A 57,671-nucleotide genomic window follows, 5' to 3' on the forward strand; every position below is an offset into this window, starting at 1 on the left:
TCTTCGTTTTCGAGACAATCGCGTCGACGTCGCCTTGCAGCCCCAGCGTCACCACGTCGGCGTCGAGGCCGTCGATCACGGCGCGGGCCTGAGCGCCCGATCCGCCATGCGACTGCTGGACGGTGACGGTCTCGCCGGTCTCGGACTTCCAGTGGGCGGTGAAAGCCTCATCGAATTGCTTGTAGAGCTCACGCGTCGGGTCATAGGACACGTTGAGAATTGTGGTGTCGGCAAACGCGAAACCGAGCGTGCCAAACTGGACAGATGTGGCGACCAGTGCGCCGAGCAGTTTCCTGAAATGAGGTTTGGTCATTTCCGCCTCCGTTGAACTCGCGCCAAATCTACCGAATTGATAGAATTTAGATGCATTCAATGTTGCCTTTTTTGGCCTATTGAAGCAATTTTTCGCCCACTTTCGGCGATATGAGGAACTATTTTCCCGACAAGGGGCCAGGATCGCGCTCCCGACGCGATTATCTAGAAACAGCTAGCTCTTCGGCAATGGCCTGCATCGCGCCCGAACGAGGTTTCGGCGGATTATTCGGCAGTAACGGGAAAGTTGAAGCGCTCTCTTGGAAACGGCTCGTTTTCCAGCGTGAAGTGCCACCATTCGCGTGCATAATTCCTGAAGCCGCCGGCGCGCATCGCCTCGACAAGTTTTTTGCGGTTAACCGCCGCTTCACTGGCTATCGGTCGGTGAGCCGTTTCGCTCGCTGGATCGAAACAGTCGAAACCCGTGCCGAAATCGAGCGTATCGGCATCGGTCGCGCCGCAGGCCGGTTTCGGAGCGCTCTTGCGGTCGGCTCGCGCGATCGCGACATCGACCGTCGATCCGCGCGAATGGGTGGACAGTTCGCCGATATAGCCCTTGGCGATGAGATCCTTGCGCTTGACCTTTGGGTACCATTGCGGGTCCGGTGGTCCACTCGTTTTTGTCCAGTCACCCATGTCGGAGACAGCCCGCGCAGGGCGATAGCAGTCGAACACGACCAGCGTCAGTCCTTCGGCGGCAATCGCTTTCTGCACTGCTGAAAGCGCTTGTGCCGCTTGCCTGGTGAGGACGCATATCGGCGCATCGTAGCCGCTTACCTTGCGATGCAGGAAATTTTCGAGGCCGGCATAGCGGATATCCTGCCGGATACTAGGGTCGATATCGGCCAGTCGAACAAAGCTGGCGGGCAGCGCGTCAGCAGACGCCGAGGAAATACCGGCGGCCGAAAGCAAGACGTAAAACCCAATCCCCTGAATCACCTGCCGGAAATTATTCAAGGGAAACTTTCACTCGACGAAAACCTTCACACTGGCCGCGCGTCCCGCCGCGTCGATCACGGTTAGGGTCGAATAGCCGGCGCCGTCCGGCTGCCAGGTCGCGGTGCGCCGCCGGTCGATGCCGACCAACGGCTTGCCGTTGGCCAGCCAGCGGAACGGTGCGCGGCCGCCTTGCAGCTTGAGCACCAGCGGCGAGACGTCGGCCGAGGAAGTGCCGAGATCGACGCGAGCGCCGTCGGGCGGAAAGATGATGGTTGGCGCAGGTTCGGTCGGCGTCGCCTGTACCAGCCCATCGGCGCCGGCGCCGAAGCGCGTCAGCGTCACCGGCAGCGCCTCGCGCTTCGGCCGCCGGACGCCGGACGGCTGGCTCGGCAGCGGTACGGCGGCCAGGCTGGAACGGACAAAACCTTCGAACAGGATGGGCGCAGCCGAGACATAGCCGGACAGGCCGGGAACCGCGCCGGCGTCGGGGCGGCCGACCCAGACGCCGAGCACGTAGCGGCCGTCGAAGCCGACCGACCAGGCGTCGCGATAGCCGTAGGAGGTGCCGGTCTTGTAGGCGATGCCGCGTTGGGCGGCACCCTGGGGAGGCTTGACGCCTGACAGGATGTCGGTGATCTGCCAGGTCGCCTGCCCGTCGAGGATGGTGGTGGTCGAGCGTTCGGCATTCGCCGGCTCGGTGCCGTCATGCAGCGTGTGTGCCTTGCCGCCATTGGCAAGGCCGGCATAGAGTTGGACCAGGTCGCGCAGGGTCACCCCGACGCCGCCGAGGCCGATCGCCAGGCCGGGCGCTTCGTTGACGGGCAGGATAGGGGTCACATCGGCCTGGCGAAAGCGTGCCATCAGCCGGGCCGGGCCGACCGCGTCGAGCACGCGGATCGCCGGCACGTTGAGCGACAATTGCAGCGCCTGCCTGATGCTGACATCGCCCTGATAGCCCATGTCGAAGTTCTTCGGCCGATACCCGGAGAAATCGGCTGGGCTGTCCTCGATCAGCATCTCCTGCGCCACCAGGCCTTGTTCGAAGGCGAGGCCGTAGATGAACGGCTTCAGCGTCGAGCCAGGCGAACGAACGACTTTGGTCATGTCGATCCAGCCCGAACGGCTGGCATCGAAGAAATCGGCAGAGCCGACCTCACCAAGAATATCGCCGGTACGGGCATCGGCCAGTACCATGGCCACCGAGAGGCGAGGGCCGAGCCTGGCGGCCGCATCCTTGGCCACCTGCTCCAGCCCTTCCTGGACACTCTTGCGGATCGTCAGTTGCAGCTTCTGGCCGGGAACAGCCTTGGACAGCATTGTATAGGCCGCATGGGCAGCGAGCGCCGGCAAGGTGCGCCGCAGCCCCGACACATCGTCGAGCGCGGCACGCGCGGCCTCACGTTCGCCGAGCAGGCCTGCCGAGACCATGCGGGTCAGCACGCGGTCGCGGGCGGCCTGGGCGACGTCGAGGTTGCGGTCAGGGCGCCGCTTTTCCGGCAATTGCGGCAAAGCGACGAGCAGGGCCGCCTCCGAGACCGTCAGCCGTTTCGGCTCCTTGCCGAAATAGGCAAGCGAAGCGGCGCGCACACCTTCGAGATTGCCGCCATAGGGCGCCAGCGTCAGATAGCGTTCGAGGATCTCGCGCTTGGAAAGCCGCCGTTCGATCTGGAGGGCGCGCAGCATCTGCTTGATCTTCGAGCCGAGGCTGCGGCTGTCGCGCGGTTCGATCAGCCGGGCGAGTTGCATCGGCAGCGTCGAACCACCGGAGACGATATGGCCGCTGGTCGCGAACTGGCCGGCGGCACGCGCCAGTGCCAGCACGTCGACGCCTTGATGATCCCAGAAACGCTTGTCCTCATAGGTGACCAGCATGTCGACGAACTGCTTGTCGACCTGGTCCAGGCTGGTGGCGAGCCGCCAGTAGCCATCCGGCGTAGCGAAGGCGCGCAGCAGCTGGCCGTCTCGGTCCTGCACCTCGGTCGAGACCGTCAAAGCAGCCGGCAGCGGCGGCGGAAAAGCGCGGTCGAGCTGCCAGAGGGCGGCGGCGGTGATTGCAGCGAGACCGGCCAAGGAGATGCCCGTGATGGCCGCTCGGCGCAGGAATTTTCTGGAGAGCATGGCGCCGCCCCTCATCCGCCTGCCGGCACCTTCTCCCCGTTTAGTGACGGGGAGAAGGGGGCTGTCGCGAACCTTGGCGCCTTTTCTGCGACGTTAAAGTTCGGCGAAAACTTCGGCGCATGGCTCTTTCTCCCCGTCTCTATACGGGGAGAAATGCCCGGCAGGGCAATGAGGGGCAGCGCCATCGCCATATTCCTATCCGCCATTTTTTGCCTTACGGCGCCTTGACCTCCATCATGCCGGTGGCGGTGCGGGCCGAATATTGCGGCCGGTACATGTCCTCGATCGTTGCCGCCGGGTGGGCGTAGGTGCCCGGCGTCACCGCGCGCACGACGTAGGCGAGTGTGATGTTGCGGTCGCCGTCGCCGTCGTTGGGATTGAATGCCGCGACGAAACGGTCGTCGCGGAATTCGAGATGGGCGGCATCGGTCTGCGCCAGCCAGGAGAAGTTCGTCAATTGGGCGCTGGAGACCAGGCCCGGATTGTCGATCTCGAAGCCGGCCGGCAACAGGTCGGTGATCAGCAGTCGCGAAGGCCAGGTGTTCTGCTCGTAAACCTTGAGCACGACGACATAGCGTTCGTTCTGCTTGACCTCCGTCACGTTGGCCTCTGTGCCGTCTAGCTTGTAGTAGGTACGGCTGATGGTAAAGCCGTTGCCGCCGGCCGGCAGAGGCTGGATCGGCGAAGCCACGGTGGTGACGACCGCCTGCAGCGGATTTCTGCCGGTGTTGACGATGGTCAGCGGACTGTCGGCCAGGTCGCCACCGGCGATCTGGTCCGAATAGCCGCCGGCATGCGGTGCGCCGTTGACGGTCAGCGCGATCGAATCATTGCCGGCCTTCAGCGCGCGGGCCGCCAGCAGCATCCAGGACTCGTCCTGTGTGCTGGTCCACCTGGCGTCGGCGCGTTCCCTGGTCACTAGTTGGATCAGCGCCGGCACGATGGTCGGCACCGGCTTGCTTTCCGCGGCAAGCGCCAGGATCGCCGCGCCGTCGCGCAGTGGCGAGCCATAGTCGGACCGGTAATAGTCATATTCGGGCGTCGACTTGGCCAGTTGCAGCGCGGCCTGGAAGGTTGCCTCCGAGCGCTGGGTGTCACCGTAGAGCGCGAGAGACGCCGCCAATTGGGCGACGGCCATCGGGCTGGTAAAGGCTTCGAGCTGGGTGTCGGCATAATAACGCAGATCGCCGACCGAGGCCTTTTTGTTGCGGGCAAGCACATAGAGCGCATAGGCGATCTCGCTGCCGCGATCCTGGACGTCCTGATCGTAGCCGATCGCGTTCTGCAGATTGCTCAGCGCCTGGTTCATCGCCAGGGCCGGTACGTCGTACTTCTGCTCGCGCGCCCGGGTGAGGAAATCGGTGACATAGGCGTCGAGCCACAGATCGCCGGAACCCGGACCCCACAGGCCGAAGCTGCCGGCCGAGGCCTGATAGCTCAGCACCTTGTAGATAGCGTCCTGGACGCGGCCATGCAGATCGGGGTCGCTGGCCATGCCGATGACGGAAGCCATCTCGTTGACGTAGAGAAGCGGCATGGCGCGGCTGGTGGTCTGTTCGGCGCAACCATAGGGATAGCGGTCGAGCGTCATCAGCAGCGACGGTACATCGAAGGCAGCCGCCTGCGAAACGCCGACGCTGACCGAAGCGCCATCGAGCAGGCTTGCCGCCAGCAGTTCCTTGTCGACACGCAGCGCGCCGCCATTGCCCTTGAGGTCGACGACCATGCGGATGGTCACCGGCAGTTGCGCTGGGCGCACCGGCACATAGAGCGTCTGCTCGACGGCGGTGCCGTCGGCATGCGCAAGCTTGATGGTGATCGAGGCGTTGCCCGCGGTCTGCGCAATCAACGGCACGGTCAGCGTCTGCCGCTTGCCTTTGGCCAGCGTCAGCTTTTCAGGCAAGGCGGCACTGCCGGTAGACAGGTCGCCCGTCGTGTCGATGGTCAGCTTGTAGTCGCCAGCAGGGCCGTCGGTGTCGGCGACGTCGAGCCGCATGACGGCGGAATCGCCGGGCGCCAGGAATCGCGGCAGGCCGGCGGTGATCACCACCGGATCGCGAACGATGACGTCGGACTGGGCATGGCCGACTGCTTCCTTTGTCCAGGCGACGGCCATGACGCGCACGGTGCCGTTGAACTGCGGTATGTCGAAGTCGATCCGCGCCTTGCCGTCGGAGTCGAGCTGGACCGGGCCGGAGAAGAAGGCGACCAGCTTTTCGGTCGGCGGACTGCCTTGCGATTGCATGTTGGCGCCGTCGCCGCCGGTGCGCAGCTTACCGGTTGTGCCCAGCGAGCCGTCGATCAGCCGGCCATAGATGTCGCGAACCTCGAGACCGAGCATGCGCTGGCCAAAGAACCAGTTCTCCGGATCCGGTACCTTGTAGCTGGTCAGGTTGAGGATGCCGACGTCGACGGCCGCGACCATGACATAGGCGTTGGTGCCGGGCTGCACGCCGGCTACGGCCACGGGGATCGACAGCTGCTGGCGCGGCATGGTCTTGTCCGGCGGCGCCAAGCTGACGGCAAGCTTCTGCGAGCCGGGATCGAGCTTCAGCCATTTGACGCCGATGGCGCGCGCCGGCATACGTGTCTCTTGCGCATCGCCCGGCCTGAACAGCGTTGCCGTGACGTAGGCGCCGGCACCCCAGTCGTCGCCGACCGGGATGTCGACGGTGCTGCCGCCGGCCGGCACGCTGGCGGTGACGGTCTTCAGGAGCTTGTCGGCGCCGATGGTGACGAGCAGCTCGCCGGCAAAGTGCGGCGACACTTTGAGCTTGGCCACTTCACCCGCCGCATAGGTATCCTTGTCGAGGGCGATCTCGAGGCCGTCGGGCGTTTCGGTGGTGGTGGAACTGACATACCAGCCGGCGTCGAACTCGTAGCTGGTGGCCGGGCCTTCCGGATCCGCTGTCTCGATCTCGAGCCGGTAGCGGCCCCAGTCGACCGGCAGCGACACCGTCGCCTCGCCATCGGCGCTCAGGTCCACCTGGCCGTTGGCCACCGCCTTGGTGAAGGTGACCGGCTCATAGTTCCAGGAGTTGCTCGAGCGGTACCACTGGTAGCTACGCTCGACCTTGACCAGAGACCACTGCGCGCCCTTCAGCGCCTCACGCTTGCCGTCTGGGTCGACAGCGATCAGGCTGAACTTGGCCGTGCCGCCTTGCGGCACCTCGTCGTCGTCGAAATCCGGGCGGATGCCGATCATGTGGCCCTGCGGGCGGATGCCGATATTCAGCGAGCGCTCGACCGCACGGCCGCCGGTTTCACGCATCCTGACAGTGACCTTTGCATCGACCAGCTTGGTGGTGGATGGCAATTGATCGACGGAGACCGGGAAGGTCGCCTTGCCGTCCTCGCTGACCACCGGCAGGCCGGTGAAGGGCGTCACCGTCGGTTCCGCCGACTGTTCGTCGGCCAGACCGAAGGAATAGCCTTTGAAGCGGTCCCAGTCGCGGGCGGTCGACAGCGTCAATTCGCTTTCGAGCGCGAGGCCCGCGGCCGGCGCGCCGTAGAGAAAGCGGCCGTCGACGGTAATGTTGGCGGTCTCGCCCTGGGCGATCTCCTGCTTGTCGGAGGACAGGTCGAACTCGATGCGGTCCGGTACGAAGTCCTCGACCAGGAACATCTGGCTGGCGACCGCCGCCTGCTTGGGATCGGTATGGATCGCCACCGTCCAGGTGCCGCGCATGGCGTTGGGTTCCAGCGGCAGGTCGACCGCGTGACCGCCGGCCGACCTGCCGTCGCTGACGATGCGGCGGTCCTCGACGCCGTCGGGCCGCGAGAAGATGAAGGTCAGCGGCAAGTTCTCGACCGCCTTGGCGGCACTGTCGCGGGCAAGAGCCGCGACATGGACATCTTCGCCGGCGCGGTAGATGCCGCGCTCGGTCCAGGCATAGACGTCGAGCGCGCCAGGTGCCGGCCGCCCGGCGACGCCACGGTCGGACAGGTCGAAGCCGGCGCGGCCCATATCGAGGAAGACGAAATCGTCGTCGCCCTGTTTGGCCATCAGCACGGCCGGGGCCATGCCGCTGTCGCCGCGCGTCAGGCCGGGATTGAACACCGCCCGCCCTTCCGCGTCGGTGGTCGCGGTGCCGAGGATTTCATTGTTCCTGGCCAGCAGCGTCAGCTCGGCGCCGGCGATCGGCTTGGCGGTTGCGAGCGAACGGGCAAAGACGTTCAGCCCATCCTGTCCGGTATAGGTCGACAGGCCGATATCGGAGACGACGAACCATTGCGTGGCGTGCGAATCATAGTCGTCGCTGCGATCGTTGACGGCTTGTGCGGTCAGCACATAGACGCCGGGCTTGCGCTTCGGCAAAGCCTCGTCGATTGGGAAGGAGGTGGTGACTTCCTTGTTGAGGTCGTTGGCGATGTCGAGCTGGCCTTGCCAGACCGGCTCGCCCATCTGTTCGGAGATGTTCGAAATGTCGTAGCCGTCAAGCTGGCGCAGGAACTGATATCCCGACAGAAGCTGGGCCAGCGAGCGGTCGCCGATGCGGAAGAGCTTCATTTCGGCGGCATTCATGTTGACGGTGACGACCGGTATGCCGCGGCGTGCGCCTGCGGGCAGCACGAAGCTGTCGCCGGTGAAGCGGGCCGAAGGCGCGCGGTCCTGCACGTAGATCGACAGAACCACCGGTGCCGCGGTGACTTCGCCAATGGCGGCCGGCAAGCCGGCGCGGAAGGTCACGTCATAATGTTGGCCGTGCTCGAGTCCTTCGACGCAGATCTGCTTGTCCTTGGCTTCGACGCCCTTGGGAGCGGCGTTGTCGACAGTAACGAACTGCGAGTAGTCGACGCCGGTCTTGACCAGTTCCTCGGAGAACTGCGCGCAGATGCGTGGCGCGCTGGTGTCGGCATCGACGGTATGATCGATGACGCGGAAGCCCTTGCGGGCCTTGAGATCCTGATAGGCGGCCCTGACTGCCGGCGAATTGACGAGAGCGAGGCTCGCCTCGTAGGCCTGCAGGGCCGGCCTGTAGAGATCGCGGCGATCAAGGCCGTCCCCGAGCAGCGCCAGCACGTCGGCGCGCGTCTTGGTGGTGCGCAGCAATTTGTAGGCGTTGAAGGCGGCGGAAGTGGCGTTCGCCGGTAGGGTCGACGGCTCCGAGCTGTTGGCGGTCGGATGGACGGCAAGCGTTTCGCGCGCCAACTCGAGCCAGAGCTGGCCATCATAAGGCAACACCGAAACCGCCGCTTCGTATTTGTGCATGGCCGAGCGATGATCGCCCGTCAGCGCCGACTGTTCGGCGGCGGCCCTCAGCGCCGTCAGCCCTTCTGTCGGCTTGGTGTAGGTCGGGCCAGTGAGCTTGTTGCGGTATTGCTGGGCCTGGTCGGCCATCCAGTTGGGGAAGAAGGCGAGTTCGGGTGGCGCGCCGATGTCGGGATCGCCATCGATGTTGACGATCTTGCCGGCGACGGCGCCGCCGAAGGGTTTCAGCGAATTGTAATCGGATTTAAGGAAGCACCATTTGGCCTTGAGGTTGTAGGTGAAGGCGCGGCAGGCCGGGTCGCCGAGGCAGGTGGTCTTGCACTGGTCGAGGCTGACATTCTGGTCGGATCTGAGATCGAAACCGAAATAGTCGGAATTGTCCGATGTCACCACCCGCCGGGCTTCGGCCGCTTGCGCGACACCGCTCCAGGCAAAAAAGAGAAGGAAAAGAATCGATAGACCACGAGCCGCGCGCATTGCCATAAACCCCTCCAGACAAGTGCTTACGTCCAGAAATCTTCAAGCTTCAGTCGCGCTTGTCAACATCGGGACGCGGCAGGATCCGCCTGCCAACGGTTTGCTTTCCGGCCGGTGACCGGTAATAGCTCCATAGGACAGGGGATCACGCTTTCTTGCGGCGACGCAGAAGGTGTGAGTTCCAAGCCCTGTCTATTTCAGCAATTGGATTGTGGCCCCTTTACGAGTGCTTCAGAACTTCATTCCAATTTTAGGTTTGCGAGCTAGGCTAGGAGCGTAATGCCGGCGTATGAAAGGCAGATGTCGGGAGGAACCGCGCCAGGGCGCGCGCTTTCGCGCGCCCTGCTTTTCGCATTGTTGTGCTCTACGGCACTTGTTGCCGAAACCGGAAGTGCGGCAGCCTTCGAGATTTTCGGCATCAAGCTGTGGGGATCCAAAGACGAAGATGCCGATATCGTCGACCCGCTGCGCTATACGGTGACGATCGAGGCGCCGGACGCCGACAAGGACCTCGCCGAGAAGCTCGAAAACGCCTCGGCGCTGAAGGCCGACGAGGAACACCCGGTATCCGGTTCTCTCGGCCTGCTGGCCAAGGCGCGCAGTGACCGTGAGCAACTTGTTGCCGCACTCTACACTGACGCCCGCTACGAGGGTGTCGTCACCATCACTATTCAGGGCAAGCCGCTCGACGATCTGCCGCCCGATGCCGAGTTTTCGGGTCCGCAGCCGATACCGGTGGTGATACGCATAGCAGCCGGGCCGAAATTCACGCTTGGCAACATCAGACTGGAAGGCGATGCGGCGGGGCTGGCAAGTGCCGATTTCGGCCTGATCGCCGGCGGTGACGCCAGTTCGGGCGCCGTGCTCAAGGCCGAGGCGGCGATCGTGCGGGCACTCAAGCAAGAAGGCAGGCCGCTGGCCAAGGTGACGGGCCGCGAGATCGTCGCCGAGCACGCCGGTTCGACGCTCGACGTGACGCTTGCCGTCGCGGCCGGCCCGGTCGCCGGCTATGGCGACACCACTGTCGAGGGCACGGAAAAGGTCGACCGCGACTTCACCGAATATATGACCGGCCTTAAGCGCGGCCGCCAATATTCGCCCGATGAGATCGACGGTGCGCGCGACCGGCTGCTCGGGCTCGAGGTCTTCAACAGCGTGACGGTGAAGGAAGCCGACGCCCTCGACGCCGAGGGCAACATCCCGATCGGTGTCCAGGTAAGCGAACGCAAGCCGCGCTATTTCGGCATTGGCGGCAGCTTCTCAAACACCGAAGGGCTGGGCCTCGAAGGCTATTGGGGGCATCGCAATCTGTTTGGCCGCGCCGAAAAGCTGCGCATCGACGGCAAGATCAGCGGCATCGGCAGCAACGACTTGACCCAGCTCAATTACAATGCCGGCGTCATGTTCGAAAAGCCGGGCGTGATCGGGCCGGCGTCGAAATTCATTGCCAGCGTCAATACCGTGCTGGAGCACCCCGACGCCTACGACCATTTCTCGGTCAAGGGCAGCACCGGCCTGTCCTACGAACTCGACAAGAAGCAGACGGTTTCCGCGCAAGTCGCGCTGGATTATTCGAGGATCCACGACGCTTTCGGCAAGCACACCTATCTGATCGCCAGCATTCCACTGCAATATGTCTACGACAATCGCGACAGCAAGCTCAATCCGACCCGGGGCTTCAGGGTGCTGGCCTATGGCGAGCCGAGCTACGACATTTTTAGCGGGGCTGCGTTTGTCAAGCTGAAGGGCGAGGGGTCGGCCTACCAGTCGCTCGATTCGGCCTCGAAATTCGTTTTCGCCGAACGTGTCGCCATCGGCTCTATCATCGGCGCCAGTCTTCAAGATGTTCCGGCAGATCGACGCTTCTACTCAGGCGGCGGCGGTTCGGTGCGCGGCTATGCCTATCAAGGCATCGGCCCGAAGGACAGCAATGGAGAGCCGATCGGCGGGCTTTCCTTCTTCGAGACCTCGGTCGAGATGCGCATCGCCGTCACCGACAAGATCGGCGTCGTGCCGTTCGTCGATGCCGGCACGGTGTCGACCAGGCAGGTCCCCGATTTTTCGGACATGAAGGTCGGCGCGGGTGTAGGCTTGCGCTATCTGACGGCGTTCGGGCCGCTGCGCGTCGACGCGGCGGTGCCTCTCAACCGCGGTCCTGACGATCCTCATTTCGGCATTTATGCCGGCATCGGCCAGGCATTCTGATGGCAATATTCAGGCGCATCCTCCGTATTCTTTTCTACACGCTGCTCATCGTCGTGGCAGCGGCGGTGGGGGCGGTCGTCGTGCTGACCAAAACCGAGCGCGGCCGCGAAAACCTTGCCGGCATCATCTCGACCATGGCCTCGACCGGCGACCGCAAGGTCACTGTCGTCGGCATCGACGGCATCTGGTCGGGCGCGCTGAGGGTCGATCATGTCGTTCTGGAGGATCGCGAAGGCGCCTGGATGGTGGCGCGCAACGTGGCCGTCGATTGGTCGCCGCTGGCACTCCTGTCGAAGAGCTTCAGCGCCGATCGCATTGGGGCCGAGCGTATCGAGTTGGCAAGGCTGCCGGTGGCCAATACACAGTCGAGCCAAAGCGGAGCGACGACGCTGCCGGTTTCCATCGACGTCAGGCAACTCGACCTTCCCGAAATCGCGCTCGGGCAGGCTCTGGCCGGCAGCGGTGTCGCCGAACTTGCAGCCAAGGGAGCGCTCAAGGCGGACGCCTCACCGTTGGCGATCGAGACCAACCTCAACATCGTTCGCCACGACGGCAAGCAAGGCACGGTCGACGCCAAAGCCCATTTCGCGCCGGCCGACAACAAGCTCGACCTCGACCTTAAGGCATCCGAGCCGGCCGGCGGCATCATCGCCAACCTGCTCAACCTGCCGGGCGCGCCGCCGGTCAACATTGTCGTTTCCGGCACCGGACCGCTCGCCAACTGGAATGGCATCGGGACCTTCGTTGTCGACGGCCGGATCGTCACCCAGCTTACCGGTCGCCATCAGCTCACCGACAAGGGTCATTATGTCGAGGCCAACGGCGATGGCGAATTCGAGCGCTTCCTGCCCGAAACCCTGAAACCGCTGTTTGCCGGCAAGACCACCTTCGACCTCGCCGGCACGGCGACCGCGGCCGGCGGCGTCGATGTCGAGCGCGCCAATATCGACAGCGGCGCCTTGCACGCGACCGCCGCCGGCATTGTCGATCCGAACGGCGCCAGCGACCTTTCGGTGAAGCTCGCCGCAAAGGGGCCGCCGATCGTGCTCAGCCTCGGCAGCGAGGCGCAACCGATAACCGTGGCAATCAAGGATGCCACGGCCCGCGCTTTCGGCGATGGCAAGGCGCCGATGGTGGATATCGGCGCGTCGCTGGTCTCGGTGGTGGCGGGCGGCACGCGGGTGGACGACCTGATCGGGCAAGTGCATTCCGATGGTTTCGACATCCAGAACCGTAGCGGGCCGGTCACCATCAAGCTGACGGCGGCCGGCCTGAACACCGACGTCGCGACTTTGGCGCCGCTGATAACGGGCAGGGTCAGCGCCGGTCTCGCCGGCTCCGTCAGCAAGGAACAGATTGTCGTCGACGAAGGCACGCTACGCAGCGACGCGCTCAATGCGTCCGTAACAGCCACAGTGGCGCTTGCCGATCTGTCGATGACGCTCAAGATGAATGCCGACGCGGCTTCGACGGCGCTGCCGCCGCAAATCAGCTCGGTTCTCGGCGAGCGCGTGCAGTTTTCCGCGACCGCGACACGCGACCCAGACGGTGCGTTCGCTGCCAACGCATTGCAACTCACCTCCGGCACGCTTAGCGCCAGCGGTACCGCCAGTGCGCAAGGCACCGATATCCGGGCCGATATCAAGGGTACGCTGGGCGACGTGTCGGTGCTGTCGCCGCTGGTCGGCGCCAAGGTCGGCGGCGCCGTCGGTTTCGGGCTTACCGCAAGCGGCGCGCGCAGCGCACCGGATTTCTCGGTTTCGGCCAACAGCGACAGCCTGACGGCGTCCGGCCATGCGGTGAAGCAGATCAAGCTGAGCGCGAGCGGCAAGGCCGATATCGCCAGTCCCGCCGCCGATGTCTCGCTGACCGGCTCGGTCGACGACCAGCCGCTCGACCTCAAGGCATCGCTGGTCACAACCGACGGCAAGCGCTCCATCAATGGACTTGCCGTCTCGTTAGCCGACAACAAGGTCTCCGGCGACCTCGGGCTCGACGACAACCTGCTGCCGCTCGGCACATTGACCCTCGATGCCGCCGATATTGCTCCGCTGGCCGCACTCGCAGGCCAGTCGGTAGCCGGCGACGTGCGCGGCACTATCCGCTTTGCGAACGACAACGGAGCGCCGACGGTCGCGATCGATGCGACGAGCGCCGTGATTTCGCGCGGCGAACTGGCGGCGAAGACAATCGCCGTCAACGCGCTGGTCGCCAATTATCTCAAAGCACCGGCAATCGCCGGCAAGATCAAGGCCGACACGATCACCTCCGGAACCACGGTGATCAGCGGCATCGATGTCGACCTGAAGCGCGATGGCGACTGGACCGGCTTTAGCGGCGGCGCCACGGTCGCCGGCATTCCGGCCAGCGCTTCCGGGCGGGTCAGGGTTGCGAACGGCACCACCAGCATCGAGCTTGCCTCGGGCGAGGCGACCATCCGCGGCATCAAGGCAGCTGTCGCGCAGCCATCAGCGCTGACAATCGCCAATGGCAGGGTGAGCATAGAGAAATTGGCGCTCGGTGTCGGCGGTGGTTCGGTTGCCGTGTCGGGTACGGCCGGCCAGACGCTTGATCTCGCTGCCACCTTGTCGGCGGTGCCGGCAGCGCTTGCCAATGATTTTTCACCGGGTCTCGATGCCGTCGGCGCGCTCAGCGGCACCGCGCAGGTCACCGGATCGTCGGCTGCCCCAGATATTCGCTTCACCGCCCGGCTCAGCGGCGCCGAAACCAGCCAGACCCGGCAGGCTGGGCTCGGGCCGCTGGATCTCGACGCGGCAGGCCGTTTCTCGTCGGCCAGCGGCCTGGCCATCGAGCAGGCGACGCTTGCCGGCGAGAAAATCTCCGGCAAGGCAGCCGGCACCATCAATCCGAACGGTGCCAGCGATTTTTCGCTCGACCTGGCCTCTACCGGTCCGAGCCTGCCGTTGTCGCTTGGCAGCAAGGAGAGCCCGATCAAGCTCGAGCTACAGGCGATATCGCTAAGGGCGGCCGGGCAGGGCGCCCAGCCGAAGCTCGACATTTCCGCGACGCTGCCATCGGCCGCCACCAATCTAGCTAAGATCGAGGGCATCACGCTTGTGCTGCACTCCGATCGCTTCGACGTGAAAGCCCGGACCGGGCCGATCTCTGGCTCGGTGACCGCCGAAAAACTCGGCATCGACAATCCGACCGTCGCGCCGCTGATCGCCGGCAAGGTCACCGCCAAACTCGCCGGCAGCCTTGCCGCCGATGCCATCGTCATCGATAGCGGCACGGTGACCAGCGACGCGTTGAACAGCGGCTTCAACGGGCGGGTCTCGCTGGCCGACGGCGCCATCGACCTCAATGTCAAGGCGGACGCCGCCTCGGCGGCACTGCCGGCGGCGGTACGTGGCGTGCTCGCCGAGCGAACGCAATTCAGTGCCGCGCTGAAGCGGGACGCCAATGGCAATGTCACCGCCAATACCGTCAGGCTGTCGTCCGGTTCGCTGACGGCAGACGGCCAGGCGAGCCTTGCCGACAACAAGCTCAGCGCCGACGTCAAAGGCGCGCTAGGCGACGTCTCGCTGCTATCCAAGGACGCCAAAGGCGCCATCTCTTTCGCGCTGAATGCGCAAGGCGCCAGCACCGCGTCGGATCTGTCGCTGAGTGTCAATAGCGACAGGCTTTCGGTCGCGGCGCGCGAGATCACCGGTCTGAAGCTCACTGCCACCGGCAAGGCTGATGCCGCCAACCCGGCTGCGAATGTGCAACTCACCGGAAATGTCGGCGGCCAACCGCTGCAGGGCAGCGCCGTGCTGGCGACATCGGACGGCAAACGCGCCATCAATGGACTTTTGCTGTCGCTCGGCAAGAACCGTATCTCCGGCGACCTGGCGCTCGACGATGCCTTCCTGCCGGCCGGCAGCGTGGCGCTCGACCTGCCCGATATCGGTCCGCTTGCGGCCCTGGCACTGGAAAAGGCCGATGGCGATGTGCGCGGCACGATCGCCTTCTCCAAGGCGGGTACCGTGCCGCAAGTCGCCGTCAAGGCGACGACGGCCTCGATCTCGCGCGGCGATGTCTCGGCCAAGGCCGTGAGCATCGATGCGCTGATCGCCAACTATCTGGCGGCACCGGTGATCTCGGGCAAAATCCGTGCCGACAGCGTAACTTCCGGCGGCACGGCTATTCGGGGCGTCAACGTCGATCTCAAGCGCGACGGCGAATGGACCGGCTTTTCCGGTGGCGCCACCGTCAAGGATATTCCGCTGAGGGCGGCCGGCCGGGTCAAGGCGGTCAAGGGCACGACGACGGTCGAACTTGCCTCCGGCGAGGCGACCATCCGCGGCATCAAGGCGGCCATCGCCCAGGCCTCGACCATCAACATCGCCAATGGAGTGACCAGCCTCGACAGGCTGGTGCTCAACCTCGGCGGCGGCACGGCGACGGTCACGGGCAAGGCTGGGCAGGCGTTCGACCTCAACGCGACGCTGGCCCGCGTCCCGATCTCGATAGCCAACAGTTTTTCGCCGGGCCTCGATGCCGCCGGTTCCATCTCAGGCACTGTGAAGGTGACGGGCGCGCCGGCCAATCCGGCCGTTGCCTTCAAGATCGACGCCGCAGGCGTTCAGACGTCGCAGACCCGTGGTGCAGGTTTCGGCGGCATGGGCGTTTCATCCTCAGGTACGTATTCGGGCAACAGACTGACGTTCGACGCCAACATGAGCGATGCCGCCGGCCTCGGCCTCAAGGGCGGCGGCACGATGACGACATCAGGCGCGCCCACCCTTGATCTCAACTTTTCCGGCAAGGTGCCGTTCGCCTTCCTCACCAGGACACTCGCCGCGCAAGGCCTGTCCCTGAGCGGCACGGCCGACGTCGATGTGCAGGTGCGCGGCCCGGCGACGTCGCCGGTGATCTCAGGCACGGTCCGCACGTCGGGCGCCCGTCTGGTCGATGCGCGATCGGGGCTTGCGATCAACGACATCACTGCCGATGTCGCTATCGGCAATGGCGTGGCCAGGATCAACCGCCTGACCGGCACGCTGTCGACACGCGGCAGCCTTTCGGCCAGCGGCACCGTCGGCATCGATCCGGCAAAAGGTTTTCCGGCCGATCTGTCGATCAAGCTCGTCGACGGCCGCTATACCGACGGCAAGGTGGTCACCGCCAATCTCGGCGGCGACCTGACCGTCAAGGGACCGCTCACCTCCGCGCCGGTGATTTCCGGTACCGTCAACCTGGCCAAGACCGTCATCACCGTACCCGAAAGGCTGCCCGGCTCGCTGGCCGAGCTCAACGTCAAGCACAAGAATGCGCCGGCAGCCGTGCGTGCACAGGACAAGGCGTTGCGCCCGGCCGCAGCAAGCAGCGGCGGTGGAGGCAGCGGCCTCAACCTCGACGTCACGGTCAATGCGCCGAGCCAGATCTTCATCCAGGGCAGGGGCGTCGACGCCGAGCTCGGCGGTTCGCTGCGGCTGACCGGTCCGGCATCGTCACCCCAGGCGGTCGGCACCTTCACCTTGCGGCGCGGGCGGCTGACGATCCTTGCAAAGCGGCTGACCTTCACCGAAGGCACCGTCGGCTTTTCCGGCTCTCTGGTGCCCTACCTCAATCTCACGGCGCAATCGAAGACGACTAGCGCCACCGTGACCATCGTGGTGTCGGGCGAGGCGAACAACCCGAAATTCACCTTCTCCTCGGTACCGGTGCTGCCGGAGGACGAGGTGCTGGCGCAGCTGATCTTCGGCCGTTCGATGTCGAACCTGTCGCCGCTGCAGATCGCGCAGCTTGCCGAGGCTGCCGGACAACTAGCCGGCGTCGGCGGCTCGACCTCCCTGCTGCAGAACCTGCGCAGTGCGATCGGCGTCGACGATCTCGACGTGATCACCGACGAAGAGGGCGGCACCGCCGTCTCGGCGGGCAAGTATCTCAACGACCGTACCTATGTGACGATCCAGAAGGGCGACAGGCCGGGCTCGGGCAAGGCAACCGTCGATCTCGACGTTGGACGCGGCGTCAAGCTGCGTGGCGAGGCAACCGACGCCGGCGAAGCCAAAGGCGGTGTTTTCTACGAACGGGAATATTGAAACCGGCGGTTCGCGCAGAACAGGTGGTTGCCTGAAGAACGAGCGGCGCAGCGGCGAATGTCCCAGTTTAATTGCCCGTTGAGATTTCAGACGAAATCCCTGGCGCAGTAGCAAATTTGCGCCAAGACTGTCGTTATCGCGCGAACCGCCCTGCTTTCAAAGTTGCACATTCCTTGGCATGTTCCCAATCCGTGCCGTCTTTGACATCATGGCGCGGATGCGGAATGTTAAAAGGCAGAAAGCCAACAATGGGAGTTAGTCATGACGATCTACAAGAGTAACGGCGACCGCGTTCCCGATCACATCCTGGCCATGGCCGAAGATGCCAAGGCAGGCAAGATGGATCGTCGCGAATTTCTGGCTCTCGCCAGCGTTTTCGGCGCGTCGACGGCGATGGCTTATGGCATGCTTGGCCTCGCAGACCCGACGCCGGCCAAGGCGGAAGAGGTGAAGGGCAAGAAAGGCGGCATACTGAAGGTCGCGCAATGGATCAAGGATCCGAAGGATCCGCGCAAGTCCGACTGGTCGGAAATCGCCAATGCCGAGCGCCAGGCGCTCGAGCCGCTGGTCAAATACACCACCGAATACACGTTCCGCCCCTATCTGCTGGAGAGCTGGGACGTGAATGACGACGCTACCGAATACACGCTGCATGTGCGCAAAGGCGTCACCTGGAACAACGGCGATCCGTTCACCGCAGACGACGTCATCTTCAACCTCAAGCGTTGGGCCGACAAGAAGGCCGAAGGCAATTCCATGCCGGGTCGCCTCGGTTCGCTGGTCAAGGACGACAAGCTGGATGAGAGCGCGGTGACCAAGGTCGATGACCACACGATCAAGCTGACGCTCAGCAAGCCGGATATCGCCCTCATTCCCAACGTGTGCGACTATCCCGGCCTCATCGTCCACAAGACGTTCGACGAAAAAGGCGGCGACTTCAAGTCCTGCCCGATCGGCACTGGGCCGTTCGAGCTGGTCTCCTACGATGTCGGCCAGAAAGTGGTCTACAAGCGCCGCGAAGATAACAAGTGGTGGGACGGCGAGGTCTTCCTCGACGGCATCGAGTTCATCGACTACGGCACCGATCCGGCGGCCATGGTCAGCGCCTTCGAGGCAGGCGAAGTGCACACCAACTTCGAAACCTCGGCCGACTATGTGTCCATTCTCGACGGCATGGACTTGGCGAAGTCGGAGGTCGTCACCGCGTCGACGATCGTCTGCCGCACCAACGTCACCAACAAGCCTTACGGCGACCAGAAGGTTCGCAACGCCCTGCAGCTCGCGGTCGACAACAATGTCGTCCTCCAGCTCGGCTACGGCAATGCCGGCACGGTTGCCGAAAACCACCATGTCGCCCCGATCCATCCGGAATACTATGAATTGCCGAAGATTGCTCGCGACCCGGCCAAGGCAAAGGCGCTGATGGCCGAAGCCGGCCAGGCCGATTTCGAGCACGAACTGATCACGGTCGACGAAGACTGGCACAAGAACACAGGCGATGCGATCGCCGCGCAGATGCGCGACGCCGGCATCAAGGTCAAGCGTACGGTGCTGCCGGGTTCGACCTTCTGGAACGACTGGACGAAGTATCCGCTGTCGATGACCAACTGGAACATGCGGCCGCTCGGCGTCCAGGTTCTGGCGATCGGCTATCGCACAGGTGAGGCCTGGAACGAGACGGCCTGGTCGAATCCGGAGTGGGATGCCAAGCTCAACGCTGCGCTGGCAGTTGCCGACGCCGCCAAGCGCAAGGAAATGATGAAGGATATCGAGCAGATCCTGCAGGATTCCGGCATTATCATCCAGCCTTATTGGCGCAAGCTCTACAGCCATTCGGTCAAGGCGGTGCAGAACTACAAGATGCACCCGACCTTCGAGCGCGACTACGGCAAGGTCTGGCTCGACCAGGCCTGACCGGACGATCCGGAAAGGGGCGTCTCGCCCCTTTCCCTCGCTCTTTGCATGGTCCTTGGACCGGAAGTCGGCGCAGCAAAAAGTTGCGGACTCTTCGGCCTGGGTCTGCAATAAAAAGGGTATTGCATCTGGGACTGGTCTGAAGGCTTGTTCTGCCGCTGGCGGCAGCGCACGGCTTGCAAACCGGTTCCACCCCCCAACCCGACCGGCAGGGGACCGCCATGCTTTCTTTCGTTATCAGGCGTCTCGGCACCATGGCAGTGACGATGCTGTGCCTGACGATGATCGTCTTCTTCCTGGTCAATCTCGGGCCTAATCTGAAGAAGCTCGCGATCAGCCAGACCGAAATGCACACATCCGCCGAGCAGCTTGAGGCTTGGCTGGTCAACCATGGCTATCGGCAGAATTTCTTTATCCGCTACGGCCAATGGCTGGGCATCATGCCCAAGCAGCCGGTGACCGACCCGGCGACCGGCAAGCCCGCACAGCGTTTCTCCTTCTGCAACGATCCGGTCGTGCCGACATTCTCCGGCATCCTGCAAGGCGATTTCGGTTGCTCGACCAAGTTCAAGACGACGGTCGCTTCGAAACTCTTTCCGGCGCTCAGCGCCACCGGCCTCCTGATGCTCTGCGTGCTGGCCGTAATGGTGCCGATCTCGCTTTTGATCGGTATTCTCGCCGGCATGCGCGAGGGTTCACGCACCGACCGCACATTGTCGGTGGCTTCGATCGCCTCGACGGCGACGCCCGAATATGTTTCGGGCGTCATCTTCACCGTGATCTTTGCCTCCTGGCTCGGCGTGCTGAACGGTTCGGCGGCCTCGGCCAGCCAGGGCATCACCTTCTATAATTTCACCTTACCGGTGATGACGCTGGCGATATACGGCATCGGCTACATCGCTCGCATGACCCGCGCCTCGATGGTGGAGGTGATGACACAGCAATATATCCGAACCGCCCGGCTGAAGGGCCTCTCCTTCGGCAGCGTGGTGATAAAGCACGCTCTGCGCAACGCGCTGATCGCGCCATTCACGGTCATCATGCTGCAGTTCCCCTGGCTGCTCACCGGCGTCGTCATCGTCGAGGTGATGTTCCGCTACCAGGGGTTCGGCTACACGCTGGTCGAGGCCGCCGGCAACAACGACATCGATCTTCTGCTCGGCTGCTCGCTGGTCTCGGTGTTTATCGTCCTGATCACACAGCTCATCTCCGATGTCGGCTACGCGTTCCTCAATCCGCGCATCAGAGTTCAATAGGAGACCGGCGGATGCAGGTCGAATATCTCAGCGCCTTCAACGTCGTACTCGGCGTGCTTACCCGCTTCTGGCCGGTCTGGATCGCTCTCGCCCTGGTGATGGGGGCGAGCTTCGGCTACAAGAAGAAGCTAGGCCTTTACGGCCAGCTTTTCGACAGCGGCGTCGGCATCGTCGGCGTCGGCATCTGCCTGTTCTGGCTGTTTACGGCGATCTTCGCGTCGACCATCTCGCCCTTCGATCCGCTCGCCCAAGTGCCGATCATGAAGGACGCGCTGCCGGGCGCAATCGAGCCGGGGTCGAAACTTGTATACTATTTCGGCGGCGACAAGCTCGCCCGCGACGTGTTCTCCCGCATGGTCTATGGCAGCCAGATCGTGCTGATCATCGCGCCGGCGGCGACCGGTTTTGCGCTGATGGTCGGCATTACGCTCGGCCTGCCGGCCGGCTATTATGGCGGCAAGATCGATACGGTGCTGTCCTTCCTCGCCAACCTTGTGCTGGCCTTCCCGGTGATCCTCCTGTTCTACCTGCTGGTGACGCCGGGCATCATGGACACGCCGATCCCCTACGCGATGGCAGGGCTGTTCTTCCTGTTTCCGATCATCTTCTTCAGTGTGCTGTTCTGGACGCGCTACAAGAACCGCCCCGACCGCCTCTATATCCTGCTTGGCCTGACGTTGGTACTTGGCGGCTGGATCTATGCAGGCCTTGTCTTCGATGCCGATCCGTTCAAGATCATCCACATCGATCCCAACCAGCTCAACATCTTCGTGGCGGTGGTGTTCGCCTCCAGCCCCGGCGTGTTCCGCATCGTGCGCGGCCTGGTCATGGATATCAAAACGCGCGACTATGTTGCGGCGGCACAAACGCGCGGTGAATCGCCCTGGTACATCATGCTGTGGGAGATATTGCCCAATGCGCGCGGGCCGCTGATCGTCGACGCCTGCCTGCGCATCGGCTACACCACGATCCTGCTCGGCACGCTCGGCTATTTCGGGCTGGGACTGGCGCCGGAAAGCCCTGACTGGGGCACGGCGATCAAGGATGCCAGCCGGCTGCTGCGCTCCTTCATCCACCCGGCGCTGCCGCCGACGATCGCATTGATGTCGTTCGTGCTCGGCCTCAACCTCCTGGCGGATTCGTTGCGCGAACAGTCTATGAAAGATTGATGCCGGGAAGATCGATGCCGGGTTCGGCCCGACATGCCTGAAGAACAAGGATTGGAGCGACCCATGAATGAGGCAGTTCGAAATCCCGCCAAGCCGACCAATGGGCCGACCAATGGGCCGATCATCGAGATCGAGAACCTGTCGATCTCCTTCTTCACCCGCAAGGGCGAGATCCCGGCCGTCATGGATTTTTCCTGCACGGTCATGCCCGGCGAGGCGATGGGTATTGTCGGCGAATCCGGCTGCGGCAAGTCGACCGTGTCGCTCGGCATCATGCGCGATCTCTCCAACATCGGAAAGATCGTCGGCGGAAAGATCAAATTCCAGGGCAAGGACATGGGAGAACTGTCCGACGAGGAACTGCGAGCTATCCGCGGCAACAAGATCGCGATGATCTACCAGGAGCCGATGGCCAGTCTTAACCCGGCGATGAAGGTCGGCCAGCAGCTGATGGAAGTGCCACTGATCCACGACAAGGTGTCGAAGGACGAAGCTTACAAACGCGCCTTGGAAATGGTGCGCGCGGTGAAGCTGCCGGATCCCGAGCGCATGATGCGTTCCTACCCGCACCAGCTTTCCGGCGGTCAGCAGCAGCGCATCGTCATTGCCATGGCGCTGCTGTCGAAGCCGGCGCTGCTTCTGCTCGACGAGCCGACGACAGCGCTCGACGTGACGGTGGAGGCCGGCATCGTCGACCTGGTCAAGGGGCTGGGCGAGAAGTTCGGCACCTCGATGATCTTCGTGTCGCACAATCTCGGCCTGATCCTGGAGACCTGCGACCGCATCACGGTGATGTATTCGGGCGAAGCGGTGGAGACCGGCAAGATCAAGGACGTCTTCGACCGGATGCGCCATCCCTACACGCAAGGCCTGTTCCGCTCGATCCCGCTGCCGGGCGCCGACAAGAACTCGCGGCCGCTGATATCCATCCCGGGGCAGTTGCCGCTACCGCACGAGCGGCCGAAGGGCTGCAATTTCGGCCCGCGCTGCCACCATTTCGTCGAGGGCGTCTGCAACGCCGCCGAAATTCCGATGATCGCGGTCGAAGGCCATGACGGGCATTTCTCGCGCTGTGTGCGCTTCAACGAGATCGACTGGGAGGCGCTGCCACCCGGCGCCAAGAAGGTCAACGAGCGGGTGGTGCCCGGTGCGCCGGTGCTCCAGATCGAAGACCTCCGGAAGTACTACAAGGTCGGCGGCAGCGAAGTGTTCGGCTCGAGCGAGGGCCGTGTCGTCAAGGCCAATGAGACGATCTCGTTCATGGCGCGCGAATCCGAGACCGTCGCGATCGTCGGCGAATCCGGCTGCGGAAAATCGACCCTGGCCAAGGTGCTGCTCGGCCTCGAAACGGCAAGCTCCGGCCGCGTGAAGCTCGGCAATAAGGAGATCCAGTCGACCGGGATCGAGAAGCGCAGCGTCGACACGGTGTCGTCGATCCAGATGGTGTTCCAAAATCCGTTCGACACGCTCAATCCCAGCCATTCGGTCGGTTCGCAGATCATCCGTACGCTGGAAAAGTTCAACGTCGGCGACACGGTGGCCGACCGCCGCAAGCGGATGCTGGAATTGCTCGACCTGGTGAAGCTGCCGAGGGCATTCGAGACGCGCAAGCCGCGCCAGCTTTCAGGCGGCCAGAAACAGCGCATCGGCGTTGCGCGTGCCTTTGCCGGCGACGCCAAGGTGGTGGTGGCCGACGAGCCGGTCTCGGCACTGGATGTGTCGGTCCAGGCCGCGGTGACCGAGCTCTTGATGGACATCCAGCGCAAGAACAAGACGACGATGCTGTTCATCAGCCACGATCTGTCGGTGGTGCGCTACATCGCCGACCGCGTCGTCGTCATGTATCTCGGCTATATCGTTGAGCAAGGCACGACCGACCAGATATTCGCGCCGCCCTATCACCCCTATACCGAGGCATTGCTGTCGGCGATCCCGATCGCCGACACAAGCGTGGTCAAGAAGCACATCGTGCTGGAGGGCGACATCCCTTCGGCGATGAACCCGCCGTCCGGCTGTCCGTTCCAGACGCGCTGCGGCTACAAGAAACTGGTGCCGGACAACCTTTGCGAAACCACGGTGCCGCCAGTCAAAAATCTCGGCGACGGCCATATGAGCTTGTGCTGGCTGTCCGACGACGTGCTGGCGAAAATGGAGCCGGTGATCAAATTCGACAAGGAGCACGCCGCGAATGAGGGCGTGCCGGATGATGCAAACCACGGTGTTGGCCCGGGCTTTGCCGGAGATCCGCCCAAGCGCCCGCATGGAAAGACTGGCAGCGTTGAAGCCGATGCCGAGGGTCAGGCGGTGGAGAATGCCGAAGCGGTCGCCAAAGCCCGCCGTCACGAGGTTCGCGACGAGGTTTCAGAGACCGGCACCTCAAGCTCTGCCGACAGCCAGGTGGCACCAATCATGCCGCCGACTGTCGGCGACGGCCGACAGGCCGAGGACGCCACGCGCAAGCCGCGCAAACCCAAGGGCGGCTGAGAGCCGTTAATAGGCTAGGGCGCGCATTGCCGTAGCTGCGCGGCGTAGTCCTGCGCCATCTGTTCGGTGGCATGCGCATAGCGCTGCACGTCGGCGTCGCCGCGATTGCCGCGCTTATAGGCATTCCAGCCGAGATAGTAGGCGAGATACAGATTGTAGGTGTCGTTGCGGGCGACGCCGAGGGTCTCGGCGGTCTTGGAATGATACCAGCCGACGAAATCGACGGCATCGGCAAACCTGGTGCGGCGCGCCGCCCAGCTGCCGGTCTCGTTCTGGTATTGCGCCCAGGTGCCGTCGAGCGCCTGCGAGAAGCCGGTGGCGCTGGAGATATGTTTCCAGGGAATGAAGCCCAGCAGCTTGGTGCGCGGCGGCCTGGCGTTGCTCTTGAAGCCGGATTCCTTGCGCACCGTCGCCATCAGTACTGGGACCGGCACGCCGTATTTCTGCTCGGTGCGTTGTGCCGCCGCCTGCCAATTGTCGAACCAGCCGTCATTCTGGTCGAAAACGGCGCAGACATCGTTGATGTGGTTCGGCGGCGTCGCGCAGGCCGAAAGCGCCAGCGGCACGGCAATCGCTACAATTTTACTAAAACTCAACCTACGCATTGCAAGAGCATTAGGCCGAAAACATAAAAGGAATCTTGCTGCGTTCCTTAACGGCTCATCGGCCGCTTTGCCTGACGCGGAACAAGTATAACCATTCCGACGTTTGTTGTCGCTTTTGCCGATGTGAAATTCCCGGAATGCCGCCTTGGCTAAAATCACGCCCGCAGGTGGCGGATTCTTGACAGCTCGATCCTCGTGCCGGCGCTTTGATGCGCGGCATGAGCGAACCAAGACGCAAGCGCGGCGCCGAGCGAACCAGCAACAGGGGACCGACCGCCATCCCGCAACTGCCGTTGCGCCGCGTCACCAATCCCTATCCGCCAATGGCGATGCTCTCGGCCGACCAGATCGAGGCGATCCACCAGGCGTCGATGCATATCTTGGAGAATTTCGGCATCGAGGTGATGAGCCCGCGGGCGCTGTTGCTGTTCGAGAAGGCCGGGGCCAAGGTCGATCATGCAACGATGAACGTCCGCATCGATCGCGGCATGATCGAGGAAGCGCTGAAGACGACGCCGTCCAGCTATACGCTGACGCCGCGCAATCCCGCCCATGCCGTCCACCTCGGCGGCAATACCATCAACTTCACGCTCGTCGCCGGGCCGCCGAATGTGCACGACATGGAGCGCGGCCGCCGTGCCGGCAATTTGCGCGATTATTCCGATCTCGTCCGGCTGGCGCAGCATTTCAACTGCATCCACATGCTAGGCAACCAGGTCTGCGCGCCGGTAGAATTGCCGGCGAATTCCCGTCATCTCGACACCTATTTCGCCAATCTGACACTGACCGACAAAAGCTTTCACGTCTCGGCCATCGGCCGCGGCAGGGCGCTCGACGGCATCGAAATGATGGCAATCGCGCGCGGACTGACGCTTGACGAGATGCGCGACGATCCCGGCGTCACCACGATCATTTCGGTCAATTCGCCGCGCCGCTTCGACGAGATGATGGCCGAGGGGCTGATGACGATGGCCGAGTTCGGCCAGTCGGTGGCGGTAACGCCATTCACGCTGATGGGGGCGATGAGCCCGGTGACGCTTGCCGGCGCGCTCGCCCAGCAGAATGCCGAGGCGCTGTTCGGCGTGGTGCTGACGCAGCTCGTCCGCCCCGGCGCGCCGGTGATGTATGGCGCCTTCACCTCCAATGTCGATATGAAATCGGGAGCGCCGGCGTTCGGCACGCCTGAAAACACCAAGGCGAATATCGCGTCCGGACAGTTGGCGCGGCGTTACAACCTGCCTTATCGCACAACGCCGGGCTCGGCTTCCAATGCCGCCGACGCGCAAGGCGCCTATGAGACGCTGATGGCGCTGTGGGGCGCGGTGCTCGGCCATGGCAACCTCGTCTACCATGCCGCCGGCTGGCAAGAGGGCGGGCTGACTGCGTCGTTCGAAAAGTTCATCATCGACGTCGAGATGATCCAGCACATGATGGAGTTTTTGCGCCCGATCGAGGTCAACGAGGCCGAGCTTGCTGTCGAGGCTCTGGGTGCGGTTCCGACCGGCGGCCACTTCTTCGGCGAGCCGCACACGCTGGAGCGCTACGCCACAGCCTTCTACCAGCCGATGCTGTCCAACTGGCAAAATTTCGAGGCCTGGCAGGAGGCTGGCGGGCTCGATGCCACGGCGCGGGCGACGAGGCTTTGGAAGAAGGCGCTGGAGGACTATGTCGAGCCGGTGATGGAAGTCTCCAGGCGCGAGGCGCTTGAGACGTACGTGGCCAAGCGCAAGGAAGCGATCGGGCAAAGCGAGCCGTGATGATCGAAGGCTTGCGCTCGTGGGGCTCCTCCCCGAATTCATCGTTCCCATCCAACTCGTTGACGTCAGAGAGAATCCCATGAAATCGCATGCAAAGGTCGTGGTTATCGGCGGTGGCGTTGTCGGGTGCTCCGTGCTGTTCCATCTGGCCCGTCACGGCTGGACCGACATCGTGCTCCTGGAGCGCAATGAATTGACCTCCGGCTCGACCTGGCACGCCGCCGGCGGCATGCACACCATCAATGGCGATCCCAATGTCGCCAAGCTGCAGAAATACACAATCTCGCTCTACAAGGAGATCGAGGAACTGTCCGGCCAGGCGACCGGCGTGCATTTGACTGGCGGCGTCTTGCTGGCAGCGACGGAGGCGCGGCTCGACTGGCTGCGCGGCGTCGTCGCCAAGGGCCGCTATCTCGGCATCGAGCTCGAGGAGATATCGCCTGACGAGGCGGCCGAGCTGATGCCGTTGCTCGATCCCAAGCAGTTCGTCGGTGCCGTCCGCAACAAGGAGGACGGTCATCTCGACCCGTCCGGCGTTACCCACGCCTACGCCAAGGCGGCGAGGAAGCTTGGTGCCGAGGTCGAGCGTTTCACCAAGGTCGAGGACATTGTGCGGCGCGCCGACGGGCTGTGGCGCGTCATCACCAACAAGGGCGAGGTTGTGGCCGAACATGTCGTCAATGCCGGCGGCCTGTGGGCGCGCGAGGTCGGCCGCATGGTCGGGCTGGAGCTGCCGGTGCTGGCGATGGAGCACATGTACCTGATCACCGAGGACATGCCGGAGGTCGCCGCCTGGAACCAGAAGACCGGCACGGAGATCATCCATGCGGTCGACTTCGACGGCGAGCTCTATCTGCGCCAGGAACGCGGCGGCATGCTCATGGGCACTTACGAAAAGGCCAACAAGCCATGGTCCGAGTTCCAGACGCCATGGAATTTCGGCCACGAGCTGCTCGAACCCGACATCGACCGCATCGCACCGTCGCTGGAGGTTGGCTTCCGGCATTTCCCGGCGTTCCAGAACACCGGCATCAAGCAGATCATCAACGGACCCTTCACCTTCGCGCCGGACGGTAATCCGCTGGTCGGGCCCGTGCGCGGCCTGCCGGGGTTCTGGGTGGCCTGTGGTGTCATGGCGGGGTTCTCGCAGGGCGGCGGCGTCGGCCTGGCGCTGTCGAACTGGATGATCGAGGGCGATCCCGGCGCCGACATCTGGGCGATGGACGTTTCGCGCTACGGCGACTGGGCCACGATGGCCTATACCAACGCCAAGGTGCGCGAGAACTATTCGCGGCGGTTTTCGATCCGCTTCCCGAACGAGGAACTGCCGGCTGGGCGACCGCTCAAGACGACGCCGGTCTATGATCTGTTGTCGGCCGAGGGCGCGCAATGGGGCGTCGCCTATGGGCTGGAAGTGCCGCTGTGGTATGCGCCCGAAGGGGTCAAGGACGAATTCTCCTGGCGCCGCTCGAGCGACTTCGAGCATGTCGCGAAAGAAGTGGAGACGGTTCGGCAACGCGTTGGTCTGTCGGAAATCTCGTCATTTGCCAAATACAGAGTGACCGGCGCGGGTGCAGCAACCTGGCTCGACCGCTTGCTGGCCTGCAAGCTGCCAAGGCCCGGCCGCATGACGCTGGCGCCGATGCTGAAGGAAGACGGCAGGCTAATCGGCGATTTCACGCTGGCCAATCTCGGCGGTCCAAATTCTGCAAGTAAGGATTGGTTCCTGGCCGGCAGCGGTGTCGCCGAGCAGTACCACATGCGCTGGTTCGAAGCGCACCTGCCGAAGGACGACTCTGTTAGCATCGAGGCGCTGGGAGCAAAACTCACCGGCTTATCGATCGCCGGGCCGAGCGCGCGGAACCTTCTTGAAAAGGTCACACGATCTGACGTGTCGAATACGGCCTTTCCGTTCATGGCCATCAGCAGGATGGATATCGGCATGGCGCCGTGCCTGGTCGGGCGCGTCAGCTACACCGGCGACCTCGGCTACGAGATCTGGGTGGCGCCGGAATATCAGCGTGCCGCCTATCAGGCGCTGATGGCGGCGGGCGAGGAATTCGGCATCGGCCTGTTCGGCTCGCGCGCGCTCAATGCGCTGCGGCTCGAGAAGAATTACGGCTCATGGGCGCGCGAATACCGGCCGATCTATGGGCCGCTGGAGGCCGGCCTCGACCGCTTCGTCGCCTACGGCAAAGAGGCCGATTTCATCGGCAAGCAGATGGCGCTGGCCGAGCGCAAGCAAGGCGGCAGACTGCGGCTGCGGGCCTTTGTCGTCGATGCTGCCGATGCCGACGTCATCGGCGACGAGCCAATCTGGTACGGCGGTGCCGTGCGCGGTTGGGTCACGTCGGGCGGCTACGCGCATCATTCGAAAAAGTCCGTCGCCATCGGCTATGTGCCGAAAGAGATTGCCGACGAAGCCGACGGCTTCGAGATTGAGCTTCTGGGCAAACGCCACGCTGCGCGCATGCAGCCGATCCCGCTGTTCGACGCGAATTTCGAGCGGATGCGTGGGTGACGTTTCAGGCACCGCGGCGGTTGTCCAGCGCCAGGGCGCCGGCGCCGGCGAACGCCAGATACAGGAAGATGAAACAGAACGATATTGCCGCATCGCCGCCATTGTTGACCGGGAAGAAGTCGCGCGGCATGTGCGCCATGAAATAGGCGATCGCCATCTCGCCGCTGAGAAGGAATGCCACCGGTCTGGTGAAAAGCCCCAATACCAGCAGGATGCCGCCTCCGAATTCCAGGATGGCCGCGGTCAGCGATAGCCCGCTCATGGTGCCGGCATGGTCGCCGACGGGGAAATTGAACAGTTTCTGGGTGCCGTGCTCAATGAACTGCAGCGCCGTCATGATGCGCAAGGCGGCAAGGGCGAACGGTTGATATCCGGCGAGGCCTTCGAAAAGCTTCATCTACGACTCCATTTTCACCTAGCCCGGCCATAGGTCATCGCCAAAGGCCGGACCATTCACATAGTCCGGCCTGCATTCAACTGTCGGTGAGTGAGTCGTGAGGCGTGCTGCAGCCTTGGGGCCGCATGATGGCGGCCCCGCGATCAGCGCGGCCGTTAATGCCCGGGCGCTGTCAGAGCAAAATGCGCGCCTTGCGGGTCTGTGCACTGTACGATCCAGCTGCCGCCGGGGACCTCCATCGGACCCATCAGGATCTTGCCGCCATTGTCGGTGACGCGCTTGGCTGCCGCGTCGATGCCGGGCACGTTGAAATAGAACTGCCAGACCGGCGCCGGGATCTGCTCGGGCTTGTTCATCATGCCGCCAACGGGCTCGCCGCCGAAGGCGAAAAGCTGGTAGACGCCCATCGGACCCATATCCATGGCGTCGCCCTTCTCCCAGCCGAACTGGCTGGAATAGAAATCGAACGCCGCCTTCCAGTCTGACGTGTAGAGCTCATGCCAGCCGATGTTGCCGGGGGTCGCCAACGGTAGCGGCGGCTGGTCGGGGCCGCTGGGCTGCAGGAAGTTGAACATCGCGCCTTGCGGGTCTGCAACGACGGCGAAGCGGCCGACGCCAGGAATGTCGTCGGGCTCGCGGTGAACCGCGCCACCAGCCTTCTTGAGGGAGGCCGTTGCGGCATCGACGTCCCTGGTGAGGATATAACCGACCCAGGCCGGCGGCATGCCCATCTTGCGCGCGTCATCGGGCAGCGTCATCAACCCGCCGACGCCGCGCTCGCCGACATTCATGACGATATAGCGCGGCATGCCCTGGGCCCCTTCGAAAGGCTGCCCCCTCCAGCCCACCACGGAGGTGTAAAACGCCTCGGCGGCGTCGAGATCGGTGGTCATCAGCTCGTACCAGAAGAAGGGCATGGGGGACTGTGGCATTGTCGTGCTCCTTGCGGTTTGTACATCGATCATGCGCGATCCATTCTAGGACGATCTTCACGACGAAAATCCGACAGCCAACCAAAAAAGATGACGGCAAATTGGAAATGTTACCGGGTTGCGCGCCCTGCGGTTTTCGACTTTGCTCGCAGTCAACGAGGGGTTGTTGATCCATGCGCCGGATGTCGCTCACTTCCGAACTTGTCGCGCTGTGCCAGGGAGGAGGCCGATCCCGGCCCCGATGGCAGCTGGACGCAGCTGACGGACGAAGACTTCAGGGCCCTTGCCTTGCGTCTTTCAAGCGAAGCGGACGAGGCCCCATTATGGGTGTTCGCCTACGGCTCGCTGATCTGGAAGCCGGCGTTCGAGTCCGCCGAGCAACAGCGTGCCACCGCGTTTGGCTGGCATCAGTCCTTCTGCCTCGACATGGTCCGCTGGCGCGGCAGCGTCGCGCAGCCCGGGCTGATGATGGCGCTCGAGCGGGGCGGACGCTGCAATGGCGTCATCTACCGCCTGCCGGAAGGCGAAAAACCGCTGCAGGTCGAAAGGCTGTTGCGGCGCGAGATCGACGACCGCGAGAGCATCGGTTCGGTCAGGTGGCTTCCCGTGCATACGGCCCAAGGCACAGTCAGGGCGTTGGGCTTCTGGGTCGGCGTAACCGGCAGGGGCACCTCGCTCAAACAGCCGCTGGAAAAGGTGGCGCGGGTGCTGGCGAGAGCCTGCGGGCATGTCGGATCCGGTGCCGAATATCTCTTCAACACCGTCAGTCACCTGGAAGAGTTCGGCATTCGCGACCGCAATTTGTGGCGGCTGCAGGAGTTGGTCGCGGAGGAGATCCTCTCCATCCACGGCAACACCCCTGAACGCGGTTCCGTAACTGCTTCGTGACGCGCATGGCCGTTTGTAAAACATGACTATTATCGTCATGTTTGTTGAAGTTTTTCAGTTGCTTGCGCCGAAAATTGACCAATTGATAAAAAAATAAAACGTGCTAGCCTTCCCCAAAACAAGAACATGGGGAACTGACGATGCCAGAAGGCCAGTTCAAGCAAGGCATTGCCGGCGGGCGGCTCTCGCCGGACCAGTATGCCGATAACTTCGCCGACCTGCACCCGCCGCTCGATCATCACGAGGCGCTGGTCGAGTCCGACCGCTGCTATTTCTGCTATGATGCGCCGTGCATGAATGCATGCCCGACCTCGATCGACATCCCGCTGTTCATTCGCCAGATTTCGACGGGCAATCCCATCGGCTCGGCCAAGACTATTTTTGACCAAAACATTTTGGGCGGCATGTGCGCCCGCGTCTGCCCGACCGAGACGCTGTGCGAAGAAGTCTGCGTGCGCGAGGTGGCCGAAGGCAAGCCGGTGCAGATCGGTCGCCTTCAGCGCTATGCCACCGATGTCGCCATGGCCGAAAACAAGCAGTTCTACGAGCGCCCCGAACCGACCGGCAAGACGGTCGCCGTGGTCGGCGCCGGACCGGCCGGGCTTGCCGCCGCGCATCGGCTCGCCCGTCATGGCCACGACGTGACCATCCTGGAAGCTCGGCCAAAGCCCGGCGGGCTCAATGAGTACGGTATCGCCGCCTATAAGAGCGTCGACAATTTTGCCCAGGCCGAAGTCGACTATGTCACGTCGATCGGCGGGATCGACATCCAGAACGGCAAGGCGCTCGGCCGTGATTACCAGCTGTCGGACCTGACCAGGAATTACGATGCGGTGTTCCTCGGCATGGGGCTTGCCGGCGTCAATGCCTTGCGAGCGGATGGCGAGGAGGCGCAAGGCGTCACCAATGCCGTCGAGTTCATTGCCGAGCTTCGCCAGGCCAGCGATCTGGCCAGCCTGCCGGTCGGCCGGCGCGTCGTCGTCATCGGCGGCGGCATGACGGCGATCGACGCGGCGGTGCAGTCGAAGCTGCTCGGAGCCGAAGAGGTGACGATCTGCTATCGGCGCGGCCCGGAGCACATGAACGCCTCCGAATTCGAGCAGGACCTGGCTGCCGCCAACGGCGTCATCATCCGGCACTGGTTGCAGCCGAAGCGGGTCATTGCCGACGGCGGCAAGGTGTCGGCGATCGAGCTCGAATACACCGCGATGGACGGCGACCGGCTCGTCCGCACCGGCGAGCGGCTGACGCTCGTCGCCGACCAGGTGTTCAAGGCGATCGGCCAGAGTTTTGTCCCGGCTGCGCTCAACGGCAGCGGGGCTTTGCTTGACCTGGAAGCCGGCCGCATCAAGGTCGACGCCGAAGGCCGCACCTCGCTGCCAAACGTCTGGGCCGGCGGCGACTGCATCTTTGGCGGCGACGACCTGACAGTCTCGGCCGTCGCACAAGGCCGCGACGCGGCGGAAAGCATTCATCGGGCACTGACCTCGAACGGGAGGGCATGAGCATGGCAGACATCCGCAACAATTTCGTCGGCATCAAATCGCCGAACCCGTTCTGGCTAGCCTCGGCGCCGCCGACCGACAAGGCCTATAACGTCATCCGCGCCTTCAAGGCTGGCTGGGGCGGCGTTGTCTGGAAGACGCTCGGCGAAGAAGGGCCGCCGGTGGTCAACGTCAACGGGCCGCGCTACGGCGCCATCTGGGGCGCCGATCGTCGCCTGCTTGGCCTGAACAATATCGAGCTGATCACCGACCGTGACCTGCAGGTCAATCTGCGCGAGATCAAGCAGGTCAAGATGGACTGGCCCGACCGGGCGATCGTCGTCTCGCTGATGGTGCCGTGCGAGGAGCATGCCTGGAAGGCGATCCTGCCGGTGGTCGAGGAGACCGGCGCCGACGGCATCGAGCTCAATTTCGGCTGCCCGCACGGCATGTCGGAACGCGGCATGGGTGCGGCAGTCGGCCAGGTGCCGGAATACATCGAAATGGTGGTGCGCTGGTGCAAGGCCAATACCCGCATGCCGGTCATCACCAAGCTGACGCCCAACATCACCGACATACGCAAGCCGGCACGCGCTGCCCTTGCCGGCGGCACCGACGCGGTGTCCCTGATCAACACCATCAATTCGATCACCGGCGTCAACCTCGACAATTTCGCACCGGAGCCGACGATCGACGGCAAGGGTTCGCATGGCGGCTATTGCGGTCCGGCGGTGAAGCCGATCGCCATGAACATGGTGGCCGAGATCGCGCGCGATCCGGAAACGCATGGCCTGCCGATCTCCGGTATCGGCGGCATCACCACCTGGCGCGATGCCGCCGAATTCATGGCGCTCGGCGCCGGCAATGTGCAGGTGTGCACGGCGGCGATGACCTACGGCTTCAAGATCGTGCAGGAGATGATCGCCGGCCTGGAAAACTGGATGGACGAGAAGGGCCATGCCACGCTCGACGACATCGTCGGCCGTGCCACGCCCAACGTCACCGACTGGCAGTATCTCAACCTCAACTACGTCGCCAAGGCGCATATCGACCAGGATGCCTGCATCAAATGCGGCCGCTGCCACATCGCCTGCGAGGACACTTCGCACCAGGCGATCACCGCAATCGTCGATGGCGTCAGGCATTTCGAGGTGATCGAGGCCGAATGCGTCGGCTGCAATCTCTGCGTCAATGTCTGTCCGGTCGAGAACTGCATCACCATGGAGGCGCTGGCGGTCGGCGTGATGGACCAGCGCACCGGCAGGCCGGTGTCGCCGATCTATGCCAACTGGACGACGCATCCGAACAATCCGATGGCCAAGGTGGCGGCGGAGTAGCGCACAGCCCGTTGTGGAAAAGCGGCACCTGCGGGCGCCGCTTTTTTCAAATGGCTATTGCGGACATAAATTATCCAGGATACTGTATCTCCATGAATTGGAGATCATCGCAATGAAGCTGGGCGAAGGCGTCGAAGCGGCCATCCACTGCGCCGCGATGCTCGCCGGCGTTGATGGCGCCGCGACCTTGCCAGGTGCTGCCATGGCCGAAGCGTTCGGGCTGTCGCCGAGCTATCTGCTTAAGCATCTCAACGCGCTGACTGCGTCCGGCATTCTGGAATCAGTGCCGGGGCCGTCCGGCGGCTACCGGCTGGCGCGGCCGGCGGAACGCATAACGCTGCTCGATATCGTGCTGGCCGTCGAGGGGCGTGAACCGGCGTTCCGCTGCGCCGAAATCCGCCAGCGCGGCCCAGCGAAGCTCGATGCCTCGGTCTATGTCAAACCCTGCGGCATCAACGTAGCCATGCTGAAGGCCGAGCGTGCCTATCGCGCCGCGCTCGCCGACGCCCGGTTGTCCGACATCGTTGCAGAATACACGGCCGATGCCGATCCCCGTTCGGTCGCCGCGAACTGCGCCTTCGTCGAGCGCCATCGGCGGCCGCAGAAATCAAGTTCAACCAAGCAAGCATGAAAGGCTAAAGACGATGAAACAGAGGCTGCAATTTTTCGGCGCGGCGCCGGAGATCATGAAGGCGGTGTCGGCGCTCAACAAGGCAGTCGACGAATGCGGGCTCGAAAAAAGCCTGTTGCATCTGATCAAGTTCAGGGCGTCGCAGATCAACGGCTGCTCGTATTGCGTCGAGATGCATAGCCGCGAAGCGCGCCGCGACGGCGAAAGCGAGCAGCGGCTCTATCTCGTCTCCGCCTGGAAGGAATCGCCGCTGTTTTCAGAGCGCGAACGCGCGGCCTTGGCCTGGACCGACGCGCTGACCAGGATTGCCGACAACGGTGTGTCGGACGAACTCTATGCAAGGACGCTCGAGCATTTCTCGGAAGAGGAGCTGGTCAAGCTCTCGGTGGCGCTCGGCATGATCAACACCTGGAACCGGCTTTGCATTCCGTTCCATGCAATCCATCCGATGCCAGCGGTCTTGGCCGCCTGAGGACCAGGTGCGCGGCCTTGCGCCGCGCGCCTCTTTTCTGCCCAAGGACCCCCGACAGCATGTTTTTAAACTTTGATAGTGAGATCCTTTTCGCCGCCCGCCTGCTGCTTGGCGGCGCCTTTGTCTTTGCCGGCCTGCGCAACATCCAGAATGCGGCGTTGGTGAGCCAATTGATGACGACGCGCGGCGTGCCGCAGGCGCGGCCGGTGCTGTGGCTGGGGATCGTCCTGCAGATCATCGCCGGAGCACTGGTGATCGCGGGCATCTGGACCGCTCCGGCGGCGGCATGCCTGATCCTGTTCCTGATCGTCGCCACGCCGATGTTCCATAACTTCTGGGATCATCAGGGCCCGGAGCGCGCGTCCCGCATCAACGGCTTTGTCGGCAACGTCGCGCTGGCCGGAGGATTTCTGGCGCTGATCGCGCAGTCGCTTTGACAACGACTGATGCCTCTTGGAGGCAGCCGCTCACGCCGCATACCGCAAGCCGCCATCACAGGTCAGGACCTGGCCGGTGACGAAGCTGTTCGAAACCAGGAACGCGATCGCCTCGGCGACGTCCTCGGCGCGGCCGATACGGCCGACCGGCGTCTTGCCGGCGTACTCGGCAAACACCGCATGGCGCTGTTCATCGGGCAGGAAATCCCACCACGGCGTGTCGATGACGCCCGGCGCCACGACATTGACGCGTAACGGCTTCAGCTCCATCGCCAGGATAGGCACCACGGTCAGCAGCATGCCGTTGACGGCGGCGATGCCGGCGACACCCGGCGCCGACAATTGCGCCGACACCGCCGAGATGAAAGTCACCGAGCCGCTCTTGTTCAGCGTCGGCAAGGCGGCCTGCAGGCAGGAGAGCTGTGGCCGGACCTTCTCGTCGACGCCACCGCCGATGTCGGTCAGGTCAAGTGTTTCGAACGGGCCGAGCCCCTTGCCGCCGCTGGCGGCCAGCACCAGGTGATCGAAAGGCCCGAGATCGTTGAAGAACCGGCGAACCTCGTCCGGCTTCGCGGCATCGAAGGCAGCTTTTTCGACAGCGCCGCCAAGGCTTTGCCATGCATTGTCGAGCCTTTCCCTGCTGCGCCCGGTGATCGTCACCTTCATCCCCGGGCCAAGCAGCTTTTTCGCGGTGGCGAGGCCAATGCCGGAGGAGCCGCCGACGATCACGGCGTGCTGCGTTTTCTCGATCATGAATTTTCTTTCTTCGATGTGGCGGAAGCGGGTGCGAGCCCGACAAGACCGAGGCTCAATTCACGCAACTGCTGCCTCGCCTTCGCGTCATAGGCTTGCGCATCGGCGCGGGATTCCCTTTGGCCGTCGAAATAGAGGCCGCTTCGCCCTTCCAGCGTGGGCGATGTGGCGAGATTGATGATGGCTTCGGCGCCGGTTTCGACCGAACTCCAGGGTGTGACGCCCGCCTGCCGCACCATCGTGGTGTTCATGTAGCTTGCCGGATGCAGGCTGTTGACCGTGACGCCGGTGCTGTTCAGCTGCTCCGCCAGATCGATGGTGAACATGATCTGCGCCAGCTTGCTCTGGCAGTAGGCACGGACGCCGTCATAGGAGCGGGTCAGCATGACGTCGTCGAAGTCGATCGCCTGCTGGCCGGCCGAGGCGACGTTGACGATGCGCGCCGGCGCGCTGGACTTGAGCAGCGGCAGCAGCTCCGTAGTGAGCAGGAAGCCGGCGAGATAGTTGACGGCAAAGCGCAACTCGTAGCCGTCGGCGCTGACCTGTCGTTTCGCGTTGGGGCCGGCGGTGCCGACGCCGGCATTGTTGATGAGGATATCGAGCCGCTTGGTCCTGGCGCGCACGGCCTCGGCGAGACGGCGGACTTCGGCCAGGGAGGAGAGATCGGCGACAAGCAGCTCGGCCTTGCCGCCGGCGGCTTCGATTTCGGCCACGGTCGCCTTGCCCCTTGTCGCGTCGCGGCCATGCACCAGGATGCGGGCGCCGCCGGCGCCGAGCCTTTGCGCGACTACGCGGCCGACGCCGTCGGTCGAGCCGGTGATGAGGATTGTCTTGTCTTTCAGTTCCATGTTCGGAGCCTCCATGTCATCGCTCTGAGCAGAAAGATGGGGCACCAGACGCATGCCAAACAGTTCAAACTTTATCCTGGTATCGGTACTGCTATAATAGCGCCGATGGATTCCACCACGCATTCTGCCGAAGGCAGCCGTCGCCGCGAGCTTGGCGCCTTTCTGCGTTCGCGGCGCGAAAGGCTGACGCCATCGGCCACGGGCATCTCGACCGGCCTGCGCCGGCGCACACCCGGGCTGCGGCGCGAGGAGGTGGCGATGATCGCCGGCGTTGGCACGACCTGGTACACCTGGCTGGAGCAGGGGCGCGACGTCAGGCCATCGGTGGAGGTGCTGACGGCGCTCAGTCAGGCGTTGCGTCTGGATGCGGCCGAGCAACGGCATCTGTTCATCCTTGCCGGCCGGCCGCAGCCGGAGCGTCGCGTCGACGCCCCGGAAGGGGTCGACGGTCCCTTGCTGCACATGCTGCAAAGCCTGGTCCTGCAGCCGGCCTATGTCGTTGGGCGTCGCTGGGATGTGCTGGCCTGGAACTCTGCCGCGGCAGCCGTGTTCGGCGACTATGGCCTGCTGGAGGGCGATGCCCGCAACATCGTCCATATGGTTTTCACCAATCCACATCATAGGCGCCTGCTCGTCGATTGGGAGGAACTGGCGCGTGCCGTGCTGGCGTCATTCCGGGCAGAAAGCGCCAGATATGTCGGCGATCCGGATTTCGAGCGGCTGATCGCGCTGATGACGCGCTCGAGCCCGGAGTTTCGCGCCTGGTGGCCGCTACGCGACGTGGCCCGTAACCTGTCGGGTGTAAAGCATGTCAGGCATCCGATAGCGGGTGCCATGGCGTTCGAGCATATGAGCCTGTCGATCGACGACGGCTCCGACATGAAGCTGATCGTCTACACGCCGCTCGCCGAGCAGAACTCGATCGCCAAGCTCGAACAGCTGCTGGAGACGCTTCCGGCCGAGCGGCGCAGCGCGTGAACCCTATCTTTGTTTTGACCATGATCTTGTCCGAAAACCGGCTTCCACTTTTCGGGATCATGGTCGTCAGCTCTTCGGCTTCAGCCCGTCGATGAACAGCTGCTCAAGAAATCTTGCGGCGTCCTCGAAGCGGCCGTCGCCGCCGCGGTCGGGGCCGAGCACGGCGCGGACCTGCACGTCGAAATCGGCATAATGCTGCGTTGTCGCCCAGATCGAAAAGATCAGGTGCCAGGGGTCGGTGCGGGCGATCTTGCCGGCGCGCATCCAGCCCTTGATGACGTTGGCTTTCTCGTCGACCAGCGTCTTCAACTCGCCTTCCAGCATCGGCATGATGCGCGGCGCGCCCTGCAGGATCTCATTGGCGAACAGGCGGCTCTCGCGCGGGAAATCGCGCGCCATTTCCAGCTTGCGCCTGATGTAGCTGCGCAATTCGGTCAGCGGATCGCCAATGTCGTCGAGCTCGCGCAGCGGCGCCAGCCAGGTGTCGAGAAGCCGCTGCATCAGCGTCTTGTGGATGTCCTCCTTGCGGCGGAAATAATAGAGCAGGTTCGGCTTCGACATGCCGGCGGCTTCGGCGATCTGGTCGATGGTCGAGCCGCGAAAACCGTTGGTGGAGAAGACTTCTAGCGCCGCCTCCAGGATGAGCTCGCGCTTTTCCAGCTGAATGCGGGTGCGGCGAGGAGCGGAGCTTTCGACCGCCCCCGTCACCCCGCAAAACCTTCGCCGTGAGGAGTGTCTGGACCAATTCTCTGGACCAGTTTTTCCTCGCCCTGTGGAGCGCACTTCGAAAGCCGCATTTCCGCTAGTAATCCCTTGACCGCTGATAAGGCGGTGCTAACGTTTGTCCAACCGGTCAAAAATTTGCGTAGCACGAAAACGTCGCGAAGACCAAGCGTTGGTAAGACCAAGCGTTAGCCGCACCGAAACAGGTTACAAGGGGAAGTCTTGGTCATGTCCAACCGGCTGAAAGTCACGCCGAACGATCTCAGCGCATTCTGGATGCCGTTCACGGCAAACCGGCAGTTCAAGCAGGCGCCGCGCATGATGGTGTCGGCCAAGGATATGCACTACACGACCAGCGACGGGCGCAAGGTGCTCGACGGCACCGCCGGCCTGTGGTGCGTCAATGCCGGCCACTGCCGCCCGAAGATCACCGAGGCGATCCAGAGCCAGGCGGCAGAGCTCGACTACGCACCGGCGTTCCAGATGGGCCATCCGATCGTGTTCGAACTGGCGAACCGCTTGGTCGACATCGCGCCGAAGGGCATGGACCATGTTTTCTTCACCAATTCCGGATCGGAATCGGTCGAAACGGCGCTGAAGATGGCGATCGCCTATCACCGCGCCAAAGGCGAGGGCTCGCGCACCCGTCTGATCGGCCGCGAACGCGGCTATCACGGCGTCAATTTCGGCGGCATTTCGGTTGGCGGCATCGTCACCAACCGCAAGATGTTCGGCACGCTGCTCGGCGGCGTCGATCACATGCCGCATACGCATCTGCCGGAAAAAAACTCTTTCACCAAGGGCGTGCCGGAGCATGGCGCGGAACTGGCGAACGAGCTGGAGCGCATCGTCGCGCTGCACGACGCCTCGACCATTGCCGCCGTTATCGTCGAGCCGGTGGCCGGTTCCACCGGCGTCATCCTGCCGCCGAAGGGCTATCTCGAGAAGCTGCGCGAGATCTGCACCAAGCACGGCATCTTGCTGATCTTCGACGAAGTCATCACCGGTTTCGGCCGTCTCGGCACGCCGTTTGCGGCCGACTATTTCGGTGTCACGCCGGATATCATGACCACGGCGAAGGGCGTCTCCAACGGCGTCATCCCGATGGGCGCGGTGTTCGTGAAGAAGGAAATTCACGACGCGTTCATGACCGGGCCCGAGCACATGATCGAGTTCTTCCACGGCTACACCTATTCGGGCAATCCGATCGCCTGCGCGGCAGCGTTGGGCACGCTCGACACCTACAAGGAAGAGGGGCTGCTGACGCGCGGCGAGGAACTGGCGCCGTACTGGGAGGACGCGCTGCACTCGCTGAAAGGCGAGCCGAACGTCATCGATATCAGAAACATCGGCCTGATCGGCGCGATCGAGCTGGCGCCGATCGCCGGCCAGCCGACGAAGCGGGCCTTCTCGGCTTTCGTCAAGGCGTTCGAGCGTGGTGCATTGATCCGCACCACCGGCGACATCATCGCGCTATCGCCGCCGCTGATCATCACCAAGGGTCAGATCAACGAATTGATCGACCATGTGCGCGAAGTGCTGAGGGCCGTGGATTGAACCAGGTGCAGCTTTCCCTCCCCCTCGAGGGGAGGGTGGCCGCGAAGCGGCCGGGTGGGGTCGGCGCGGCAGCGCGCCAGCCTGACCTTCGGCCGCATAGGTGCCTGTGATGCCCCGGACCCGCGTGAGCTTCGAAATGCGCCAAAAGGCGCGCGCGCTTCGAGTACATGCGACCAAAGGCGAATCGCTGCTTTGGTATGAACTGCGCGAATTGAAATCGGCTGCGATGAAATTCCGGCGCCAGTGTCCGATCGGGCCTTATATCGTCGACTTTGCCTGCCTTGCGGTAAAGCTGGTCGTTGAAGTCGATGGTGATCTGCACGAACAGGAGAAGGGCAAACGGCACGACGCCGTCCGTGATGCCTATCTGCGGTCGCTCGGATTCGATATCTTTCGCGTCGATGAGCCCGATGTCATAAACAGCGCTTGGCATGTCGCACAAGTGGTCAAGGATAAGGTCGCGCGCATGTCAGCCGACCCCACCCGACCGCTTCGCGGCCACCCTCCCCTCGAGGGGGAGGGGGACGCTGGCGTGCCACAACCAATGAGGTTTTAGAATATGGCCGCCCCCGGCGAGAATCTGCGAATCAATTCAGACCGTTTGTGGGATTCGATAATGGAGATGGCGAAGATCGGCCCCGGCATTGCCGGCGGCAACAATCGCCAGACCGTTACCGACGAGGACGGCGAAGGGCGGCATCTGTTCAAGCTTTGGTGCGATGAGGCGGGGCTCGAAATGGGCATCGACGAGATGGGTACGATGTTTGCCCGCCGCGAAGGCAGCGACCCCAGCCTGCCGCCGGTCTATGTCGGCAGCCACCTCGACACCCAGCCGACCGGCGGCAAATATGACGGCGTGCTCGGCGTGCTCGGCGGCCTGGAGGTCGTGCGCTCGCTCAACGATCTCGGCATCAAGACAAAGCATCCGATCGTCGTCACCAACTGGACCAACGAGGAAGGCGCGCGGTTTGCGCCGGCGATGATGGCGTCCGGGGTGTTCGCCGGCGTGCTCGATCAGGCCGACGTCTATTCGCATGCCGACAAGGACGGCAAGAAATTCGGCGAGGAGCTCGAACGGATCGGCTGGAAGGGCACCGAGAAAGTCGGCGTGCGCAAGATCCACGCCTTCTTCGAATTGCATATCGAGCAGGGCCCGATCCTCGAGGACGAGGGCATCGACATCGGTGTCGTCACCCATGGGCAAGGGTTGAAATGGCTGCAGGTGACGCTGACCGGCAAGGAGGCGCATACCGGCTCGACGCCGATGCCCAAGCGGCGCAATGCCGGGCTCGGCATGGCGCGGGTGATCGAGTTGGTGCACGAGATCGCCATGGACTATCAGCCCGACGCCGTCGGCGCGGTCGGCCACATGGAGGTCTATCCGAACTCGCGCAACATCATTGCCGGGCGCACCGTCTTCACCATCGACATCCGCTCGCCGGAAAAGGAGGTGCTGGACGCCATGGACGGGCGCATCCGCGAAGGCATCGACACGATCTGCGACGCGCTCGACATCAAATATCAAATCGAGCAGGTCGGCCATTTCGACCCGGTCACCTTCGACGCGGGCTGCGTCAAGGCTGTGCGGGATGCGGCGGAGCGCCTGGGATATACGCATCGCAACATCGTCTCCGGCGCCGGCCATGACGCCTGCTGGATCAACCGCGTCGCACCCACCGCAATGGTGATGTGCCCCTGCGTCGACGGTCTCAGCCACAACGAGGCCGAGGAAATCACCAAGGAATGGGCAGCGGCCGGCGCCGACGTGCTGTTCCATGCGGTCGTCGACACGGCGGTGATTGTCGAATGATGGGATAGCCTCGCAACGCCGCTCACAAGAAGCGCGAAGAGAATAAGGGAACAAGAAAATGTCCAAAGTCATCAAGAATGGCACCATCGTCACCGCCGACCGCACGTGGAAGGCCGACGTGCTGTTCAAGCACGGCAAGATCATCGGCATCGGCTCGGATTTGCATGGCGACCATGAGTTCGACGCCAGCGGCTGCTATGTGATGCCGGGCGGCATCGACCCGCACACCCATCTCGAAATGCCGTTCATGGGCACCTATTCGGCCGACGACTTTGAATCCGGTACCCGCGCGGCCCTTGCCGGCGGCACGACGATGGTCGTCGATTTCTGTCTGCCGGCGCCGCAGCAGTCTCTGCTCGAGGCCCTGCAGATGTGGGACAACAAGACCTCGAAAGCGTCCTGCGACTATTCCTTCCACATGGCGATCACCTGGTGGGGCAAGCAGGTGTTCGACGAGATGGCCACCGTCGTCGACAGGGGCATTACCTCGTTCAAGCATTTCATGGCCTACAAGGGCGCGCTGATGGTCGATGACGACGAGCTCTATTCATCGTTCCAGCGCTGTGCCGATCTCGGCGCGCTGCCGCTGGTTCATGCCGAGAATGGCGACGTGGTGGCGGCGCTGTCGCAGAAGCTGCTGGCGGCCGGCAACAGCGGCCCGGAGGGACACGCCTATTCGCGCCCGCCTGAAGTCGAAGGCGAGGCGACCAACCGCGCCATCGTGATCGCCGACATGGCCGGTGTGCCGCTCTATGTCGTGCATGTCTCCTGCGAGCAGGCGCACGAAGCCATCCGCCGGGCGCGCCAGAAAGGCATGCGGGTATTCGGCGAGCCGCTGATCCAGCACCTGACGCTGGACGAGAGCGAATATTTCAACAAGGACTGGGACCATGCGGCGCGCCGGGTGATGAGCCCGCCCTTCCGCAACAAACTGCACCAGGATTCGCTGTGGGCCGGCCTACAGGCCGGATCGCTGCAAGTGGTGGCGACCGACCATTGTGCCTTCACCACCAAACAAAAGCGCAACGGCGTCGGCGATTTCACCAAGATCCCGAACGGCACGGGCGGGCTCGAGGATCGTTTGCCGGTGCTGTGGACGACCGGCGTCAAGACCGGCCGGCTGACGATGAACGAGTTCGTCGCGGTGACCTCGACCAACATCGCCAAGATCCTCAACATGTACCCGAAGAAGGGCGCCATCGTCGAAGGCGCGGACGCCGACATCCTCGTATGGGACCCGAAGCGCAAGAAGAAGATCACGGCCAAGAAGCAGCAGTCGGTGATCGACTACAACGTCTTCGAAGGTTTTGAGGTAACCGGCCTGCCGCGCTTCGTCTTCTCGCGCGGCGAACTGTCGATCGAGGAAAACGAGGTCAAGGCGAAGCCCGGCCATGGCGAATTCGTCGCTCGCGAGCCGAACGCGGCGGTCAACCGGGCGCTGTCGACGTGGAAGGAAATTTCCGCGCCGCGCAAGGTGGAACGGACGGGCATCCCGGCGACGGGCGTTTGAGCTTGGCGAGCCACGGAGCGATTATCTCAATGGCCGCGGTGATCCTTGCCGCCGGGTCGGCGGCGGCTGACGTCCTTGCCGGCTCCTTTGGCAATGAGGTCGGTTGCGCTGGTGTACGGCTCGGTTATCAGGACAGCGACGATTATGTCGTGCTGACCGCCGACGGCGTCGAAACCTATGGCAGCGGCTGCCAGTTCGCACAGCGACTGACGACGGCGCCTGGCACCCTGTTGTTGAGCTCCACCTGTTTCGCCGAGGGCGAGGAGGGCACGACCACGGATGTCGTCAAGGTCATCAACAGAGGAGGGGACGGTTTCTTCGTGACCATTCCCGGCCTTGAGGAGATAGGGCCGCTGAAATCATGTTCGTGACGGTGCCGATGACGACCGCCGCCTCGATGCCGGCGTCAGGCGACCAACCCGTCCAGTTCCGGCAGCAGGACGACGCTTTCCTGTTCGTTGGGATCGGTGCGGGCAATGACCGCCGAGGCGGGGCCGTCGCTCAGATTGGCCGGCAGATGCGGCACGCCGGGGGGAATATAGAAAAGATCGCCGGCCTTGACCACGATATGCTGTTCGAGCCGGTCGCCATACCAGGTATGGACTTCGCCGGAGAGCACATAGATCGCGGTTTCATGGTTTTCGTGCATATGCGCCTTGGCGCGGGCACCCGGCGGCATGGTCAGCAGATGCATGCAGATGCCGGACGAGCCGACTGTTTCGGCGGCGATACCGGCGAAATAACTCAGGCCCTGCTTGCCTTCATAAGAGCTTTCAGGGCGGATAAGATGGCAAGTCGGTTTGGGCGACATCGGGGCAACTCCGGGCGTCTATCTGATGGGACAAGGGCGCGTAGATCTGGGGCGAGTAGAACTGGGGCGAGTAAAACTGGGGCGAGTAGGACTGGGCGAGTGGAAAGCAACATCGGGGTAAAATCAATGGGATTCCGGCCGGCGCCGCAGTGGCCGGAAGCGACAGGCTACGGCCGATGACGGGAGTATCGCCAGCCGTTGTTTCGGCAAGCAAGCTTGGCCTTACCTTCCAGACCAATGATGGTCCGGTACAGGCGCTGTCGAATGTCGACCTGACCATCGGCAAGGGGGAATTCGTGTCCTTCATCGGGCCCTCCGGCTGCGGCAAGACGACCTTGCTGCGCGTCATCGCCGATCTGGAGAAGCCGACATCGGGAGCCATCTCCGTCAACGGCATGACGCCCGAGCAGGCGCGCCAGAGCCGCGCCTATGGCTATGTCTTCCAGGCGGCCGCACTTTATCCGTGGCGCACGATCGAGCGCAATGTGGCACTGCCGCTGGAGATCATGGGCCTGTCCAGGGCGGAGCAGGCGGCGCGCATCAAGCGAACCCTCGACCTTGTCAACCTCAGCGGCTTCGAGAAGAAATACCCCTGGCAGCTTTCGGGCGGCATGCAGCAGCGCGCCTCGATCGCGCGGGCGCTCGCCTTCGACGCCGACCTTTTGTTGATGGACGAGCCGTTCGGCGCGCTGGACGAGATCGTGCGCGATCACCTCAACGAACAGCTGCTGGAGCTTTGGGAGCGGACCAACAAGACTATCTGCTTCGTCACCCATTCGATCCCTGAGGCGGTCTATCTGTCGACGCGCATCGTCGTCATGTCGCCGCGCCCGGGGCGTGTCAGCGACGTCATAGAATCGACGCTGCCGAAAAAGCGGCCGCTCGATATCCGCGAGACGCCGGAGTTCCTGGCCATCGCGGCACGCGTGCGGGACGGGCTGAGGGCAGGGCACAGCTATGATGATTGAGCGGGATGACCTCCCTCCTCTCCCCGTCGGGGCCAGCGGGGCCACCCATGCCTTCGTCATCCTAGGGCGGAGCAGCCGCGAAGCGGCCTGCGCAGACCCTAGGATCCATGCCGTGACGTCGGCCGAAGGGTGCACATGGTTCAGGGTATCCGCCCGGCAAGCCAAGGCAGCCGCTGTTCCTTCCAGAGAGGGAGTAATGTTCCGCACCGTTGCGAAGCAGGGAGGTAACGGCATGGATCCTAGGGTCTGCGCCGCGTCGCTTCGCTCCTTGCTTCGCCCTAGGATGACGAAAGAAACGATTGCCGTAGCAAAAGGACCCGGCCTCCGCTTCGCTCCAGCCACCCTCTCCCCGCCGGGGAGAGGAGGGCGTTTATCCGGCGAGGCCTGCTAGATGGACTCGTTTCGCGACAAGATCGTTCCGGTGACCTCGATCCTCCTGGGCGTCGTCGTCGTCTGGTACGTCATGGCTGTCATCCTCAACGCGCCGTTCCAGCGCGATCTCGACCGCCGCGCCAATCAGACGCCGGGTATTGTGGAATTCATCGGCAAGACGCTGGTACAGCCGAAGCCGACGCTGCCGGCGCCGCATCAGGTGGCGGTGAATTTTTTCGAAAACACCTTTCTGCGTAGCATCACCTCGAACCGCAGCCTTGTCTACAATGCCTGGGTGACGTTGTCGTCGACGCTGCTCGGCTTTGCTTTCGGCACGGCGCTCGGCATCGTCATCGCCGTCGGCATCGTGCATGTGGCGACGCTCGACCGCAGTCTGATGCCGTGGATCATCGCCTCGCAGACCATTCCGATCCTGGCGGTGGCGCCGATGATCATCGTCGTGCTGGCGGCGGTCGGCATCACCGGGCTTATCCCGAAGGCGCTGATCTCGACCTATCTGTCGTTCTTCCCGGTGGCGGTCGGCATGGTGAAGGGACTGCGCTCGCCCGAGCTCACCCATCTCGACCTGATGCACACCTATAATGCCAGTGCCTCGCAGACCTTCTGGAAATTGCGGGTGCCGGCTTCGGTGCCGTTCCTGTTCACCTCGATGAAGGTGGCGGTGGCTGCCAGCCTGGTCGGCGCCATCGTCGGCGAGTTGCCGACCGGCGCCGTCGCCGGCATCGGTGCCAAATTGCTCGCCGGCGCCTACTACAGCCAGACCATCGACATCTGGTCGGCTCTGGTTGCCGGGTCGGTGGTCGCGGCGCTGCTGGTGATGGTCGTCGGCATCGCCGGGCGCCTTGTCGACCGCGCCATGGGCGGGAGGCCGGCATGAGCTCCATCCTGAGCCTTTCCTCAATCACGCCTCGATCCTGGCAGGGGTATGCCGCGCTTGTCCTGCTTGCCGGCGCGCTGCTCCTTTGGCCGCTCGTCAGTGCTACGCCCGGTTACGGCATGGCGACTACGGTTTTGATTTTCATTTTGCTGCTCGTGGCAATCGAGGCCGACAACTTTCCACCGATGATCGGGGTGGTGTTGCTGTTCCTTGGCGCGCATGGCGCAGCGTGGATGCTGCTCGCCGGCATAACCGGCAATGAGGGCAGCGCTCGCGCACCCTTCTATCTGCTGCTCGTCGCGGCGTGGTTTTTGGCCTGGCGCTGCGTAACGGTCTTGTCGTCGTTTCGCCCGACATCGCGCTGGGCGTCAACCGCCCTGCGCCTGATCATTCCGGCCATCTTCGGCGCCTGGATCCTGATCATCTGGGAGGCGGTGACGCGTGGTGCCGGCATTCCCTTCATCCTGTTGCCGCCGCCAAGCGCCATCGGTGCACGCATCGTCGGCTCGCTGCCGGTGCTGGGGGCCGATGTCAGGCAGACCATCTTCAAGGCGGTCATCTTCGGCTATGTGGTGGGGAGCAGCGCCGGCTTCCTCGTTGCCATCGCCGCCGACCGCGTGCCGTTCCTGCGGCGCGGGCTTTTGCCGATCGGCAATATGGTGTCGGCGCTGCCGATCATCGGCGTCGCGCCGATCATGGTCATGTGGTTCGGCTTCGACTGGCAGTCGAAGGCAGCGGTGGTCATCATCATGACCTTCTTCCCGATGCTGGTGAACACCGTCGCCGGGCTTGCCGCCTCCGGCCATATGGAGCGCGACCTGATGCGCACCTATGCCTCGAGCTATTGGCAGACGCTGTTCAAGCTGCGGCTGCCGGCGGCGGCACCCTTCATCTTCAATGCGTTGAAGATCAATTCGACGCTGGCGCTGATCGGCGCCATCGTCGCCGAGTTCTTCGGCACGCCGGTGGTCGGCATGGGATTCCGCATTTCGACGGAAGTCGGGCGGATGAACATCGACATGGTGTGGGCGGAAATCGCAGTTGCAGCACTTGCGGGTTCGGTCTTTTATGGCGTGGTCGCTCTTTTCGAGAGAGCAGTCACGTTTTGGCATCCCTCTGTCCGTGGTGGATAGGGGCGGTGGGTTTAGGGCGCTAACTTCAGAGGGTAAAAACATGAAAAGACTTGTTGTTTCGATGCTGGCCGGCGCGATGTCGCTTGCCGCGTTCCAGGCAATGGCCGCGGACAAGGTGACGCTGCAGCTGAAATGGGTCACCCAGGCACAGTTCGCCGGCTATTATGTCGCCAAAGCCAAGGGCTTCTATGACGCCGAGGGCCTCGACGTCGACATCAAGCCCGGCGGACCGGACATTGCACCGGAGCAGGTTATTGCCGGCGGCGGCGCCGACGTCATCGTCGACTGGATGGGCGGTGCGCTGGCTGCGCGCGAGAAGGGCGTGCCGCTGGTCAACATCGCCCAGCCGTTCAAGAAGGCCGGCATGGAGCTGGTCTGCCCGAAGGACGGTCCGATCAAGACGGAAGCCGACTTCAAGGGCCACACGCTCGGCGTCTGGTTCTTCGGCAACGAGTATCCGTTCTATGCCTGGATGAACAAGCTTGGCCTCAAGACCGATGGCGGGCCGGACGGCGTCACCGTGCTCAAGCAGAGCTTTGACGTGCAGCCGCTGATCCAGAAGCAGGCGGATTGCATTTCGGTCATGACCTATAACGAGTACTGGCAGCTCATCGACGCCGGCTACAAGCCGGAAGAGCTGACCGTCTTCAACTATTCCGCCATGGGCAACGATCTGCTCGAAGACGGGCTCTATGCCCTGGAGGACAAGCTCAAGGATCCGGCCTTCGAGGACAAGATGGTGCGTTTCGTGCGCGCTTCGATGAAGGGCTGGAAATACGCCGTCGACAATTCCGACGAAGCGGCCGGCATCGTCATGGACAATGGCGGCCAGGACGAGAATCACCAGAAGCGCATGATGGGCGAAGTCGCCAAGCTGATCGACAATGCCGACGGCAAGCTCGATCCGGCGACCTACGAGCGCACCGCCAAGGCGCTGCTCGACCAGAAGATCATCAGCAAGGAGCCTACCGGCGCCTACACGACGGCGATCACCGACAAGGCCATCAAATAGGGGCTATCAGGCAAGCTCTGTTGGAAGACGAAAAGGGGCGGGCGACCGCCCCTTTTTAGTGGGATGTAAAATGAACGTTACCGGCGGAAACATCCGCTCGCAAAATCGTTGTGCCGGTGCATCCGCCTCAAGGGTGTCACAACGGAGGTTTCCATGCGCATCCAGTCCTTCACGCCGATGCTTTCGGCGCTGGCCATTTCTGCAGCCATCTTCTCTGCTTCACCGGCCTTGGCCGAAACCATAAAGATGGCGGCGACGCTCGATGGTGCTCAGCAGAACCCGCCCGTCACAACGAAGGGCAAGGGCACCGCCACGCTCAGGTTCAACACCGCCACCAAGAAACTCAGCTGGACCGTGAGATATTCCGGCCTCAGCGGGCCGGCGAAGGCCGCACACATTCACGGCCCGGCGGCAAAGGGTCAAAACGCCGATCCAGTGGTGCCGTTCGAAGGCAAGCTGAAGAGCCCGATCAAGGGTTCGGCGACATTGACTGATGCCCAGGCCACCGATCTTGAGGCTGGCAAATATTACGTCAACATCCACACCGCGGCCCACGCGGACGGCGAGATCCGCGGCCAGATCGAGAAGGCCAAATAGGCAGATCACGACGACAAAACAGGGCAATCATCCTGTTTTGTCAGGCCTTGTCGCGAATCTGGGTCATCGTGCGGGTCGGCGTGATGGCTTCAGGGTCGAGCCTGATCTCTACGATCGACGGCTTGCCGCTGGCCCGCGCTCGCTCGAAGGCCGCGGCGAAGTCGGCGGTCTTTTCCACCGTCTCGCCATGGCCGCCATAGGCACGGGCCAAAGCAGCAAAGTCGGGATTCTTCAAGTCCGTGGCGACGACACGGCCGGGATATTCGCGCTCCTGATGCATGCGGATGGTGCCGTAGATGCCATTGTTGACGACGATGACGATGATCGGCAGCCCGTATTGCACGGCGGTGGCGAATTCCTGGCCGTTCATCAGAAAACAGCCGTCGCCGGCGAAGGCGATCACGTCGCGGTCGGGGAAAAGCTGCTTGGCGGCGACCGCCGCCGGCGTGCCGTAGCCCATCGAGCCGGATGTGGGTGCTGCCTGCGTGCCGAAACGCCGGAAGCGATGGTAGCGATGCACCCAGGTGGCGTAGTTGCCGGCGCCGTTGGTGAGGATGGCGTCGTCCGGCAGCATCGTTTCGAGATAATTCATGATCGGCCCCATCTGGACGGCGCCGGGGCCGCTCTCCGGAGGCGTCGACCAGTCGAGATAGGCGGCGTGCAGCTTCGCTGCCTCAGCCGCCCACACCGGCGTTGCGGCCGGCTTGCGTCTGGCAAAGGCTTCGACGAAAGCGGCAGGCGAGGCATTGATCGCCAGCGCCGGCCGGTAGACGCGGCCGAGTTCGCCGGCGTCGGCATGGATATGGACCAGCGTCTGGTCGGGGTAGGGACTCTTCAGCAGCGTGTAGTCGGATGACGGCATCTCGCCCATGCGGCCGCCGATCAGCAGCACAAGATCGGCCTGCTTGATGGCGGTTGCTACCTTGGGATTGATGCCGATGCCGACATCGCCGGCATAGTTCGGGTGGAGATGGTCGAACAGCATCTGGCGGCGGAAGGAGCAGCCGACCGGCAGCGACCAGGCTTCGGCTATCGTCCGCATCCGTGCAACGGCCTGCGCGTCCCAGCGCGTACCGCCGAGGATGACGAAGGGCCGCTTTGCCTTGTTGAGCAACACTTCCAGTGCGTCGAGCTCGACTTCGCCAGGCCGCGTCTCGACAGGGGTATAATGCCGGGCGTCCGGTGCCTCGGCGAGGCTGGTCAGCATGTCCTCGGGCAGCGAGATGACGACCGGGCCCGGGCGACCGGACGTCGCCACCGCAAAGGCGCGTGTGACGAATTCGGGTATGCGTGCGGCGTCGTCGATCTCGACCACCCATTTGGCGATATCGCCGAAGAACCTGACGTAGTCGACCTCCTGGAAGGCCTCGCGCCCCTTGGCGTGGCCGGCGACCTGGCCGATGAACAGGATGAGGGGGACTGAATCCTGCATCGCGATGTGGATGCCGGCCGAGGCATTGGTGGCGCCTGGGCCGCGGGTGACGAAGCAGATGCCGGGCCTGCCGGTCAGGCGGCCGTGGCAGTCGGCCATCATTGCGGCACCGCCCTCCTGGCGGCAGACGATTGTGCGGATCGGTGAATCATGCAGCGCGTCGAGCACCGCCAGATAGGATTCGCCAGGTACGCAATAGATACGGTCCGTTCCGTTGGCTTCGAGCGCATCGACGATGAGTTGTCCGCCGGTCTTCATTTTCCTGACCTCTCCAGTTCGGCAAGGATTTCTTGGGTGTGTTCGCCGAGACGCGGCGACGGGCGCTCATAGACCAGTGGCGTGCCGGACATGACCATCGGCGCCCGCACCGAGGGCAAGAGATTGCCATGGCCGTCATCGAGGTCGAGCCGCATGCCGCGCGCTATGGTCTGCGGGTCGGCAAACATCTGGCCGATGTCGTTGATCGGGCTGGCCGGCACTCCGGCAGTCTCAAGTCTGGCCAGCAACGGGTCGCGATCGAAGGCTTTCAGCGCCTCGATCATATGCTCGCGCAGCTTTGCCCGGTTGGCGACGCGGGCGGGATTGGTGGCGAAGTCAGGGTTCGACGCCAGCTCGTCGAGGCCGACGGCAGCGCAGAACTTTGCGAACTGGCCGTCATTGCCGACCGCCAGGATGATGTGGCCATTTTTCACCGGCACCACTTCGTAGGGCGCGATGTTCATATGCGCATTGCCCATCTGCACCGGCGACTGTCCGGAGACGAGATAGTTGAGGTTCTGGTTGCCGAGCGTCGAGATCTGGGTGTCGTAGAGCGCCATGTCGATATGCTGGCCTTCGCCGGTCTTCTCGGCATGGCGAAGCGCCGCCTGGATGGCGATGACCGAATAAAGCCCGGTGAAAACATCCGATATAGCGACGCCCGCCTTTTGCGGTTCGCGGCCGGCTTCGCCGGTGATCGACATCATGCCGGCCATGCCCTGGATGATGAAATCATAGCCGGCACGCGGCGCATACGGTCCCGACTGGCCAAAACCGGTGATCGAGCAATAGATCAGCCGCGAGTTGATTTTCCTCAGGCTGTCATAGTCGAGGCCGTATTTCTTCAGTCCGCCGACTTTGAAGTTTTCGATCAGCACGTCCGATGTCGCGACCAGCCGGCGCACCGTCTCGGCACCCTCGGGCGTCGAGAAGTCGATGGCGATGGAGCGCTTGCCGCGGTTGCAGGAATGGTAATAAGCGGCCGAAAGGTTCTCGCCGTCATGGCCGATGACGAAGGGCGGTCCCCATTTGCGGGTGTCGTCGCCGCCGTCCGGGCTCTCGACCTTGATCACGTCGGCGCCGAGGTCGGCAAGCAGCTGTCCGGCCCATGGCCCGGCGAGGATGCGTGCGAGTTCGATGACGCGGATGCCGTTGAGCGGAGGCTCAGTCATGGATCACCGTGGTTGATCGAAAGCGCAGCCTCTATCAATCCCGCGCGCCGCTGTCACGGCCCTTGCAATGGGCCAGTATCACTGTGCCCTCAGCACGCGGTCGGCCCAGGCGGCAAAATCCTCCATGATGATGTCTCGGTTGATCTCGTTCAGGCTTTCGTGGCGGGTTTTGGCGTAAACCTTTGAAACGAGATTCGAAAAACCCATCATGTGCATCCGGCCGGCAAGATGGCTGACCGCCTTGCCGCCGTCCGAGGCCGGATCTTGCTCGCCTCCGACCAGATTGACGAACAGGTCGCGCCGCACGCCGGAAAAATTGCGGTCGCTGCCGCAATGCAGCGTCATCATGACGATGTCCTGCCACATCGACACCGATGCGTCCCAGCCGCAAAGCGGGTCGGCGATGTATTTCTCGACTTCAACGGCATCGCGCGACAGCCAGTCGAACGGCGTCCGGTGATTGGGCACAGCCTTGCCCCAGGCCCGGAACGTCAGCCGGGGCAGCAGGCGCGACGGCACGTCTGAGCCAAGCCGGAACTTTTCCCAACCAAGCATGGCCAGCGCGATTTGGCCGAGCAGTCCGGCCGAGAAATTGCCGTTCCAGATCGCGGCGGCATGGATGCGCGCCGAGTGGCGGAGGACAAAGTTCAGCGCGACCGACGCGCCCAAGGAGTGACCGAAGACGATGACCGGCAGGCCCGGCTGTTCCCTGGCGATGAGATCATGGACGGCGGCGACATCGGCGATGACCTTGGCACCGCCATCCGCATCGGCGAACCTGCCAGGTGGCGCGTCGGGCGCCTTGGTGGCGCCGTGGCCACGGTGGTCGTGCGCGTAGACCTGGTAGCCGCGCTCGCCAAGGAAATCCGCGAAACGGGCATAGCGCGCCGCGTGCTCGGCCAACCCGTGATTGACCTGGACAATGGCGCGCGGTTGGCCGATGGCGTGTTTCACATAAAGGTTGAGCTCGGCGCCGGTCGGCGATCGAAGCACAAGCTGTTGGTCGAATGGCATCGCCGCGTCGTCTCCAACGCCCCGGCACGATACCGGACGCGAGTTTTGTTTGCGCCGGCACCGGTTTTGCGTCAATCCGGCGTGACCGATTTGCGCGCCGACGTTTACCGCACGCTCGCAATTCTGACATGGTGACAACGGCAGTCTGTTGCCGCAGTTTTTTCAGCCGAGGGACCCTTATGCGGACAGGTTTTGTTTTCGGATTGGCGCTTGCGGCCGTGCTGCTTGCCGGCGCGGCACGGGCCGATGTGAAGATGACCGGCTCTTTCGTCGCCGATGCCGCCTGTCCGGCAACGCAGGCGATCAAGAGCGGCAAGAATCCCGGCAATGTCTCGACCGCGGCTGGTCAGAGTTATGATCTGCTGGCCGGCAACAAGGACGCGCCCACGCACTACCTCATTCGCGTGCCGGGCGCCGATCCGGAGCGCCGCTGGGTCAAGATCAGCTGCGGTCACGTTTCGGGCGGCAGCGCGTCGACGATGCCGGCTGCACCGGCGCCTGCCGAGCCGAACAAGCCATCGGCGTCCGGAAAGCCGGAATATGTCTTCGCGCTGAGCTGGCAGCCGGCTTTCTGCGAGACCAAATCCAGCAAGGCCGAATGCCGTGCGCAGACCGCCGCCGGTTTCGATGCGACCCACTTCACCTTGCATGGGTTGTGGCCGCAGCCGAACGGAAATTTCTATTGCCAGGTCGCCGCAAGCGACAAGGCGAACGACGATCCGGCGCACTGGCGAGACTTGCCGCCGGTCACCCTTGACCCGAAAACGCGAGCGGAACTCGACCAGGTGATGCCGGGCACCGCATCCGCCCTCGAAAGGCATGAATGGATCAAGCACGGCACCTGCTACGGCAAGAGCCAGCAGGAGTATTTCGCCGACGCGTTGAACCTGATGCACGCGGTGAACGCTTCGCCGGTGCGCGATCTCTTCACCAAGAGCGTCGGCAAGCAGCTCACGTCCGATCAGATCCGCAGCACCTTCGACAGTGCCTTCGGCAAAGGCGCGGGCGACCGGGTCCGCGTGTCCTGCGTGGTCGATCCTTCGAACGGCAGGCGGCTGATCGGCGAACTGACGCTCGGCCTGACCGGCCCGATCGCTTCGAACGCTTCGCTCGGTGCCCTGCTGCTTGCCTCGGCGCCGACAGCCAAGGCTGGCTGCCCGAAGGGCGCGGTCGATGCCGTCGGGTTCCAGTAAACAGGCCGTACGCGATGCACCGGGGATGGTATGATCCCGGGGGCATCATTCATAGGGGGTGGCGATGAGTGGCATGACGGGCGGCGCGCTGGCGCGGCTGGCGTTCTGGGCCAAGGGCATGACGGCGATCCGCGACGGCCATATGGAGTGGCCGGGCTTTTCCTACACCGAAGTGGAGTGGGTGCGCATGACCACGCTCGCCAAACCCATCGGCGGCAGCACCTACCAATTGTTCACACTGGTCAACGCGGCGATCTTCATCGCCATCGCCGCGCTCGGGATCTTCTGTGTCTTCCTGCCGCTGGCGGCGCTGCTGTTCCCGGTACCGGCCGAAACCAGTGCGATCAAGTTTTCGCTGCTCCTGGCGGCATGCGCCTTCCTGATCATCGGCATCGGCCTGCCGATTTCGCTGCGTCTTTCGACCACGCTGGTGGCGCCGAAGGCAATGCGGGCCGCGCTTGTCGCCGTGCCCGGCGACCAGGCGCTTGCGGCAAAAGTGTCATGGCAGATCAACCGGATCACGCTCGTGCTCTGCGGCCTGCTGGTACCGGGCATTCTTCTGTTCATTGCCTACGACATCGAAGCCGGCCCGATTATTACCGCGTTGAAATGGCTGGCGATCGCGCTGATCGCGGTTTCGGTTGCGATCGGCGGATGGCAGCGGCGCAAACAATCCTGATTGAGCCAATCGCAGGCCTGGGTAGCGTTACGCGCCGGCGCTGCGCTCCGGCCTGGTCCATGTGTTGCGGGCGTCTGCTTCGTTGCCGCCCGGTTCGCCGACAACGCGATCGCGTCCCGTGGATTTGGCCTTGTAGAGACGCTGGTCGGCCAGCGCAAAGAGATCGGCAAGGCAACGGGTCGTCTCGCTGACCGTCGAGATGCCGGCGCTGACGGTAATGTCGAACCGGCTGGTGCTCGCGGACGTCTTGACCGCTTGCCTGACGGTTTCGCCCAGCAGCCTGGCGAGCGGCTGCGGACGCCAGCCGAGGATGGCGAATTCCTCACCGCCGATCCTGAACAATCGATCTTCGGTCCCGACAAGTTCGCCAAGCAAAATCGCCAGGGCTTTCAGCACCTTGTCTCCCTCGGCGTGGCCGAAGCGGTCGTTGATCGATTTGAAGTGGTCGACATCGATGATCAGCAGGCTGAGCGGCCTGGCGGTCCGCAGGCTGGCGGCGACGGCGGCCTCGCCATCGCTGTCGAAGCGCCCTCTGTGCAGGAGGCCGGTGAGGCCGTCGCGACCGACATGCTCGACCAGTGCCTCATAGCGCTCGCGATAGGTCAGCGTGTCGAAAATGTCGGAAAGCCCGCGCGGCGCCGGCACCTGCCGCGCCTCGAACCACCTGATATAGGCGACCACCATGGTGCTGTAGACCAGGGCCGCTGCCATCTTGGCGAACCAGCCGCCGAAGAACACCGCGACCGGCGCACCGGTGACGAAATGCAGCGCCGTGAAAAAGCCTGCCTGGTCGAAGGTGAGCACGCAGGCGACGGAGACCAGGATGCGGGTGAAAAGCGCCTTGCGCAGATATTTGCCGAGCTTTTCATAGAGCAGAATGATCAGGATGGCGTCGACGAACAGCAGCGTCGTGCCCCACACCATCAGCCAGCCCATCTCGTCGATGAAGCCGATGTCGGGAAGCTTGCCGTCGGGCAGCGGTGCGATGTCGTGCAGGCGCAGGATCAGCACGAGCCCGATCATCAGGGTATTGCCGAGCAGCAGGCCGTAGATCGGCTGGCGGACGGTTGCCGCGTCCTCCTTGATGTAGAGCAGGAGAAGCATCACCAGCTTGCCGGAAAACAGCACAGCCGAGCCCGGCGATACCATGCCGAACGGCAGCGCGACGTAGAAGACGCTGGCGAGATAGGTTTCCAGGAAATGCATGACGCCAAGGGCGCAAACAAAGACGCCGAGGCCGATGCGGCCCCTGAACCGGAAAAGCGTGACCATGATGCCGAAATAGAGAACCGCTTCGGCAAAAAGCAGGAAACTGTTCAGCACGGCCCGATCTTTCTCCCCGAAATCGCGGCTGCCAGCGATTTCCCATCCAACACTGTTTTGACGCGGAATGGTTAACCGGAGCTTTCGCCCGGGCGCCGGAACGAAATGAAGCGGCTAGGCGTTTGCGGGTGCGACCAAATCCGCCTGGAGCGGGTCATCGTTTCACGGAACCGCTGAACCGCTCCATCTTTTTTGTTTTGACGCAATTCCGGACGGAAAACCGTTTCACGCTTTTCCTGGAATTGCTTTAGGGCCAAAACTGTTTGCCGTTCGCGGCCGCATCGCTTACATAGCCCCCAACTTCCATTCAATCCGACATCAGTCGACTTTTCAGGGAAAGCGCGCGTGGCACGCCAGTTCATCTATCACATGGCCGGCCTCAACAAGGCCTACGGCACCAAGAAGGTGCTCGAGAACATCCATCTGTCCTTCTACCCGGACGCCAAGATCGGCATCCTCGGTCCCAACGGCGCCGGCAAGTCGACGATCCTCAAGATCATGGCCGGCATCGACAAGGAGTGGAGCGGCGAGGCCTGGCTGGCCGAGGGTGCTACCGTCGGTTACCTGGCGCAGGAGCCGGCGCTCGATCCGAACAAGAACGTGTTCGAAAACGTCATGGAAGGCGTCGCCGCCAAGACCGCCATCATCGAGCGCTACAACGAATTGATGATGAACTATTCCGACGAGACGGCGGACGAGTCGGCCAAGCTGCAGGACGAGATGGACCGGCTCAACCTCTGGGATCTCGAACAGCAGGTCGAGATGGCGATGGAGGCACTCGGCTGCCCGCCCAAGGAGGCCGATGTCACCAAGCTGTCGGGCGGCGAACGCCGTCGCGTCGCGCTTTGCCAGCTCTTGCTGCGCCAGCCCGATTTGCTGCTGCTCGATGAGCCGACCAACCATCTCGACGCCGAGACGACGGCGTGGCTGGAAAAGCATCTGCGGGCCTATCCGGGCGCGGTGATGATCATCACCCACGATCGCTACTTCCTCGACAACGTCACCGGCTGGATCCTCGAGCTCGATCGCGGCC

At 63.4% G+C, this 57,671-nt stretch carries 42 protein-coding genes and 1 pseudogene (1 of these 43 running past the window's edge); 28 read left to right on the forward strand and 15 right to left on the reverse strand.

Going from position 1 to position 57,671, the window contains the following annotated elements; translation table 11 throughout:
* The 4 genes from NKK47_RS25550 to NKK47_RS25565 form a co-directional block, all read right to left on the reverse strand.
* The coding region (locus NKK47_RS25550; RefSeq protein WP_352578703.1) for a substrate-binding domain-containing protein at positions 1-313 on the reverse strand (313 nt) is incomplete at its 3' end.
* Positions 314-537: 224 nt separating this feature from the next.
* Positions 538-1,224, reverse strand: coding sequence for a M15 family metallopeptidase (locus NKK47_RS25555; RefSeq protein WP_352456235.1), 687 nt, complete (start codon positions 1,222-1,224; stop codon positions 538-540).
* 54 nt (positions 1,225-1,278) lie between these two features.
* Entirely contained in the window at positions 1,279-3,369 is a 2,091-nt protein-coding gene (gene pbpC, locus NKK47_RS25560; RefSeq protein WP_352578704.1) for a penicillin-binding protein 1C, read from the reverse strand.
* Positions 3,370-3,583: 214 nt separating this feature from the next.
* Positions 3,584-9,064 (reverse strand): alpha-2-macroglobulin family protein, encoded by a 5,481-nt coding sequence (locus NKK47_RS25565; protein ID WP_352578705.1) that lies wholly within the window; start codon positions 9,062-9,064, stop codon positions 3,584-3,586.
* 273 nt (positions 9,065-9,337) lie between these two features.
* Between NKK47_RS25565 and NKK47_RS25570 the strand changes: the two genes are divergently transcribed.
* The 6 genes from NKK47_RS25570 (at position 9,338) to NKK47_RS25595 (ending at position 24,136) form a co-directional block, all read left to right on the forward strand.
* Complete coding sequence (locus NKK47_RS25570; RefSeq protein ID WP_352578706.1) at positions 9,338-11,263, forward strand: autotransporter assembly complex protein TamA; 1,926 nt, start codon at positions 9,338-9,340, stop codon at positions 11,261-11,263.
* A complete protein-coding gene (locus NKK47_RS25575; protein WP_352578707.1) occupies positions 11,263-17,313 on the forward strand; it encodes a translocation/assembly module TamB domain-containing protein in 6,051 nt (2,016 codons plus the stop codon). The genes NKK47_RS25570 and NKK47_RS25575 overlap by 1 nt, the downstream gene beginning before the upstream one ends.
* Before the next feature lie 261 nt (positions 17,314-17,574).
* A complete protein-coding gene (locus NKK47_RS25580) occupies positions 17,575-19,227 on the forward strand; it encodes an ABC transporter substrate-binding protein (protein ID WP_352453205.1) in 1,653 nt (550 codons plus the stop codon).
* A 221-nt stretch (positions 19,228-19,448) separates the two neighbouring features.
* Entirely contained in the window at positions 19,449-20,483 is a 1,035-nt protein-coding gene (locus NKK47_RS25585; protein ID WP_352578708.1) for an ABC transporter permease, read from the forward strand.
* An 11-nt stretch (positions 20,484-20,494) separates the two neighbouring features.
* Positions 20,495-21,652, forward strand: a complete 1,158-nt coding sequence (locus NKK47_RS25590; protein WP_352456230.1) for an ABC transporter permease — start codon at positions 20,495-20,497, stop codon at positions 21,650-21,652.
* Positions 21,653-21,715: 63 nt separating this feature from the next.
* The gene (locus tag NKK47_RS25595; RefSeq protein WP_352578709.1) at positions 21,716-24,136 is read left to right on the forward strand and encodes a dipeptide ABC transporter ATP-binding protein; all 2,421 of its coding nucleotides are present in this window, start codon (positions 21,716-21,718) and stop codon (positions 24,134-24,136) included.
* A 14-nt stretch (positions 24,137-24,150) separates the two neighbouring features.
* On the opposite strand, the gene NKK47_RS25600 is transcribed toward NKK47_RS25595, so the two are convergent.
* The gene (locus NKK47_RS25600; protein WP_023675850.1) at positions 24,151-24,741 is read right to left on the reverse strand and encodes a transglycosylase SLT domain-containing protein; all 591 of its coding nucleotides are present in this window, start codon (positions 24,739-24,741) and stop codon (positions 24,151-24,153) included.
* 218 nt (positions 24,742-24,959) lie between these two features.
* On the opposite strand from NKK47_RS25600, the gene NKK47_RS25605 reads away from it, so the two are divergent.
* Complete coding sequence (locus NKK47_RS25605) at positions 24,960-26,498, forward strand: trimethylamine methyltransferase family protein (RefSeq protein ID WP_352578710.1); 1,539 nt, start codon at positions 24,960-24,962, stop codon at positions 26,496-26,498.
* A 79-nt stretch (positions 26,499-26,577) separates the two neighbouring features.
* Positions 26,578-29,019 carry a GcvT family protein gene (locus NKK47_RS25610; protein ID WP_352578711.1) on the forward strand — a complete coding sequence of 814 codons (2,442 nt, stop codon included), beginning with the start codon at positions 26,578-26,580 and terminating at the stop codon, positions 29,017-29,019.
* 4 nt (positions 29,020-29,023) lie between these two features.
* On the opposite strand, the gene NKK47_RS25615 is transcribed toward NKK47_RS25610, so the two are convergent.
* A complete protein-coding gene (locus tag NKK47_RS25615) occupies positions 29,024-29,416 on the reverse strand; it encodes a DoxX family protein (RefSeq protein ID WP_352456225.1) in 393 nt (130 codons plus the stop codon).
* A 155-nt stretch (positions 29,417-29,571) separates the two neighbouring features.
* The gene (locus tag NKK47_RS25620) at positions 29,572-30,348 is read right to left on the reverse strand and encodes a VOC family protein (protein WP_352456224.1); all 777 of its coding nucleotides are present in this window, start codon (positions 30,346-30,348) and stop codon (positions 29,572-29,574) included.
* Positions 30,349-30,521: 173 nt separating this feature from the next.
* Between NKK47_RS25620 and NKK47_RS25625 the strand changes: the two are divergent.
* The 6 genes and pseudogenes from NKK47_RS25625 (at position 30,522) to NKK47_RS25650 (ending at position 35,597) form a co-directional block, all read left to right on the forward strand.
* Positions 30,522-31,236, forward strand: a pseudogene (locus tag NKK47_RS25625) (gamma-glutamylcyclotransferase).
* 140 nt (positions 31,237-31,376) lie between these two features.
* Positions 31,377-32,741 (forward strand): NAD(P)-dependent oxidoreductase, encoded by a 1,365-nt coding sequence (locus NKK47_RS25630; RefSeq protein ID WP_352578712.1) that lies wholly within the window; start codon positions 31,377-31,379, stop codon positions 32,739-32,741.
* A 2-nt stretch (positions 32,742-32,743) separates the two neighbouring features.
* Positions 32,744-34,057 (forward strand): NAD-dependent dihydropyrimidine dehydrogenase subunit PreA, encoded by a 1,314-nt coding sequence (preA, locus tag NKK47_RS25635; protein ID WP_352578713.1) that lies wholly within the window; start codon positions 32,744-32,746, stop codon positions 34,055-34,057.
* Between the two features lie 112 nt (positions 34,058-34,169).
* Entirely contained in the window at positions 34,170-34,688 is a 519-nt protein-coding gene (locus NKK47_RS25640) for an RrF2 family transcriptional regulator (RefSeq protein ID WP_352453193.1), read from the forward strand.
* Between the two features lie 13 nt (positions 34,689-34,701).
* Positions 34,702-35,160, forward strand: coding sequence for a carboxymuconolactone decarboxylase family protein (locus NKK47_RS25645; protein ID WP_352578714.1), 459 nt, complete (start codon positions 34,702-34,704; stop codon positions 35,158-35,160).
* 59 nt (positions 35,161-35,219) lie between these two features.
* Complete coding sequence (locus NKK47_RS25650; protein WP_352505667.1) at positions 35,220-35,597, forward strand: DoxX family protein; 378 nt, start codon at positions 35,220-35,222, stop codon at positions 35,595-35,597.
* A gap of 30 nt (positions 35,598-35,627) precedes the next feature.
* Here NKK47_RS25650 and NKK47_RS25655 read toward each other — a convergent pair whose 3' ends face one another.
* Positions 35,628-36,350: an SDR family oxidoreductase gene (locus NKK47_RS25655; protein ID WP_352471496.1), complete on the reverse strand. Its 723-nt coding sequence runs from the start codon at positions 36,348-36,350 to the stop codon at positions 35,628-35,630.
* The gene (locus tag NKK47_RS25660) at positions 36,347-37,198 is read right to left on the reverse strand and encodes an SDR family NAD(P)-dependent oxidoreductase (RefSeq protein WP_352578715.1); all 852 of its coding nucleotides are present in this window, start codon (positions 37,196-37,198) and stop codon (positions 36,347-36,349) included. Before NKK47_RS25660 ends, NKK47_RS25655 begins: the two co-directional genes overlap by 4 nt.
* A 105-nt stretch (positions 37,199-37,303) precedes the next feature.
* On the opposite strand from NKK47_RS25660, the gene NKK47_RS25665 reads away from it, so the two are divergent.
* Complete coding sequence (locus NKK47_RS25665; protein WP_352578716.1) at positions 37,304-38,176, forward strand: helix-turn-helix transcriptional regulator; 873 nt, start codon at positions 37,304-37,306, stop codon at positions 38,174-38,176.
* 66 nt (positions 38,177-38,242) lie between these two features.
* Here the strand turns inward: NKK47_RS25665 and NKK47_RS25670 are convergent, their stop codons facing one another.
* On the reverse strand, positions 38,243-38,884 hold the full coding sequence (locus NKK47_RS25670) for a TetR family transcriptional regulator C-terminal domain-containing protein (protein ID WP_352578717.1): 642 nt from the start codon (positions 38,882-38,884) through the stop codon (positions 38,243-38,245).
* Between the two features lie 243 nt (positions 38,885-39,127).
* Here NKK47_RS25670 and aptA point away from each other — a divergent pair, with 243 nt between their 5' ends.
* The 5 genes from aptA to NKK47_RS25695 all read left to right on the forward strand — a co-directional run bounded on the left by aptA (position 39,128) and on the right by NKK47_RS25695 (position 44,147).
* Positions 39,128-40,456 carry an omega-aminotransferase AptA gene (gene aptA / locus NKK47_RS25675; RefSeq protein WP_352578719.1) on the forward strand — a complete coding sequence of 443 codons (1,329 nt, stop codon included), beginning with the start codon at positions 39,128-39,130 and terminating at the stop codon, positions 40,454-40,456.
* Positions 40,457-40,565: 109 nt separating this feature from the next.
* Positions 40,566-41,012 carry an endonuclease domain-containing protein gene (locus tag NKK47_RS25680; RefSeq protein WP_352578720.1) on the forward strand — a complete coding sequence of 149 codons (447 nt, stop codon included), beginning with the start codon at positions 40,566-40,568 and terminating at the stop codon, positions 41,010-41,012.
* Between the two features lie 3 nt (positions 41,013-41,015).
* On the forward strand, positions 41,016-42,266 hold the full coding sequence (locus NKK47_RS25685) for a Zn-dependent hydrolase (RefSeq protein WP_352578721.1): 1,251 nt from the start codon (positions 41,016-41,018) through the stop codon (positions 42,264-42,266).
* Positions 42,267-42,324: 58 nt separating this feature from the next.
* Positions 42,325-43,776: a dihydropyrimidinase gene (gene hydA / locus NKK47_RS25690; protein ID WP_352578722.1), complete on the forward strand. Its 1,452-nt coding sequence runs from the start codon at positions 42,325-42,327 to the stop codon at positions 43,774-43,776.
* A 29-nt stretch (positions 43,777-43,805) separates the two neighbouring features.
* Entirely contained in the window at positions 43,806-44,147 is a 342-nt protein-coding gene (locus tag NKK47_RS25695) for a hypothetical protein (protein ID WP_352578723.1), read from the forward strand.
* A 35-nt stretch (positions 44,148-44,182) separates the two neighbouring features.
* Here NKK47_RS25695 and NKK47_RS25700 read toward each other — a convergent pair whose 3' ends face one another.
* A complete protein-coding gene (locus tag NKK47_RS25700; protein ID WP_023675871.1) occupies positions 44,183-44,587 on the reverse strand; it encodes a cupin domain-containing protein in 405 nt (134 codons plus the stop codon).
* Positions 44,588-44,763: 176 nt separating this feature from the next.
* Between NKK47_RS25700 and NKK47_RS25705 the strand changes: the two genes are divergently transcribed.
* From NKK47_RS25705 to NKK47_RS25725, 5 genes are all read left to right on the forward strand, one after another.
* A complete protein-coding gene (locus tag NKK47_RS25705) occupies positions 44,764-45,555 on the forward strand; it encodes an ABC transporter ATP-binding protein (protein ID WP_352453396.1) in 792 nt (263 codons plus the stop codon).
* A gap of 391 nt (positions 45,556-45,946) precedes the next feature.
* Positions 45,947-46,825 (forward strand): ABC transporter permease, encoded by an 879-nt coding sequence (locus tag NKK47_RS25710; RefSeq protein ID WP_352471508.1) that lies wholly within the window; start codon positions 45,947-45,949, stop codon positions 46,823-46,825.
* Positions 46,822-47,958 (forward strand): ABC transporter permease, encoded by a 1,137-nt coding sequence (locus NKK47_RS25715; RefSeq protein ID WP_352578724.1) that lies wholly within the window; start codon positions 46,822-46,824, stop codon positions 47,956-47,958. The genes NKK47_RS25710 and NKK47_RS25715 overlap by 4 nt, the downstream gene beginning before the upstream one ends.
* 40 nt (positions 47,959-47,998) lie before the next feature.
* Complete coding sequence (locus NKK47_RS25720) at positions 47,999-48,970, forward strand: ABC transporter substrate-binding protein (protein ID WP_023675876.1); 972 nt, start codon at positions 47,999-48,001, stop codon at positions 48,968-48,970.
* Positions 48,971-49,123: 153 nt separating this feature from the next.
* Positions 49,124-49,567 carry a CHRD domain-containing protein gene (locus NKK47_RS25725; protein WP_352578725.1) on the forward strand — a complete coding sequence of 148 codons (444 nt, stop codon included), beginning with the start codon at positions 49,124-49,126 and terminating at the stop codon, positions 49,565-49,567.
* A gap of 40 nt (positions 49,568-49,607) precedes the next feature.
* Here the strand turns inward: NKK47_RS25725 and NKK47_RS25730 are convergent, their stop codons facing one another.
* The 3 genes from NKK47_RS25730 to NKK47_RS25740 form a co-directional block, all read right to left on the reverse strand.
* Positions 49,608-51,257 carry a thiamine pyrophosphate-binding protein gene (locus NKK47_RS25730; RefSeq protein WP_352578726.1) on the reverse strand — a complete coding sequence of 550 codons (1,650 nt, stop codon included), beginning with the start codon at positions 51,255-51,257 and terminating at the stop codon, positions 49,608-49,610.
* Positions 51,254-52,429 (reverse strand): CaiB/BaiF CoA transferase family protein, encoded by a 1,176-nt coding sequence (locus NKK47_RS25735; RefSeq protein ID WP_352578727.1) that lies wholly within the window; start codon positions 52,427-52,429, stop codon positions 51,254-51,256. The genes NKK47_RS25730 and NKK47_RS25735 overlap by 4 nt, the downstream gene beginning before the upstream one ends.
* Positions 52,430-52,507: 78 nt before the next feature.
* Positions 52,508-53,443, reverse strand: coding sequence for an alpha/beta fold hydrolase (locus tag NKK47_RS25740; protein WP_352578728.1), 936 nt, complete (start codon positions 53,441-53,443; stop codon positions 52,508-52,510).
* A gap of 179 nt (positions 53,444-53,622) precedes the next feature.
* Here NKK47_RS25740 and NKK47_RS25745 point away from each other — a divergent pair, with 179 nt between their 5' ends.
* Both NKK47_RS25745 and NKK47_RS25750 read left to right on the forward strand, forming a co-directional pair.
* Positions 53,623-54,636 (forward strand): ribonuclease T2 family protein, encoded by a 1,014-nt coding sequence (locus NKK47_RS25745; RefSeq protein ID WP_352578730.1) that lies wholly within the window; start codon positions 53,623-53,625, stop codon positions 54,634-54,636.
* 64 nt (positions 54,637-54,700) lie between these two features.
* Positions 54,701-55,315, forward strand: coding sequence for a hypothetical protein (locus NKK47_RS25750; protein WP_352456201.1), 615 nt, complete (start codon positions 54,701-54,703; stop codon positions 55,313-55,315).
* A gap of 27 nt (positions 55,316-55,342) precedes the next feature.
* Here the strand turns inward: NKK47_RS25750 and NKK47_RS25755 are convergent, their stop codons facing one another.
* Positions 55,343-56,638 carry a GGDEF domain-containing protein gene (locus NKK47_RS25755; RefSeq protein WP_352578731.1) on the reverse strand — a complete coding sequence of 432 codons (1,296 nt, stop codon included), beginning with the start codon at positions 56,636-56,638 and terminating at the stop codon, positions 55,343-55,345.
* A gap of 345 nt (positions 56,639-56,983) precedes the next feature.
* Here NKK47_RS25755 and ettA point away from each other — a divergent pair, with 345 nt between their 5' ends.
* Positions 56,984-57,671, forward strand: the beginning of a protein-coding gene (ettA, locus tag NKK47_RS25760) for an energy-dependent translational throttle protein EttA (protein ID WP_352453385.1). The gene runs 962 nt beyond the window's last position; only the first 688 of its 1,650 coding nucleotides appear in the window; the start codon lies at positions 56,984-56,986; the stop codon falls past the right edge of the window.

The organism is Mesorhizobium sp. M0019 (genome assembly GCF_040323975.1).
Classification (GTDB): domain Bacteria; phylum Pseudomonadota; class Alphaproteobacteria; order Rhizobiales; family Rhizobiaceae; genus Mesorhizobium.

Bases quoted from the DNA above. Each gene is read 5' to 3' on its own strand.
- pbpC (WP_352578704.1), bottom strand. From the start codon at position 3,369: ATGCTCTCCAGAAAATTCCTGCGCCGAGCGGCCATCACGGGCATCTCC.
- NKK47_RS25565 (WP_352578705.1), bottom strand. From the start codon at position 9,064: ATGGCAATGCGCGCGGCTCGTGGTCTATCGATTCTTTTCCTTCTCTTT.
- NKK47_RS25570 (WP_352578706.1), top strand. From the start codon at position 9,338: ATGCCGGCGTATGAAAGGCAGATGTCGGGAGGAACCGCGCCAGGGCGC.
- NKK47_RS25575 (WP_352578707.1), top strand. From the start codon at position 11,263: ATGGCAATATTCAGGCGCATCCTCCGTATTCTTTTCTACACGCTGCTC.
- NKK47_RS25580 (WP_352453205.1), top strand. From the start codon at position 17,575: ATGACGATCTACAAGAGTAACGGCGACCGCGTTCCCGATCACATCCTG.
- NKK47_RS25585 (WP_352578708.1), top strand. From the start codon at position 19,449: ATGCTTTCTTTCGTTATCAGGCGTCTCGGCACCATGGCAGTGACGATG.
- NKK47_RS25590 (WP_352456230.1), top strand. From the start codon at position 20,495: ATGCAGGTCGAATATCTCAGCGCCTTCAACGTCGTACTCGGCGTGCTT.
- NKK47_RS25595 (WP_352578709.1), top strand. From the start codon at position 21,716: ATGAATGAGGCAGTTCGAAATCCCGCCAAGCCGACCAATGGGCCGACC.
- NKK47_RS25600 (WP_023675850.1), bottom strand. From the start codon at position 24,741: ATGCGTAGGTTGAGTTTTAGTAAAATTGTAGCGATTGCCGTGCCGCTG.
- NKK47_RS25605 (WP_352578710.1), top strand. From the start codon at position 24,960: ATGAGCGAACCAAGACGCAAGCGCGGCGCCGAGCGAACCAGCAACAGG.
- NKK47_RS25610 (WP_352578711.1), top strand. From the start codon at position 26,578: ATGAAATCGCATGCAAAGGTCGTGGTTATCGGCGGTGGCGTTGTCGGG.
- NKK47_RS25615 (WP_352456225.1), bottom strand. From the start codon at position 29,416: ATGAAGCTTTTCGAAGGCCTCGCCGGATATCAACCGTTCGCCCTTGCC.
- NKK47_RS25620 (WP_352456224.1), bottom strand. From the start codon at position 30,348: ATGCCACAGTCCCCCATGCCCTTCTTCTGGTACGAGCTGATGACCACC.
- NKK47_RS25630 (WP_352578712.1), top strand. From the start codon at position 31,377: ATGCCAGAAGGCCAGTTCAAGCAAGGCATTGCCGGCGGGCGGCTCTCG.
- preA (WP_352578713.1), top strand. From the start codon at position 32,744: ATGGCAGACATCCGCAACAATTTCGTCGGCATCAAATCGCCGAACCCG.
- NKK47_RS25640 (WP_352453193.1), top strand. From the start codon at position 34,170: ATGAAGCTGGGCGAAGGCGTCGAAGCGGCCATCCACTGCGCCGCGATG.
- NKK47_RS25645 (WP_352578714.1), top strand. From the start codon at position 34,702: ATGAAACAGAGGCTGCAATTTTTCGGCGCGGCGCCGGAGATCATGAAG.
- NKK47_RS25650 (WP_352505667.1), top strand. From the start codon at position 35,220: ATGTTTTTAAACTTTGATAGTGAGATCCTTTTCGCCGCCCGCCTGCTG.
- NKK47_RS25655 (WP_352471496.1), bottom strand. From the start codon at position 36,350: ATGATCGAGAAAACGCAGCACGCCGTGATCGTCGGCGGCTCCTCCGGC.
- NKK47_RS25660 (WP_352578715.1), bottom strand. From the start codon at position 37,198: ATGGAACTGAAAGACAAGACAATCCTCATCACCGGCTCGACCGACGGC.
- NKK47_RS25665 (WP_352578716.1), top strand. From the start codon at position 37,304: ATGGATTCCACCACGCATTCTGCCGAAGGCAGCCGTCGCCGCGAGCTT.
- aptA (WP_352578719.1), top strand. From the start codon at position 39,128: ATGTCCAACCGGCTGAAAGTCACGCCGAACGATCTCAGCGCATTCTGG.
- NKK47_RS25680 (WP_352578720.1), top strand. From the start codon at position 40,566: ATGCCCCGGACCCGCGTGAGCTTCGAAATGCGCCAAAAGGCGCGCGCG.
- NKK47_RS25685 (WP_352578721.1), top strand. From the start codon at position 41,016: ATGGCCGCCCCCGGCGAGAATCTGCGAATCAATTCAGACCGTTTGTGG.
- hydA (WP_352578722.1), top strand. From the start codon at position 42,325: ATGTCCAAAGTCATCAAGAATGGCACCATCGTCACCGCCGACCGCACG.
- NKK47_RS25695 (WP_352578723.1), top strand. From the start codon at position 43,806: ATGGCCGCGGTGATCCTTGCCGCCGGGTCGGCGGCGGCTGACGTCCTT.
- NKK47_RS25700 (WP_023675871.1), bottom strand. From the start codon at position 44,587: ATGTCGCCCAAACCGACTTGCCATCTTATCCGCCCTGAAAGCTCTTAT.
- NKK47_RS25705 (WP_352453396.1), top strand. From the start codon at position 44,764: ATGACGGGAGTATCGCCAGCCGTTGTTTCGGCAAGCAAGCTTGGCCTT.
- NKK47_RS25710 (WP_352471508.1), top strand. From the start codon at position 45,947: ATGGACTCGTTTCGCGACAAGATCGTTCCGGTGACCTCGATCCTCCTG.
- NKK47_RS25715 (WP_352578724.1), top strand. From the start codon at position 46,822: ATGAGCTCCATCCTGAGCCTTTCCTCAATCACGCCTCGATCCTGGCAG.
- NKK47_RS25720 (WP_023675876.1), top strand. From the start codon at position 47,999: ATGAAAAGACTTGTTGTTTCGATGCTGGCCGGCGCGATGTCGCTTGCC.
- NKK47_RS25725 (WP_352578725.1), top strand. From the start codon at position 49,124: ATGCGCATCCAGTCCTTCACGCCGATGCTTTCGGCGCTGGCCATTTCT.
- NKK47_RS25730 (WP_352578726.1), bottom strand. From the start codon at position 51,257: ATGAAGACCGGCGGACAACTCATCGTCGATGCGCTCGAAGCCAACGGA.
- NKK47_RS25735 (WP_352578727.1), bottom strand. From the start codon at position 52,429: ATGACTGAGCCTCCGCTCAACGGCATCCGCGTCATCGAACTCGCACGC.
- NKK47_RS25740 (WP_352578728.1), bottom strand. From the start codon at position 53,443: ATGCCATTCGACCAACAGCTTGTGCTTCGATCGCCGACCGGCGCCGAG.
- NKK47_RS25745 (WP_352578730.1), top strand. From the start codon at position 53,623: ATGCGGACAGGTTTTGTTTTCGGATTGGCGCTTGCGGCCGTGCTGCTT.
- NKK47_RS25750 (WP_352456201.1), top strand. From the start codon at position 54,701: ATGAGTGGCATGACGGGCGGCGCGCTGGCGCGGCTGGCGTTCTGGGCC.